Genomic DNA, 57,182 nt, shown 5'->3' with positions numbered 1-57,182 from the left:
TTGACGATATTTTACAATACGAGGAAAAAATTGCGCAAGAAATGGATCAGCTCACCCACCGTGAAACACATATAAGCCGGCTTCAAAAAGAATTGGCCGAGGTGGAAGCTGCGTTAACTTTGGAAGGTAAGAAATTGTCCAAGCTGCGTCGTGCCTCCGCAAAACAGCTGGAAGAAGCGATTCATCGTGAATTGAAAGAACTCTATATGGAAAAAACCGTTTTTCATGTACATTTTCATTCAGAAAGTGGACAGTTTAAAAAAGAAGGGATGGACCAGGTTGAATTTTATATGACAACCAATCCCGGCGAACCGCTCAAGCCCCTTGTGAAAATTGCGTCCGGTGGAGAAATGTCACGTGTTATGCTGGCAATGAAAACGATTTTTTCCAAGCACCAAGGGGTTACATCGATCATTTTTGATGAAGTGGACACCGGTGTCAGCGGCCGTGTTGCGCAGGCAATCGGCGAAAAAATATACAAAATTGCCGTTCATTCACAAGTGCTTTGCATTTCCCATTTACCTCAAGTCGCCGCGATGGCGGATACGCATTTATATATCCAAAAAAGTCATGATAGCAAGCGGACGAACACCATTGTCACCCCGCTTAATGATGAGGAAAAAGCAGCTGAAATCGGCCGGATGATTTCCGGTGTGGAAATGACGGATTTAACAAAAAAACATGCAAAAGAATTATTAGCATTATCCGCGAAAATAAAACATTCAGCGGTTTGAAATGACATCCATCTCCGCCCCATATTACCGTCATAATCACTCCTTCTAACGGACAAAGTAAGAGTGCAGGAAGAGAAGGAGGGAGTGGTATGACGGTCAGGCACGTTTCGTATCGATTTCTTTTCTTTTTTTTACTTTTGTTGTCAGTATGGACGGGTAACGGGAATCTCATACAAGCGCAGACGACGGAGCATGAACTATTGCAGTCCGCCGGATTTCCGGCAGAGAAGGAAGAACGTGAGCGCATCTTTGTTGTCCCCGGCGGCCAGTCAGTGGGGTTGCAGCTGCAGACGAAAGGGTTGTACGTCGTCGGATTTCATTTTATCAGCACAGATAGTGAAAAACAGTCACCAGGGGAAACAGCGGGATTGCTGCCAGGCGATATCATTGTCAGCGTCAATAAAAAGAAAGTAATGGAACCCCAGTCAATCAGACCCTTTGTTCAGTCGGCAGGTGAACAAAACAAGCCCTTGCAGTTAACCGTTCGCCGGGGGGGAGAAACCATGCAACTGTCGGTCACGCCCGTACAAGATACGCAAACAAATATGTATAAACTTGGTGTTTACATTAAAAATCGTTCAGCTGGTATCGGCACGCTGACGTTTTATGAACCGAAATCAAAAAAATACGGTGCGCTGGGTCATGTGATCAGCGATGTACAGTCAGGAAAGCCTTTTGCGCCTGTCAGAGGGACCATTCATCCCGCCCGGATTACAGGCATTCAAAAAGCAGCGGAAGGTGTTCCAGGTGAAAAAACGGCGGTCATTCCACCGGATGATCAGTGGGGAACGGTGACGGCCAATACACCATTTGGTATATTCGGCCGCCTTTATGCAGATTTGGATGGAGGCCGGCTATATCCGGCGGCACATCCGGATGAAGTTGTGGAAGGGCCTGCTGAAATTTTGACTGTGACGGAAAATGAAAAAGTGGAAAAATATAAAGTATCGATTACCCGCACGATTCAGCAATCGAAACCCGGCATAAAAAGCATGATCATTAAAATGACGGATGCCCGTCTGATCGGCAAGACAGGTGGTATCGTACAAGGGATGAGCGGCAGCCCGATCATTCAAAATGGACGAATTATCGGAGCGGTGACACATGTGTTTGTCAATGATCCATTATCCGGTTACGGTGTTCATATTGATTGGATGTTAAAAGATGCAGGAATTATTTAGAGGGCAAATGCCCTCTTTTTTTGACGAAAAAAAGCGAGGAAAAGGTCGATAACTGTCAGAAAAACGCATAAAATAAATATTTTCACTTTTTTAAAGGATTTCATTTCGCTTTGTCGAAAAAACCTTTAGAATAACCTTAAGGCTAGACGAATGAGGAGGAAACAACGTGGGCGAAATTAAAGTTGCAGTTGCGGATGACAATCGGCAGCTTGTTCAGCTGCTTGAAGAAGTCATTTTAAGTCAGGACGACATGACGGTGGCGGGGACAGCATACAATGGACAAGAATGTTTAACGATGCTTCCGGAAGCGGAACCGGATGTGTTGATTCTTGATATTATCATGCCGCATATGGACGGACTTGCTGTTCTGGAACGTTTGCGTGCCAATGGTCAGCAAAAACAGCCGCAAGTCATTATGCTGACAGCGTTCGGACAGGAAGACGTAACAAAAAAAGCGGTTGAACTCGGCGCTTCTTATTTTATGTTGAAACCATTTGACATGGACAGCCTTGTCGGACAAATCAGGCAGGTCAGCGGGATTGAAACGCCGGTTCACCGTGTGGACCGGCGTGAGGAACCAAAAAAACCGAAGCGGAATATTGATGCCAGCATAACAGCCGTTATTCATGAAATTGGCGTGCCGGCACACATAAAAGGTTATTTATACTTGCGTGAAGCCATTACAATGGTCTTCAACGACATTGAATTGCTTGGTTCGATTACAAAGGTCCTTTATCCGGAAATTGCCCGTAAATACAACACAACACCGAGCCGGGTGGAGCGGGCAATACGCCATGCGATTGAAGTTGCCTGGAGCCGGGGGAATATGGATTCGATTGCAGCAATGTTTGGCTATACAGTATCTGTGACAAAAGCAAAGCCGACCAATTCAGAATTTATTGCAATGGTGGCTGATAAATTACGGATTGAATATATGGCTTCATAAAAAGAGCGGTCTCAACCATCCTTGATTGAGGCCGCTTTTCATTATTTTTTTTCTTGAAACTTCGGCTGTACTTTATTGTGCTTCCGGTCACGCCTGAAGATAAAACCGGCCACAAAACCGAGGCCGCCCAGAAAAAGAAGCAGTCCTATTAAAAATTGAAGCCATAATACGGGAAACGGAGGCTGCAAAATGCCAAACAACATGTCGCGCATTAATTTAATCCCCACACCGGCAAGAAAACCGGGAATGACGAGAATAAGCAATGCAATGATCCGGATCATTGATCGAAACCTTCTTTCGTAAAATCTTCTTTCACAAATCATAACGTACCCGCAATATTTGTCAAGAATGGCCCTCCAATCATGATAAAACACAAAAAATATCATTTATTACATGACATAGTTTTGAAAACCGTATACAATGGTGGGGGAATATATAAAAGGGAGCGATAAGATATGACAGTAGAATATGATCTTGTCATTTTAGGCGGAGGCACAGGGGGCTATGTGGCCGCCATTCGCGCCGCACAGCTTGGGCTGAAAACAGCTGTTGTCGAAAAAGAAAAACTAGGAGGAACATGCCTTCATAAAGGATGCATACCGACAAAAGCGCTGTTAAGAAGCGCTGAAGTGTTCAGAACAGTTAAAGAAGCGGATAAATTTGGCGTAATGACAGAAAATACGGCGCTCCAATTTAAACAGGTACAGGAAAGAAAAGAACAAATTGTTAATACACTGTATAACGGTATACAATCTTTAATGAAAAAAGGAAAAATTGACGTTTATTACGGCACAGGCCGCATAATGGGACCTTCCATTTTTTCCCCTCAATCCGGCACAATTTCTGTTGAGGCAGCCGATGGATCGGAAAATCGAATGCTTGTACCGAAACATGTCATCATATCGACCGGATCGCGTCCAAAATCGATACCGGGTTTAGAAGTGGACGGCAAATGGATCATCTCTTCCAATGAAGCGCTTCTGCTTGAAAGAGTGCCAGCATCCGTGATCATTGTCGGCGGCGGTGTCATCGGTATTGAATGGGCATCGATGCTGGCGGATTTTGGCTCTCACGTTACGATCATTGAATATGCAGACAGGCTGATTCCGACTGAAGATGAGGATATTTCCGCGGAAATGGCCCGTCTTTTGACAAAGCGTGGAATTGACATCATCACTGGAGCTGAAGTACAGCCAAACACAGTGGAAAAACAGCCGGATCTTATACGCGTTGAAGTGGAAACGAAAAGGGGAACGCAAATTATAGAAGCGGAAAAAATGCTCATTTCCGTTGGGCGTTCTGCCAATATTGAAAACATTGGACTGGAAAATACCGAGATTATCGTGGAAAATGGATGTATTCAAGTGAATAACGTGCTGCAAACAAATGAATCCCACATTTACGCAGTTGGTGATGTCATCGGCGGGTTACAGCTTGCACATGTTGCATCGCATGAAGCGATGATGGCTGTTGAGCATATTGCGGGAGAAGAAACGCTGACCATTGATTATACAGCAGTGGCAAAGTGTATTTATTCAAACCCGGAAGCAGCCAGCGTCGGATTGACTGAAAAAGAAGCGAAAGAGAGAGGCTTCGAAGTAAAAACAGGGAAATTTCCGTTTCAGGCAGTCGGAAAAGCGCTCGTATTTGGCGAACAAGCCGGATTTGTCAAGATCGTTGCCGATCAAAAAACAGACGATGTTCTCGGAGTTCATATCATCGGTCCAAATGCGACAGAGCTTATTTCAGAAGCGGCGCTGGCTCAAATGGTTGATGCATCCGTTTGGGAAATCGGAAAGATGATTCATCCTCATCCGTCTTTGTCTGAAGCGATGGGCGAAGCAGCTCTTTTAATTGAGGGAAAAGCAATTCATCTATGAAAGGAGAAAATAAATGGAAAAGAGACATAAAGCATTAGGATTAGAAGACGAAACTGTGCGGGCCATGTATGAAACAATGCTTCTTGCCCGCCGTCTGGATGAGCGGATGTGGCTTTTAAACCGCTCGGGGAAAATACCGTTCGTTGTTTCCGGTCAGGGCCAGGAAGCGGCACAAGTCGGCGCTGCTTTTGCGCTTGATCGTGATCAAGACTACATATTGCCGTATTACCGGGATGCAGCGATTGTTCTTTCTTTTGGCATGACGGTAAAAGAGCTAATGCTCGCGGCGTTTGCCAAAGCGGAAGATCCGAATTCAGGCGGACGGCAAATGCCGGGTCATTTCGGGCAAAAAAAGAACCGGATCGTCACCGGATCATCTCCTGTCACAACACAGGTGCCGCATGCAGTCGGCATCGCGCTGGCTTCGAAAATGGATAAGAAAGAGCATGTTTCATTCGTAACCTTTGGAGAAGGGTCATCCAATCAGGGTGATTTTCACGAAGGCGCTAACTTTGCAGGCGTTCATAAACTGCCGGTGATTTTTTTATGTGAAAATAATCAATACGCCATTTCGGTTCCGGTTGACAAGCAGCTTGCTTCCGTAAATGTGTCAGACCGGGCCATCGGCTACGGCATGCCGGGATATACCATCGACGGAAACGATCCGCTTGAAGTGTACCGATATGTGAAAGAAGCAGCGGACCGTGCGCGGCGAGGAGAGGGACCAACGCTTATTGAAGCCAAGATGTACCGTTTAACACCCCACACATCCGATGATGATGACCGCTCATACCGTGCGGCAGATGAAGTGGAGAAAGCAAAATTAAGCGATCCTGTTGCCTTGTTCCGTACATATGTAAAAGAAACAGGGATATTAAATGATGAACAGGAACAGCAGATGGAACAAAAAATTCAACAGATCATTAACGAAGCGACCGACTATGCCGAACAGGCCCCCTATCCACGGCCCGAGCAGGCGCTTAATTTCGTTTATGCAGAAGCAGAACAGGAGGGGACTCTTTAATGCCTGTTATTTCTTATATTGATGCCGTCAACATGGCACTTCGGGAAGAAATGGAACGGGATTCAAATGTGTTTATTCTTGGGGAAGACGTTGGAAAAAAAGGCGGCGTGTTTAAAGCGACAGCGGGATTGTATGAACAGTTTGGCGAATCACGTGTGCTCGATACACCTCTGGCAGAGTCCGCCATTGCCGGTGTCGCGATTGGCGCCGCGATGGTTGGAAAGCGGCCGGTTGCCGAAATGCAGTTCGCTGATTTTATTATGCCGGCTGTCAATCAAATTATTTCCGAAGCAGCCCGAATTCGTTACCGGTCAAACAACGACTGGAACTGCCCTGTTGTGATCCGTGCACCATACGGCGGCGGTATTCACGGCGCGCTGTATCATTCGCAGTCGGTTGAGGCGATTTTTGCCAATCAGCCCGGTTTGAAAATTGTGATGCCATCCACTCCATACGATGTGAAAGGACTTTTGAAAGCGGCGATTCGTGATGAAGACCCAGTCCTGTTTTTTGAACATAAAAAAGCGTACCGGTTGATAAAAGGGGAAGTCCCGGAAGAAGACTATGTATTGCCAATCGGAAAAGCGGATGTGAAACGAAAAGGCGGGGACATAACGGTCATTACATACGGACTTTGTGTCCACTTTGCCATGCAGGCTGCGGAAAAGCTCGCAAAAGAGGGGATTGAAACAGAAGTGGTTGATTTGAGAACCGTGTATCCCCTCGACAAGGAAACGATGATTGAGTCAGCGGCGAAAACGGGCAAAGTGCTGCTCATTACAGAAGATAATAAAGAAGGCAGCATTATAAGTGAAGCAGCAGCCATCATTGCCGAACATTGCTTATTTGATCTTGATGCACCGATTCAGCGGCTGGCTGGACCAGATGTACCGGCCATGCCATATGCTCCGACGATGGAAAAATACTTTATGATGAATCCGGAAAAAGTCGAGAAAGCGATGCGGGAGCTGGCGGAATTTTAAAGGTCTGTCTGAAAGGAGTTTTTTTATGGTGAAGCAGCGCATGACAATGCCCAAGCTTGGAGAAAGTGTCACAGAAGGAACGGTTACAAAATGGCTTGTCTCTGAAGGAGATCACGTCAATAAATATGATCCGATCGCAGAAGTATTGACAGATAAAGTGAACGCGGAAATTCCTTCTTCTTTTACAGGCGTCATTCAAGAAATCATTGCAAAAGAAGATGAAACATTGTCAGTCGGCGATGTGATCTGTACGATTGAAACAGAAGAAGCAATTGTTGAAAACGAGGAAAAGGGGGTACCGATGCCATTATCAACGTCTTCAGATAATCGCGCCCGGTATTCGCCGGCCGTACTAAAGCTTTCACAGCAGCATAACATTGATCTATCGAAAGTAAAAGGATCCGGTAAAGGAGGGCGCATTACCCGAAAAGATGTGCAGGCACTGATCGAAGCAGGAAAAGAGACTTCTTCAGCTGTACAAAAGGAGCCTGTTGCACATGGCGATATAATTGTCCCTCTTGATGGGATTAAACAGACTGTGGCGGCCAATATGGTACGTACAAAGCAGGAAGTGCCCCATGCCTGGATGATGATTGAGGCCGATGTGACAAAGCTTGTTCAGTACCGCGATTCAATGAAGCAATCATTTAAGCAAAATGAAGGCTTTAACATTACGTATTTTGCTTTTTTCGTAAAAGCAGTTGCCCGTGCGTTAAAAGAGTTTCCCGAAATGAATGCGATGTGGGCAGGAGATCATATCGTCCGCAAAAAAGAAATCAATATTTCCATTGCGGTTGCAGCGGATGATAAATTGTTTGTGCCCGTTGTAAAACAAGCCGATGAAAAATCGCTTAAAGGCATTGCGCGGGATATACATGATCTGGCAAAAAAAGCGCGCTCCGGTACACTCCGGTCAGAGGATGTGACAGGCGGAACATTTACACTTAACAATACCGGTTCATTCGGTTCCGTTCAGTCCATGGGCATCATTAATTACCCTCAGGCAGCGATTTTGCAGGTCGAATCCATTATAAAACGGCCAGTTATCATTGACGGAATGATTGCTGTCCGGGATATGGTCAACTTATGCCTGTCACTCGATCATCGAGTGCTCGACGGACTCATCTGCGGCCGGTTTATGAAGCGCGTCAAAGAATTGCTGGAAAATGCTTCGGAAGAATCCATGCCGGTTTATTAATGAAAAGAGACTTTCTCCAAATGAGAAAGTCTCTTTTCATTATTTAAACAGTCCGGCAATACCATCGACAATGGACTGAAGGAAGTCAATAATAGACTGTAAAATCCCTTGGCCTTCTTCTGAGCTTTTAAAGCTGTCCCATTGTTCCTTTGCCTTATCAATCTGCGAGTTTACCTGATCCCAGTTAATGTCCAGGTTTTGCATTTTATCAAACAATGCGGCTAGCTGATCGATTTGCGCGTCGCTTAATTTAATGTTCAGTTCATTCGAAATGTTGTTGATGATCACTTGAATTTCCTGCACCGTCTGCGGATTTTGTGCAGCCACTTCTTCTTTAATGCGCTCAATTAAATTTATTGCTTCTTCCTGACCGATTTCATCGCCCAGTTTCGCTGTTGTGACCATTTCTTCATTCGCTACCTGTTTTTGTTCTTCGGGAATGACTTCACCGGTTGTGGATTCATAGGCTTTAATAATGCCGGTTAATGCGGCTGTCCCGGATACTTTAAATGGTGCCGTAATATAAATATCGGCATCTTTTACACTTGCTGTTGTGAGCGCGTTCGTATACATCTCTTTTGATACCCATGTAATATTTTTCGTTTCGACATTTAAGCCGGCGCCGGATTCAGCGGTTGTAATTTTGCTTGAAGAAATCGCTTTTGTGCCGATCTGCGCTTTTGGAATGTAGTCGCCTAAATATTGGTGTTCCTCCGCGTTTGACACCGTGATTGTTTGTACATCAGCCGGAACGTCCATCTCCGTCAGCAGCTGTTCTTTCTGTGCAGGTGTCAAATTTTCGCCAAGTGTCACCATGATGTCGCCGGGTGTACTGTCCGCTGAGACGACAGTCCCTAAGCTGAAGATAGCAATACCTAAAAGGCTAAATAATTTTTTCATATATTCGCTCCTGAATGAAAAGATGCTCTTTTAAAAAGAGTTACCAATAGAATAGCACGGCGCCCGTAAATTTTCACGTTTTGACTGATGGTCATTGCCTGTTTAGGCTTTTTTATAATACAATGAAAGAGAAGCGAATATGTTTCTTTTTGTGTGCGCTTTAAATTGAAAACGATTTCAATAAAAGGGGTGGGGAACATGAGAGAGCAGACATTTCCGATTGCCGCGTTTTCCGACTGGGAACAGGCTGCCCAGTCGTCATTAAAAGGGAAAGCGCTGTCCAAGCTTTTTACCACAACAATGGAAGAGATTGAATTAAAACCGCTTTATACGAAAGAAGACGTGAAAGGGATACATCCCTCGCTTCCGGGGGAAAAGCCATTTACGAGAGGGTTTCATCGAGCGGGATCATTCCCTGAACATGGAACAGTATTGGAAGAGGATCCAATATCGGAAGGGGCTGCAAAGGGTGTTTTTCCATCTGAATCCATCCTCAAAAACATACATAATCAACAATCGATTACCATAAATACCGTTCCTTATCATATGGCGGGTGCCAATGCGATACAGGAACTCGCGGCTGCGTTATCCGAAGCGGTATTTTATATGAATACAGCTAAAAAGGACGGGATCAATAGTAATGTCACGGCATCAAAAATGGTGATCCATTTCGCAGCAGGCCCGCGTTTTTTTACGGAAGTGGCAAAATTTCGGGCGTTTCGTACGCTTTGGTCTGCATTGATCGATGCCTATGAACTGGACGAATCCGCGAAGCCGAAAATCAGCGTGGAAACAAGCCGGTTAACGTTATCAGCGCTTGATCCGCATGTCAATATTTTACGTACCGGGAGCGCCGCGTTCGCTGCGGTTCTCGGCAATATTGATTACCTATCTGTCACACCGTTTGATCATATAACCGGCAAAACAACTGGTTTATCAGAACGGATCGCGCGAAATATTCCACTGCTGTTACAGCATGAAGCGCATCTTGATAAAGTGATGGACCCGGCAGGCGGCTCGTATTACATTGAATCATTAACAGAAGAGATTGGCCGGCGTGCCTGGGGTCAATTTGCCCGTTTGGAAGAAGCCGGCGGTATTGAGCAGGCATTACGTTTAGGAACGCTGCAAACAGAAATCGCTGCCGTACAGACGAGACGTGAACAGGAAGCGGCCACACGTAAGCAGCCGTTAATTGGTACAAATATATATGCCAATTTGGCTGAAAACGAACAAGCCGCGAATGAAAATGAAAAGGAATCATCAGTAGAAGGAGAAAAAATTCCGGCGCTCAAGCTGAAACGTCTGGCAGAGCCGTTTGAGCAGCTTCGTCAAAAAGCAATGCGGCTCAATCAAACCAGACAGTCTGTAGAAGCCGGCATCATTTGTCTTGGAGAACTGAAATCAAATAAACCGCGTGTGGATTATGTGACGGGCGTACTGGCAGTTGGAGGCATTCACGCTGTAAAGTCTGAAAATATCCGCACGGTTGAAGAAGCTGTACGGTTTGTAAAAGAGAGCGGTCTGCCTTATTACTGCATTTGCGGGTCTGATGCGGTGTATGAAGAATTCGGCCAAGTGCTTGTGAACGAATTGAAAAAGAACGCAAGTGGAGCGGTTATCGATGCCGCAGGAAAATGGCAGGCTGACGGATTAAACGGTGCAATCGCCGCAGGAGACAATATCGTCGAAAAATTGACGGAACTGCTTTCATTATTTGAAGGAGGGACGGTTCGATGAATTTAAAAGACTATAACCCATTTAAGGAAGGGGTCAAAAAGCCTCTGAATGAGTGGAAAAAAGCGCTGGAACAGGACGTGAAAAAGACGTTTGAAGAGCTTTCCTTTGAAACAAATGAAACCATCCGTCTAAAGGCGCTTTATACAAATGAAGACACAAAGTCACTTGAACATATAAATGATTTTCCGGGTATTGCTCCTTTCACGCGCGGTCCATATCCGACCATGTATGTGAATCGTCCGTGGACGGTTCGTCAATATGCCGGTTTTTCAACAGCCGAAGAGAGCAACGCGTTTTATCGGCGAAACCTGGCAATGGGACAAAAAGGGCTTTCAGTCGCATTTGATCTCCCGACACACCGGGGCTACGACTCCGATCACCCACGCGTGGTCGGCGATGTTGGAAAAGCAGGTGTGGCAATTGATTCTGTTGAGGATACGAACATCCTATTCAATGGTATTCCGCTTGATCAAATGTCTGTTTCCATGACGATGAACGGAGCCGTTTTGCCGATTATGGCGTTTTATATTGTCACGGCTGAAGAGCAAGGCGTCACGAAGGAAAAATTGTCCGGAACCATTCAAAACGATATTTTAAAGGAATACATGGTGCGGAATACATATATTTATCCGCCTGAAACCTCAATGCGCATCATTGCGGATATTTTTGACTACACTTCGAAGCATATGCCGAAGTTTAACTCCATTTCCATTTCCGGCTATCATATGCAGGAAGCGGGTGCACCGGCGGATATTGAGCTCGCTTATACACTTGCAGATGGGCTTGAATACGTCCGTACCGGGCTTGCTGCCGGCATTGACATTGATTCGTTTGCGCCGCGTCTGTCTTTTTTCTGGGCGGTCGGCATGAATTATTTTATGGAAGTGGCGAAAATGAGAGCGGCCCGCCGCATTTGGGCACAATTGATGAAGCCGTTTAATCCGTCCAATGAAAAATCAATGGCGCTCCGCACGCACTCGCAGACATCCGGATGGAGCTTGACCGAGCAGGACCCGTTTAACAATGTGACACGGACGTTAATTGAAGCACATGCAGCGGCAATGGGGCATACGCAGTCGCTGCATACAAATGCGCTGGATGAAGCCATTGCACTGCCAACCGATTTCTCCGCGCGCATTGCCCGGAACACGCAGCTGTTTTTACAGGAAGAAACGGGAATTACAAACGTGATCGATCCGTGGGGCGGGTCGTATTACGTGGAGGCGCTGACAAATGAATTGATGGAACGGGCGTGGACGCATATCGAAGAAATTGAATCGCTCGGCGGGATGACAAAAGCGATTGAAACGGGTCTGCCGAAAATGAAAATTGAAGAAGCCGCAGCACGGCGTCAGGCAAAAATTGATTCAGGTGAAGAAATCATCATTGGGATGAATAAATATCGGCTCGAAAAAGAAGATCCGATTGATATTCTGGATATCGACAATACAGCAGTGCGGTTAAAGCAAATTGAACGGATTGAAAAAGCGCGGGCAAACCGCGATGAAGAGAAAGTAAAAGAAGCGCTCGAAGCGATTACCGTTTCCGTACAGTCCGGGGAAGGAAACCTGCTTGAGCTGGCCGTGAATGCTGCGAGACTGCGGGCCACACTCGGTGAAATTTCTGACGCTGTCGAAGCAGTAAGCGGCAGACATAAGGCGGTGATCCGATCAGTGAGCGGTATATACAGTTCCAACTTCTCGGATTCAGAACAAATGACACTTGTGCAGCAAATGACAGCCGAATTTGAAGAACAGGAAGGCCGCCGTCCACGTATTTTAGTCGCAAAAATGGGACAGGACGGGCATGACCGCGGGGCGAAAGTGATTGCAACAGCGTATGCGGACCTCGGGTTTGACGTCGATATCGGTCCATTATTCCAGACGCCGGAAGAAACAGCAAAACAGGCGGTGGAAAACGATGTTCATGCGGTCGGATTCAGTTCACTCGCGGCCGGTCATAAAACACTGCTGCCGGCTCTGGTGGAAGAACTGCAGAAGCTCGGGCGTGATGACATTGTTGTGTTTGTAGGAGGAGTTATTCCTGCGCAGGACTATGAGTTCTTAAAAGAAAAAGGCGCCGCGGCTATTTTTGGACCGGGTACGGTTATTCCGGTTTCTGCACAAGTCATTTTGGAAAAAATTTATGAGCGTCTCGGCTACGAGGAAGTGGTGGAATGACGGAAGAACACCTTCATGTTAGAAAAGGGGCGGCGGCGAGTCATGACGGCATGACAGCGCCGCCGCGGAAAACGTTCCGAAAAAAAACGGCGGCGCCGCCTGATTTAAACGCGATTGCCGATGGGGTTGTAAACGGGTCTGTTAAGGAGCTGGCAAAAGCGATCACATTTATTGAAAGCAATGCAGCCAGCCATTACAATTACGGGCAGGACCTATTGCAGAAATTGCTGCCGCACACCGGAAAAGCAATCCGAATCGGCATTACCGGCGTACCGGGTGCGGGGAAAAGTACATTTATCGAATCATTCGGTATGATGCTTTGCGACGCAGGCTACCGTGTTGCCGTTCTGGCTATTGATCCGAGTTCATCCATTTCCGGCGGCTCCATTTTAGGCGATAAAACAAGAATGGAACGGCTTGCGAAGCATCCAAACGCGTTCATCCGTCCATCTCCATCGGGCGGCACGCTGGGCGGCGTCCATCGGAAAACGAGAGAAACACTTGCTTTATGTGAATCGGCCGGCTTTGATGTGATCTTAATTGAAACGGTCGGCGTCGGACAAAGTGAATTTATTGTCCGCAGCATGGTTGATTTCTTTATGCTTCTCACCCTGACAGGAGCAGGAGACGAACTGCAGGGAATGAAAAAGGGCATTATGGAACTGGCTGATGCCATTGTGGTGAATAAAGCGGATGGGGCAAACAAACCGCTCGCAGAAAAAACAAAGAGAGAATACAATCAAATTTTACACTTTCTCCAGCCGGCTACGAAAGGCTGGCAATCAAAAGCCTATACATGTTCTGCGCTAAAAAATGAAGGGATGGAATCGATCTGGTCCGTTATTGAGGAATTTCGTGAAACGGCTGAAAAAAGCGGGGTCTTACAAGAACGCCGCCGCAGCCAGACAAGAGAATGGCTGCATACACTTATTATGGAACAGCTCCAAAATCATTTTTACCGGCATCCATATGTAAAAGAACAAATTGGTCGGCTTGAGCAGGGAGCAATGGACGGGACAATAACACCATCGCAGGCCGCAGAACAATTGTTTAAGCATGTTTATGGACAAGACTAAACATTCTAAAAGGTATGGCGTACAAAAAAGGACCACCCGAATATATCCGGATGGTCAAATACAGGGAGTATAGGGGTATGGATCCAGTTGCCTTATTATTCTACCCGCGTTTTAAAAAATTAAACATCCCTTTCTGCAATATTTTTCAGCGGATGAAATCCAAAATTATTTATATGAAATATAGAAGCTTCGTTTGTGGCGGCAATTCATTTAATTGAAATCTAAAAAATTTTACCTTATGATAGAAGCAGCACTCAATAAAGGAGAGAAAAAACGTGGGAATGGATTTTAATTTTTTCATGAATGATGTTGTCCGTCAGGCACGCGATGAAATTAAAGCGGCTGGATATACAGAACTTACGACACCTGAAGAGGTGGACGCAGTATTGAACGAAAAAGGAACGACGCTTGTGATGGTCAACTCTGTATGCGGATGCGCAGGCGGCATTGCCCGTCCGGCAGCGGCGCATGCTATTCATTATGATAAGCGCCCGGATCGTTTAGTGACCGTATTTGCGGGGCAGGATAAAGAAGCGACGGCACAGGCGCGCAGTTTCTTCACGGGCTATCCGCCATCATCACCGTCTTTTGCCCTCATAAAAGATGGACAGGTACAGGCGATGGTCGAGCGTCATGAAATTGAAGGGCATCACCCGATGTCAGTCGTGGAACATTTACAAACGCTTTTCGATCAGTATTGTGAAGAGGTATAAATAGGATGAAAAAGAGCCTTGCCTTAAGTGGCAGGGCTTTCTTAATAATGGAGGACATGATGTTTAAAATCGGCTACCGCACCGCCAAAACAGCAATAGGCATTGCCATTTCCATTCTGATTGCTGAATGGATCGGATTGCATAATGCGATGTCAGCGGGAATCATTACCATTCTATGTATTCAAAATACAAAACAACAGTCACTGAGGGCATCATGGATTCGTTTAATAGCCTTTTTTGTAGCGGTCCTTTACTCGATTCTTTTGTTTGAGCTGATTGCCTATCATCCAATTGTAATTGGATTGATTATCTTATTGTTTATTCCGACCGTTGTGGCGCTGAAGTTACAGGAAGGGATTATTTCAAGTACGGTCATTATTTTGCACTTTTACGTAGCAAAAAACGTGACGGCCGGCCTTCTTTTAAATGAACTGGGCTTAATTTTAATCGGTATCGGTACCGCCCTTTTATTAAATTCATACATGCCGAGTGTCGAGCGAAACCTTGTTCAGATGCAGGAAGAGACAGAGCGTTTGTTTGGTAAAATTTTCGAAGAAATTGTCTTATATTTACGGACGAACAATCATACGTGGGACGGGAAAGAGTTGACGGAAACGTCAGACCTGCTAAAAAGAGCCAAAACGATTGCTTTTAAAGATGTTCAAAACCATTTTACGCGTCATGACAGCTTGTTTTATCAATATTTTTCCATGAGGGAAAAACAATTTGAGATTATTGAAAGGATTCTTTCCATTGTTGCAGCCATTTCACATCGGCCGGAACAAGCGGGTATGATTGCTGATTTTATGGAAGAATTGAAAGCGCATATACATCCGGGCAACACAGCGCATTTGCATTTAGACCGGCTCGATGAAATGAAGCACATCTTAAAAGAGATGCCGCTGCCCGTGACGAGGGAGGAATTTGAAGCGAGAGCTGCTCTTTTTCAGTTTGTCAGAGAAATGGAGCAATATTTGCTTATTAAATCCCGTTTCCGCGGCATGAAAAAAAGAGCGGCTGAAAAAGCGCGCCCTTCTGTCACATAAACATTGTCAGGCCGAACAAGAGGGTCGATGCGAGCATGACAAAAAGCATTAAATAAACAATAATTTTTTGAAACGTTTTGTTGCGCATACAGGTCTCCTTTGCAAGCTCTATTGTTGTGTACTATTGTACCGGCAATAGAGCCTGTTCGCAACTGAACAGAAAATTGAAAAAGAGGATTTTTTCAAAATTTGTCGAATTAGTATACTGTTTTTATCGTTTTCTTCAAAGGGGTGAGGAAATTGAAAAAAGTTGACCATATCGGCATTGCGGTTGCGTCTCTTGAAGAGTCTATGGTGTTATATACAGAGCAGCTCGGCATGAAGCATATGAAAACGGAAACTGTTAAATCGCAAGGGGTAACCGTTGCTTTTATCGATGCCGGCAACATCAAAATTGAACTGCTGGAACCGACTGGTCCGGACAGTCCCATTGCCAAATTTATCGAGAAGCGCGGCCAGGGGATTCATCACATTGCTTACAGTGTCCAAAACATTGAGGACCGAATTACTGAAATGAAAGAACGCGGGATTCAAATGATCAATGAAACGGCAAAGCCGGGTGCAGGCGGTGCACAGGTCGCGTTTATGCATCCGAAATCAACAGGCGGCGTGTTAATGGAGCTTTGTGAGAAAAAGGAGGAATTATAATGGCGGACATTTTTGACAGCATTCACGAGCTGCAGGACAGACGGCGGGAAGTCGAGCTTGGCGGCGGTGATGAGAGAATCGAGAAGCAGCATGAAAAAGGAAAATTGACCGCGCGTGAACGGATTGAACTTCTTGTTGATGAAGGAACGTTTGTCGAACTGAATCCGTTTATTGAACATCGCAACACGGACTTCGGTCTGGATGGCGTCAAAGGTCCGGGTGACGGTGTTGTGACCGGATATGGGAAAGTAAACGGACGCCCCATTTATTTATTTTCACAGGACTTCACTGTTTTTGGCGGCGCTCTCGGTGAAATGCATGCACAAAAAATTGCAAATGTGATGGATCTTGCTGCAAAAAACGGCGCACCATTCATCGGTTTAAATGACTCCGGCGGCGCGCGTATCCAAGAAGGGGTTCTCTCACTTGATGGCTATGGGCATATTTTTTACCGGAATGCGATCTATTCGGGTGTGATTCCGCAAATATCGGTTATTTTAGGTCCATGTGCAGGCGGAGCAGTTTACTCGCCGGCGATTACCGACTTTGTATTCATGGTGGACAAAACAAGCCAGATGTTTATTACGGGACCGAAAGTGATTGAAACCGTTACAGGTGAAAAAATTTCCGCTGAAGATTTGGGCGGATCGAAAGTACATAATACAGTGAGCGGCAATGCGCATTTCCGTGCGGGTACGGAAGAAGAAGTGTTAGAAATGGTCAGAGCGCTTTTGTCTTATTTGCCGCAAAACAATGAAGAAAAAACACCAATTCTTTCCGAGCATGAAGATGAAAGCGATTACCGGGGAGATATAACGGATGTTGTCCCGTTTGACGGGCTCCGTCCATATGATGTGCGAAAAGTGCTCGACCATGTTGTCGATGAAGGCTCGTTTATGGAAGTGCAAAAAGAGTTTGCCAAAAACATCGTTGTCGGTTTTGCCCGTATAAAAGGAGAAACGGTCGGTCTGGTGTGTAATCAGCCGAAATTTATGGCCGGCGGGCTGGACATTGATTCATCGGACAAAGCTGCGAGGTTTATCCGGTTCTGCGATTCATTCAATATTCCGATTATTACCTTTGAAGATGTATCCGGTTTTTTCCCGGGTGTCAAACAGGAGCTTGGCGGTATTATCCGTCACGGCGCGAAAATTTTATACGCGTATTCGGAAGCGACCGTACCGAAAATTACGGTTATTTTAAGAAAAGCGTATGGCGGTGCCTACGTGGCGCTCAATTCCAAATCAATTGGCGCCGATCTCGTTTTCTCATGGCCGAATGCGGAAATTGCGGTGATGGGTCCGCAGGGAGCGGCGAATATTATTTTTGCCCGTGAAATCGCAGCGAGCGAAAATCCCGAAGCGACACGGGCCGCGAAAATTGAAGAGTACCGCGAGAAATTTGCCAACCCGTATGTGGCAGCGGCACGGGGCATGGTCGATGATGTTATTGATCCGCGTGAAACGCGTATTAAAATTATTCAAGCCCTTGAAATGATGCGGACGAAAAAAGAGGAACGGCCGAAGAAAAAGCACGGGAACATTCCACTATAACCAAAAACAGCCGGGGGATCAATCACTTCCGGCTGATTTTTTATACTGAAAAGTTTATACTATAGAAGGCAGAAAATTTGGAGGTGCAGCGTGGTCAATGAAGAACGTTTATTAAATGAATTTCTGGAACTCGTTCAAATCGATTCGGAAACGAAACACGAACAAACGATAGCCAAATCGTTGAAAGAAAAATTTACTGCGCTCGGTGTCGATGTGTATGAAGATGATGCCGCGTTGAAAACCGGTCATGGCGCAGGCAATTTAATTTGTACGCTTGCTGCTGTGAAAGATGGCGTTGATCCGATTTATTTTACATCTCATATGGATACGGTTGTGCCGGGTAATAACGTTAAGCCGGTCGTGGAAGCCGGCTATGTGAAAACGGACGGAACAACGATTCTTGGCGCGGATGATAAAGCCGGTCTTGCCGCCATGTTTGAAATGATTCGTGTGTTAAAAGAACGGAATATCGCGCACGGCCTGATTCAATTTATCATTACCGTCGGTGAAGAATCAGGACTTGTCGGCGCGAAAGCACTTGATCCGTCGCTCATAAAAGCGAAGTTTGGTTTTGCACTCGACAGCGACGGTGATGTCGGCAATATTATTGTGGCCGCACCGACACAGGCTAAACTTACAGCGCATATATACGGGAAAACCGCTCATGCAGGCGTTGCGCCGGAAAAAGGCGTGTCCGCCATTACGATGGCGGCTAAATCGATTGCGAAGATGCCGCTTGGCCGTATTGATGAAGAAACGACGGCTAACATCGGCCGTTTCGAAGGCGGACAGGCAACGAACATTGTCTGCGATTACGTGCAAATTTTAGCGGAAGCCCGTTCACTTGATCCGTCGAAAATGGATGTGCAGACGAATAAAATGAAAGCGGCCTTTGAAGAAGTTGCGAATGCGATGGGCGGCCGGGCTGAAGTCGATGTGGAAGTGATGTATCCGGGTTTTAAATTTGGTGCAGACGACCATGTTGTGAAAGTGGCACAAAGAGCTGCCGCTAAAATCGGCCGTCCGTCCAAGCTGTTAACGAGCGGGGGCGGAAGCGATGCGAATGTGATCGCAGGCTTTGGCATCCCGACTGTGAATCTTGCTGTCGGCTATGAAGACATTCATACAGTCAATGAAAAAATGCCTGTTAAAGAGCTTGTTAAGCTCGCTGAGATGGCAGCGGCGATTGTTGAAATTGTGGCAGAGTAAAAAATGAGTGAAGAAAGAAGAATTTTTGTTTAGGACAAAGCAGCAGGGGAAGTTTTTCTTTTTGCACAAAAAACGGTCTTTCCTTATAAGTGCGGATGGAAGGCCGAACTCATTGAAAACCGGTCCAAAATCAGAAAGTCTGGCTATTGAAATGAAGAAGGGGATGTCTCATTGAGACATCCCCTATATATTCCTAATTACAAATATTGACGTCAAGCATATTCATCGGCCACCAGAAGAAGCCGTCTTTCTCAAGCAATTCATCCGAAGCTTTCGGTCCTTTTGTGCCGGCCGGGTAATTCGGGAATGCCGCTTTTTCGTTTCGCCATGCTTCAGCAATAACATCAACAAAGCTCCATGATAGAGCCACTTCATCCCAATGGGTAAAGTTGGTAGAATCCCCGCGCATCGCGTCATGAATCAGTTTTTCGTAGGCTTCAGGTGTGTTCATAACATCAACACCGCTATTGGCATAACTCAGCTTTACAGGAGTCGTCTGCAGCTGATGTCCGGCGCGTTTGGCATTTAAATGAAGGGTAATGCCCTCTTCTGGCTGAATGTGAATAACAAGCAGATTCGGCTCCATTTCCTGATCATCCGGACGGTAATAGAGGTTCATTGGAATATCTTTAAATTGAACAACGATTTTTGTTGATTTTAATGGCATCCGTTTACCTGTACGAATATAAAACGGTACGCCCGCCCATCGGAAATTATCAAACATCACTTTTCCAGCGACATAAGTTTCTGTATTTGATTCAGGATTCACATTCAGCTCCTCGCGGTAACCCAGCATTCCATCTTCACCCGGGCCGTATTGTCCGCGGACAAAATAGTCATTGACGGTCTCAAGCGTTAATGGACGCATGGAGCGGAAGGCGCGCACTTTTTCACGGCGGATGTCGTCATCCTGAAGGCTGATCGGCGGTTCCATTGCTAAAAGAGAGACCATTTGAAGCATATGGTTTTGGACCATATCTTTTAAGGCACCGCTCGTTTCATAGTAACCGCCCCGTTCTTCCACACCGAGCGTTTCACTGGATGTAATTTGAATATTGGAAATATAACGGTTGTTCCAGAGCGGTTCAAATAATGCATTGGCGAAACGGATGGCTTCAATATTTTGAACCATTTCTTTTCCAAGATAATGGTCGATACGGTAAATATCTTTTTCATCAAATGAACGGCGAATTTGCTCATTCAGTTCCTGTGCGGAAGGCAAATCGTGTCCAAACGGCTTTTCGATTACGAGGCGTCCAAAGCCTTCTGTGTCTGTTAAGCCATCCTCTTTTAAATGGTCGGCGATTGTACCGAAAAATTCCGGTGCCATTGCAAGATAGAAAAGACGATTACCGCCAAGAGCATATTTATTGTCAAGGTCATTGGCCAATGTCCGCAGCGCAACGTATGAATCGGAATCCGATACATCATGAGGCAAATAATAAAAGTGTGAAATAAACTCATCTATTTGTTCTTGAACCGCTGTCGATTCCATCACTGATTTTTTTACGTGTTCACGGAAAATGTCGTTGTCCCATTCGCGGCGTGCTGTGCCGATGACAGCGAATCCGGAAGATAAGTGCCCTTTACGGTATAGTCGATATAGGGACGGATATAATTTACGTTTTGCCAGATCTCCTGTTGCACCGAACAGGATCGTCAGAGCAGATGGCGTTTCAGATTGTTTCACGTTTCTAACCCCGCTTTTGAGATTCATTTTTATACTATTGCATTTTTTCACAAAACAATGAAAGTGACAAGTATTTTTGTTTATGAAAAGATTATGTCAAAATAAGACGAACGAAAGGAGCGATTCAATTGGACATTTTATTTCTTGGAACGGGTGCTGGTGTACCCGGTAAAATGCGCAATGTGACATCCATCGCGCTTAAAATGTTAAATGAACGCGGTGCCGTATGGCTCATCGATTGCGGTGAGGCCACGCAGCACCAGATTTTGCACACAACGCTGAAACCGCGCCGTATTGAAAAAATATTTATTACCCATTTACACGGCGATCATATTTTTGGTCTGCCCGGCCTGCTCGGAAGCCGTTCTTTTCAAGGCGGTACAGAACCGCTTACAGTATATGGCCCGCCCGGTATCCGTACATTTATTGAAACATCGCTTGAAGTCAGCCAAACACATCTTCAATATCCGCTTTTTATTGAAGAAATTGAAGAAGGCATCATTTTTGAAGACGACGGCATGTTTGTGACCGCAGGCAAATTGGATCATGGCATTTATTCACTCGGCTATCGGTTTGCTGAAAAAGAAAAGCCGGGTGAGCTATTGGTTGACCGTCTCCGCGAAGATAATATTCCGCCCGGACCCGTTTATAAAAAAATTAAAGAAGGACAGCCGGTCGTATTATCAGATGGGCGAATAATTGACCCGGGCAGATACACAAATGACCCACAACCAGGAAAAATTGTCACTGTGCTCGGTGATACGAGACAGTGTGAGATGGCTGTTCAGCTTGCGTCCAATGCTGATTTGCTTGTTCATGAAGCAACGTTTAATGCAGAAAATGAAAAGATGGCCCGTGACTATTTTCATTCAACGACCAAGCAGGCAGCGGAAACGGCGATGCGTGCAGGAGCCAAAGCATTATGTTTAACGCATATCAGTTCCCGCTACACGCGGGAGGATGAACGGCAGCTGCTGAAAGAAGCAGAAAATGTCTTTCAGCCGGTCATCATTGCCCGCGATTTACTTGAAGTGCCGGTCGGTTAACATTGATAAGCGGCGCCGAGCCGTTTTGACTGAACGGCCGCTTCTTTTACACCGGCGGAAATGGCTTCTTTCACATTCATTTCATCAAATGTGCGGATGGCGGCTTCTGTTGTTCCGCCTTCGCTTGTAATGGCTTTGCGAAGAGCGGCAGCCTGTCCGTCAGATACAGATAGCATGTCTGCAGCCCCGAGAAGCGTTTGAATGATGAGTGATTTAGCTGTTTCATGATCGAGGCCCAGCTCTTCACCAGCCTTCTGCATTACCTCGGCTACATAATAAATATAAGCCGGACCGCTTCCAGAAACAGCTGTCACCGCGTCCATTTGTGATTCATCCACCGTAATGGCCAGACCGATCGCCGCAAAAAGATCGATGGCCGATTGATGTTGTTCAGCTGTGACAAGCTCATTTAACGCGATGGCGGTGGCGGACTTGCCGACGGCAGCGGACGTATTTGGCATCGCGCGAATGATGGAGCAAGGTTTGCCAATGGTTTTTTCTATAAAATCAATTCCGACACCGGCAAGCAGGCTGATGACGACTGAATGTTCGTTTATCGAAGACTGGATCGCTTCAAGTCCCGCTGCTGCATCTTTTGGCTTCATCGCAAGCACGATTACGTCCGCCTCCTGCAAGACAGATTCGACTTCATATCCAGTTTGAATGCCAAATTGATTGGCTAATTCGTTCAACCGTATAGCATCAGACCGATTTGTGACGTATGTGTTTTCCGCTTGAAGCGCGCCGCTTTTCAATCCGCCGGCGATAATTGCCTCAGCCATAGAACCGGCCCCAATAAATACTGCTTTCAACTTGATTCCTCCCTGTTGCCCAAACATTTTGACTTTTCAAGTGATTATGCGGAAAAGATGCGTTTCTGTCAAGAGATCAACGAATAATGAATGACAATTCAGAATGAAACGGGTACACTACATAAGGAAATATTATTTTACAAAAATGGCAGGTGGACATAATGGGGATCAATACGTATCAAAATATCATAAAAATAACGATGCCGACGCCCTTCCCGATCGGTGATGTTAATACATATTTGGTAAAAGGGGACCGGCTCACGCTCATCGATGCCGGGGTCAATACAACGGAGGCCAGAGCCGCTTTTCAGGCAGGTTTGAAAGAGGCCGGCTATAAAATAACAGATATTGAACAAGTGATTTTAACACACCATCATCCCGATCATGTCGGATTGCTTGATGACTTGAATGCAGAAATTTATGGACATGAATATTGCGCCAACTGGTTGTCGTATAATGAGTCATTTCTGAATTGGCGCCGAGATTTTTTTCGGTCATTATTCCGGGAGTTTGGTGTGCCGGAAGACATGATTCAAATGGCAAACAATCTGGAAAAAACGTTGAAATTTAGCTCGAAAAACAGCGTTCTGACGCAAGCGCTTAAAGAAGGAGACGAGCTGCCGGCATTGCCGGGCTGGCGTGTATTTGAAACACCGGGTCATGCGCAGAGCCATCTCGTTTTTTATCATGAAAAAGATGGTTTTTTATTAGCGGGGGACCACGTGCTAAAAACGGTTTCATCTAATCCGCTAATTGAACCGCCCTCGGAGCGCGGCGGGCAGCGGGCGAAATCCTTACTTCAATATCGTGATTCCTTAAAAAAAGTGATGAAGATGGATATTCAACTGGCGTTAACGGGTCATGGGAACGATATTAAATCTATGAACCCGCTGATTGAGCGCCGGTTCGAGCGGCAGCATGACCGGGCGATGCTGGTCCTCTCCATGCTGAAAGAAAAACCGATGACGATCTTTGAGGTTTGTGTTAAACTTTTTCCGGAAGTGTATAAAAAAGAAACGGGCTTGACGCTTTCAGAGACGACCGGCCAGTTTGATTATTTGCTTGAACGCGGAGAGATTTCCGTTCACCATGTTGAAAACGGCGCCATTTATTACCGGGGGTGACAGAAATGAACAAAACAGTCGTCATTACAGGTGCTTCTTCCGGTTTAGGAGCAGAGCTGGCAAAAGAAGCTGTATCGGCAGGGTATCGTGTCGTATTGATTGCGCGCCGTCTTGACAGGCTTGAGCAAATAAAAAAAGAACTGGGCGAATCGGATAACGTTCGTATTTTTCAGGCGGATGTTACGGATCGCGCAGCCCTTAAATCCATTTTCCATGACATCGGCCGTGTTGACGTCTTAATTAACAATGCAGGGGTCGGTTATTTTGCATGGGCACATGAAGTGAAACCGGAAGAAACAGCAGAGATGATCAACGTGAATGTGACAGGGCTGATTCAGTGTACAGAGCTCGTTATCCCGCAAATGATCGAACGGAAAAACGGACACATTATCAATATCGCCTCAATGGCCGGCAAGCTAGCAACGCCAAAATCAGCGGTATATGCCGCGACAAAGCATGCGGTATTAGGCTTTACAAACAGCATCCGCATGGAGCTTGGCCGTTCAAATGTATACGTTACAGCAATTAATCCAGGGCCGATTGCCACTCCATTTTTTGAGAAGGCGGATCCGGAAGGGACGTATTTAAAAAAGGCGTCAAAGTTAATGCTGAATCCGGCTGAAGTAGCCAGGAAAACGGTTGCTGTCATCGGCAGGCCGGTTCGGGAAGTGAACATACCGAAATGGATGGCCGCCGGCAGCGTGATTCACACACTTTTTCCGGGAACCGTTGAACGGCTTGCCCGAAAAGCGTTCTTTCAGAAATAGCAGGCTTATTCCACATTTCGCGTATACTTGAAAAGCCGTCTCAATAGTTTTTTATTGAGGCGGCTTTTCTTTAATCAGAGGGAATCAGGTCGTATTTTCGTAAAAAATCTTCCACCGCTTTTTCGTATTGTTCGGGGTTTTCGTTATAAGATTGTGCATGAACACCATTTGGAGCTATATACAATTCTTTTGGACCCTGTTTTGCTTCAAACAGCGCTTCGGTCATATCCGGCAAAATAAAGTCATCATCCCGGCTGTGAATAAACAGCACCGGCTTTTGAATCCTTTTTACCGCTTCAAGAGGTGACAATTCCTTCAGTTTATATCGTCCGCGGAGCCAGACAGCCCACTCGGCCAGCGTCATTAAAAAGCGAGGCGCAATCCCGATTTCCCGCTTCATTTGATGCTGGAGCTGTTTGCGGAAATCGGAAAACGGGCAATCGGCTACATAAAAATCAGCGCGGTCTTCCACTGTACCGGCATATAGGAGAAGGGTAGCAGCACCCATTGATTCCCCGTGGATGCCGAACCGCACATCATCCCCTTCACGCCGGATCAATTCATCAATAACCGCTTTTAAGTCCATTTTTTCAAAATGACCATAGCTTGTGACGGTGCCTTCTGATTCCCCGTGCCGGCGATGATCGTATAAAATGGCGTTAAACCCGCGCTTTAAAAATAAATTCATGTATTTAAAGGAATTGATTTTATGCTCTGCAACACCATGACAAAAAATGACATATGGATTGCCGGGATTCGGCTCAATAAAAACAGTCTTGAGACGAATGCCGTCTGCCGCCGTCACCCACACCTCTTCTTTCGGAAGCTGCTCATATAGGTTCGGATTAAATCGTCCGGCTTTTTTTTCCCGCTCAACAATGGCTTCATCTGTTTTTTTTGTCCTGTATAATATACGGTTCGATAAATATACACCCGCACCGGCCAAGAGCAGCGCGGCGGCAGAACCGGCTGAGAAGGCCGTTTTTTTTAAAGTCGATGTGCGTCGTAATCGGCTGTCTTTACTGTATCTTGAATCCATTTGTATTCTTCCTCCGTCAGCGTGGTTTCACGTATCGCACGGGCATTTTCTTTTAGCTGTTCAATAGAGCTCGCACCCGCAACGACAGCAGCGGAATGATGGAGCACATAGCGAAAAGCAAGTCCATTTAATGTACGGTCCGGTGCAAAGTTTTTTTCAAGTTTAGTTAAAACGGCTGAAAGTTCTGATTCGTCGTACCAATTCAGCCCTTTTTTTGATGCTTTTGCAAGCTTTTCCCGCCACTTTGCGCTTAACAGACCGAATGCGATCGGACCGCGGGCGACGACACTGACCCCATTCTCTGATAAAATAGGAAGCGCCTGATTTTCGGGACGGCGGTCCAGCATGCTGTACTGCACCATGACACTGGAAATCGAGGACTTTTTTACATATTGGTCAATAACCGTCGGCCGAATCGAGGAAATTCCATAGGCCCGGATGAAGCCTTCTGCCTTCAGCTCTTCAAAGGCTTCAATCGTTTCGTCAATTGGATCATCGAGCGTGCCGCCGTGCAGCTGGTATAAATCAATGTACTCGGTGCCAAGGCGTTTCAAACTTTGTTTCGCGGCTTCTTTTATATAAGCCTTTGATGCATCCCATGTCCAGCTGTCTTTCGAATCGGTCCACCGGTTCCCGGCTTTTGTGGCAATAACCACCTTATCACGGACATTTTTCAATGTTTTGCCGACAAGCTTTTCGTTCACACCGAAGTCATATAAATCGGCTGTATCGAAATAGGTAATGCCTTCATCAAGCGCTGTTTTTAAAATAGTTTCGGCACGATGCTCTTCCGTGCCGATCGACATGCAGCCGAGGCCCAGTTCGCTGACAAAAATGCCGGAATGGCCAAGCTCGCGTGTATTCAATCCATTCACCTTCCTTTTTTTAGAGTGTAACATATGGAAGAGAAAAAAAGAAAAGAGGGAATCTTATGCATAAATTTGAAGAAAAAACGATCAAAACCGAACCGATATTTAAAGGAAAAGTGATCAGTCTGCAAGTGGATGATGTTCTGCTGCCGGATGGAAAAGAAACGAAAAGAGAAATCATTAAACACCCCGGTGCCGTCTGTGTCATTGCATTAACTAGTGATAAGAAAATCATTCTTGTTGAACAATACCGAAAAGCCCTTGAGCGGCCGCTTGTCGAAGTGCCGGCGGGTAAACTTGAACCAGGGGAGGAACCGGAATCATCTGCACGACGTGAACTGGAAGAAGAAACGGGCTGCCGTACCGGCAAAATGACGCATGTGCAGTCATTTTACACGTCACCAGGGTTCGCAGATGAGCTTGTCCATGTGTATCTTGCGGAAGATATCGAAAGGGTGCAGGACGGTCTTACCGCAGATGAAGATGAGTTTGTCGAATTGATGGAAGTGACGATTGATGAAGCAGAACAGCTTATGCGGGAGGAACGTATTTATGATGCGAAAACAATGTGGGCCCTGCAGTATGTGCGCTTAAACGGACTGGTATAATGATGCCGCCCCTCTCATATAGTGGGCAAAAGAGAGGGGGGCCTCCATTTATGTGGATTGCCATCAACCGTCATATTCAAAAACGGGCGGCGCTGTATTTATTTACAGCCGTACTGCTGATGACAGGAACGGTCTTTGGTACGCTGACAGTGAACAGCATGATGCCGCTTCAAAAATCAGAACTGTATTCGTATGTAAAAGAGTTTTTCACACAGGCATCTGCCGGCAATGTGGCCAAGCCGCTTGATCTGTTCTGGGAAAGTGTCATTCATAATGTCAAATTCACCGGGGCGATGTGGATCGCAGGCATATCTGTGATCGGACTTCCGCTTATTTTTATATTGCTTTTTTTAAAAGGAGCGGTAACAGGCTTTTCGGTTGGCTTTCTTATTCAGCAAATGAAATGGGACGGGCTTATGATCGCTATTTTCACCATTCTGCCGCAAAATATGATTCTCATCCCCGCTTTTTTATTTACAGCGGTGATGTCGGCGTCGTGTTCGATCCGCCTTCTGCAAAAACTGACAGTTAAGCAGACGGTCCCCCTGCCGTTTACAAAAAGTATTATGGCGTATTTGGGCTACATAGGTGCCGTGTTAATGGCTATTTTGGGCGCCGCTTTTATTGAAGCATTTATATCCAGTCATATGATGAATGTTCTTCTAAATAAATTCTTTTGATTCATTGCATGATTTTGTTATAATAAAGATTACATCGGCGAGGGAGGGGACAATAATGGAAAGCCGGATCGACCGTATTAAAAAACAGCTGCACGCAGCAAGCTACAAATTAACACCGCAGCGCGAAGCCACTGTGCGTGTTCTTCTTGAACATGAAGAGGACCATTTAAGCGCTGAAGACGTGTACCTCCTCGTTAAAGAAAAAGCGCCTGAAATTGGGTTGGCTACAGTCTACAGAACGCTCGAACTATTAAACGAACTCAAAGTGGTTGATAAAATAAATTTTGGAGATGGCGTCTCCCGCTACGACCTTCGTCAGGAAGGAGCGGCGCATTTTCATCATCATCTCGTCTGTATCGAATGCGGCGCGGTGGATGAAATTCAAGAAGATTTACTTGATGACGTGGAAGCCATTGTGGAAAGACGATGGAATTTCAAAATTAAAGATCACCGCTTGACGTTTCATGGCATATGCAGCAGATGCCATTCGAAACAGGAGGAAGAGGATCTTGAAAAACAGCATGCTGAATAGAACCTTTCGAATGAGTCGAAAGGTTTTTTTATGATGAAGAGGTGATAATTTGAAAGAACACATGGATGACTTTCTTCATTTTTTAATTGTCGAAAAAGGGCTGGCTGATAACACCATTTCGGCCTACAGGAGAGATTTGCGTCACTATATAAATTATTTGGAAAAAGTCGAACAGGTGACATTGCCTGAGATTAAGCGCGTACATATTTTGCACTTCCTTGAACAGCTGAAAGAGCAGGGGAAATCAGCAAAAACGATTGCCCGCCAAATTTCCACCATTCGTTCATTTCATCATTTTTTAATTCAAGACCGGGTCACCGATCATGATCCGACGAACCATGTTGAAACGCCAAAATCAGGCCGAACGCTTCCAAAGGTGCTCAGCATGGAAGAAACAGAAGCGCTGCTTGCTTCACCAGAGGAAACGACACCGCTCGGCATGCGTGATAAAGCCATGATGGAATTAATGTATGCATCCGGTTTACGCGTGAGTGAATTAACCTCATTAAATAAAGAAGATGTTCATTTAACGATGGGTTTTGTCCGCTGTACAGGCAAAGGGGAGAAAGAGCGGATCATTCCGGCGGGCCGGCATGCACTAGAAGCTATTGAACGGTATTTGCAAAACGGGCGGCCGCAGCTCGTCTCGCAAAAACACCGTGATGACGCTCTTTTTTTAAATCATTACGGGAAGCGGCTGACGCGTCAGGGATTTTGGAAAATCATTAAAGCACTGGCGAAAAAAGCGACGATTGAAAAAGAAATAACGCCTCATACACTCAGACATTCATTTGCGACTCATTTGCTTGAAAATGGCGCTGACTTGCGTGCCGTGCAGGAAATGCTTGGGCACGCTGATATTTCGACAACGCAGATCTACACGCATGTGACTAAAACGAGGTTAAAAGATGTATATTCCCAATTTCATCCCCGCGCTTGAAAATGTTTCAGGCGCTTTTTGTATTTGCTAAGCGGATGGATTATAATAAGGAAGAGAAGTCAGACTTCTGACGAATAGTTATGTGCGGATGAGTCATCAGCCGTCAGGGTAAATAATAAAAACAATCATGAAGGAGGAGAATCGAAAGCATGGATAATCCATTTAAGCGGATTTACTTAATTGTGCTGGACTCAGTCGGTATTGGCGAAGCGCCGGATGCAGCTCAGTTCGGCGATGAAGGCGCTGACACGCTTGGACATATTGCACAGCGGATGGGCGGACTCCACATGCCGAATATGGGCGCGCTCGGTTTATCGAACATTAAAGAAATAAAGGGGATTGCAAAGGCGGAACGGCCAGCCGCATTTTATACAAAAATGCAGGAAGCATCAAACGGAAAAGATACGATGACCGGACATTGGGAGATCATGGGCTTAAATATTCAAACACCATTTCAAGTGTTTCCTGACGGCTTTCCGGATTCGTTAATTCAAGAGCTTGAACAAAAGTCAGGAAGGAAAGTCATTGGGAACAAACCGGCAAGCGGTACAGAAATTCTCGATGAACTCGGAAAAGAACATATGGAAACGGGGGCGTTGATTGTATACACATCAGCTGATTCTGTACTGCAAATTGCTGCACATGAAGAAATTGTCCCCATCGATGAATTGTATAAGATTTGTGAAATGGCCCGCGGGATGACGAAAACCGGCGACTATATGGTCGGCCGCGTCATCGCCCGTCCGTTTATCGGTCAGCCGGGAAATTTTGAGCGGACATCCAATCGGCATGACTATGCATTAAAACCATTTGGGCGTACCGTTATGAATGAGTTAAAAGATGCGGATTTTGACGTAATTGCCATTGGGAAAATCAACGACATTTATGACGGAGAAGGTGTGACGGAAGCCATTCGAACAAAATCCAATATGGACGGAATGGATCAATTTATTCATGCTGCCCAAAAAGATTTTACCGGCTTATCATTTGTCAATCTCGTTGATTTTGATGCGCTGTTTGGCCACCGCCGTGACCCGAAAGGATACGGGAAAGCCTTGGAAGAGTTTGATGTCCGCCTGCCGGAACTAATGGACGAGCTGAAAGAAGATGATTTGCTTATTATAACGGCCGATCACGGCAACGACCCGGTTCATCACGGAACGGATCATACACGTGAATATGTACCGCTTCTCGTCTTTTCGAAAAAATTCGGACAGGGACAGGCGCTTGAAGAAAGAAAAACCTTTGCGGACATTGGCGCATCGATTGCGGATAACTTTAACGTGAAAATGCCTGAATACGGAAAAAGTTTTATGGAGGAATTGAAATGAATTACTCACATATTGAAGAAGCGGCGCAATTTCTAGCTGAAAACCGTGAAAAGAAACCGGATATCGGTTTAATTTTAGGCTCTGGCTTAGGTGTGCTGGCTGATGAAGTGGAAGAGGCAGTCTCCATACCGTATGAAAAAATTCCCCATTTTCCGGTATCAACTGTTGAAGGACATGCGGGAGAGCTTGTTATTGGAACGCTAGCCGGTCAAGTCGTCGCGGCGATGAAAGGCCGGTTTCATTACTATGAGGGCTATTCATTTGAAGAAGTGACTTTTCCTGTGCGCGTCATGAAAGCCCTCGGCATTGACACGATCATCGTCACAAATGCAGCCGGGGGTGTCAACGAATCATTTCGGCCGGGCGATTTAATGATTATTACCGATCACTTAAACTTAATGGGCGGCAATCCGCTGATCGGCAAAAATGAAGATCGTCTCGGCGCGCGTTTTCCCGATATGTCAGAAGCATACAGCCGCGAGCTCCGCAGCCTCGCCAAAGCCGCGGCAGAGAAAACAGGCATTTCCGTTCAGGAAGGGGTTTACGCAGGCAATACAGGTCCGGCATATGAGACGCCTGCTGAAGTCCGTATGGCTCGTGTGCTCGGCGCGGATGCTGTCGGTATGTCAACTGTTCCGGAAGTGATTGCGGCCCGTCATGGAGGGATGCGAGTTCTTGGCATTTCCTGCATTTCCAATATGGCAGCCGGGATTCTGGACCAGCCTCTTACACACGATGAAGTAATGGAAACGACGGAAAAAGTGCGCGCCGATTTTCTGTCTTATGTAAAAGAGATCGTCAAATCTTTGTAAAGTGGTGATGATGATGAGAATGGTCGACATTATTCATAAAAAACGAAATGGAAGCGAATTAACAAAGGAAGAAATTTATTTTTTTATTGATGGCTACACAAAAGGCGATATTCCGGACTATCAAGCTTCGGCGCTCATGATGGCGATTTGTTTTCAAGGAATGGTTCCGCGTGAAACTGCTCTCTTAACAAAAGCAATGGTGGATTCCGGCGAAACAATTGATTTATCACGCATTAAAGGACATAAAGTCGATAAGCATTCAACAGGCGGTGTCGGTGATAAAGTGACCTTTATTGTCGGTCCGCTGGTTGCATCTGCCGGTGTCCCGGTTGCCAAAATGTCAGGCAGAGGACTTGGTCATACGGGCGGCACGATCGATAAGCTTGAATCAATTGAAGGGTTCAATATCGAGTTGACGAAAGAACAATTTATAGACAATGTCAATAAGTATAAATTATCTGTTGCCGGACAGACAGGGAATCTCGCACCGGCGGATAAAAAATTGTATGCGCTGCGCGACGTGACAGCCACAGTCGAGTCGATTCCGCTCATCGCCGGTTCAATCATGAGTAAAAAGCTGGCTTCCGGTGCCGACAGCATTGTTCTTGATGTGAAAACAGGCTCCGGAGCGTTTATGAAAACGCTCGAAGATTCAGAATCACTGGCGAAAGAAATGGTGGCGATCGGCAATCGTTTAGGAAAAAAAACGATAGCGATCATCAGTGATATGAATCAGCCGCTCGGATTTGAAGTCGGCAATGCGAACGAAATTAAAGAAGCTGCCGCTATTTTACAGGGAGCGAAAATACATGATCTGCGAACGCTGTCACTTGAAATTGCCGCACATATGACGGTCCTTGCCGGCGCGTTTTCGGATTATAAAAAAGCGTATGAAACGCTTGAACAAAATCTCGAAAACGGGAAAGCATTTGAATCCTTCCGTCAGTTTGTCATCGCACAGGGCGGCAATATTGAAGTGATTGATGATGTAGACAAACTCCCGCAGGCGGCGTATCACATTGATGTAAAAGCGGAAATGGATGGCTATGTATCGGAAATTGACGCGGAGTCCATTGGTGCAGCCGCTATGTATTTAGGCGCAGGAAGGGCAACAAAAGAGGACCATATTAATCACGCAGTCGGCATTACCTTAAACAAAAAAATCGGGGATCAAGTCAAAAAAGGGGACGTACTGGTGACATTGCATGCGGCTCGGGAAAATTCCGAAAACTCGATTCAAAAAGTAAAAGAAGCATATCATTTTTCAAGAAACCAAGTGAAACAGCCGGTATTAATTCATAAAGTGATCAAAGACTGACAATCGTCAGTCTTTTTATTTTGTCGAAAAAAAGGATGTTTTTTCTACTTTTGTAAATGGGAAGGATAACGCGTTTGCCAGACCGAAATTACCGTCTTAGTACAAAAAGGAGGAATACATGAAATGGTGACGACGACGGCAGAAGCAACAGGAAATGTGTTATGTATCCGTTTAGCAGGTGAACTCGATCATTATTATGCGGAGCAGGTGAAAGAGTTTGTGGAAGCGGAAATGGAGGCGAATGAAACACTGCATTTAATCTGGAATTTGGGCGGCCTTTCCTTTATGGACAGCTCGGGACTCGGTGTGATTCTGGGCCGCTACCGCCAGGTGAATGAACTTGGCGGCAGTGTAACTGTATGTGGATTAAACACGCAGGTAAAACGGCTTTTTCAGCTGTCGGGGTTATTTAAAATCATGTATGTTGAACAGACCGAACAGGATGCATTGCGCAGATTGGAGGGGCCATCATGCAAAATGTCATGAACCTTTCGTTTAACGCACTAGGTGAAAATGAAGCCTTTGCCCGTGTTGCGGTTGCGGCATTTGCAGCGAAATTGAATCCGACCATGGATGATCTGGCCGAATTAAAGACAGCGGTTTCCGAGGCGGTGACAAATGCGATTATTCACGGATACGACAGCAATCCCGCCTGTGTCGTTTATCTTTCTGCTTCGATAGATGATGGAGAAATCGATGTGGTCATCCGCGATGAAGGAAAAGGGATTCGGAATATTGAGGAAGCAAAGGAACCGCTATTTACCACAAAGCCGGAAATGGAACGTGCCGGAATGGGATTTACGATCATGGAGCATTTTACGGACCTGCTGGAGATCGAATCAAGCACATCATCAGGGACTGTGGTCCGGTTTAAAAAACGCCTGGCCGGTAAACGTGTCCGGTGTGTATAGAGGACCCGCCATATGAAACAGGCCGTACAGCTGTCTGACAGTGAAGTAAAGGCGCTCATTAAGAAAAGCCAGTCTGGAGATCCCGAAGCGAGAAATAAGCTGGTGGAGTGGAATACAAGACTTGTGTGGTCCGTTGTGCAGCGATTTTTAAACCGTGGTTATGAGTCGGACGATTTGTTTCAAATTGGCTGCATCGGCTTGCTAAAATGTATTGATAAATTTGACCTGTCTTACAATGTAAAATTTTCGACCTATGCCGTGCCAATGATTATTGGTGAAATTCAGCGCTTTTTACGTGACGATGGCGAAGTGAAGGTGAGCAGACGCCTAAAAGAGACAGCCAATAAAATGAGGCGGGAGAGAGAGCAGTTTACCGCTCAATTTGGCCGCGCACCAACGGTGAATGAGTTAGCAGAACGGCTTGATATTACGACAGAAGAAGCATTAATGGCACAGGAATCTGCGCGAAAACCGGCATCCATTCATGAAACGGTATATGAAAATGAAGGAGAGCCGATCACGCTGCTCGATCAGCTTTCCGCACCGGATATGAAATGGTTTGATTCCCTTGTGTTAAAAGAAGCGGTGGAAAAGTTAAATGAGCGGGAGCGGCTGATTATTTATTTGCGGTACTATAAAGACTGCACGCAGGCGGAAACAGCGGAGCGTCTCGGGATATCGCAGGTGCAGGTGTCCCGTCTCGAGAAGCAGATCATTCGTGGTCTGCGTGAAGATATGAATAAAAAGTAAAACGCACGGGGAAACTCCGTAAAAAGCGGAGGTGCGGGTATGGATGATACAGTGTATATCAGTTTGAAACGGCACGTTCGTCTGGATCAGCGGCTCATTACTTTTTTTGATGTAGCTGATGCGCAGGCAAGTGATGATATCATACCGATTTTAGAAAAAATAATCATCAAACAAATTCCGCCTTCAGCAGGCAATATTGTGGTCATTACAGTTCTGGATGTGATTAAAGCGTTGAAAGACGCGATGCCCGAATCAAAAGTGGAGATTGCCGGAGAGACTGAAGCCATTGTCAGCTTGCAAACTGCTGTTCCTGCCGCGTCATTTTGGAAAATTGCTTTCGTTTGGATCGTACTATTTACTGGCGCTGCGCTGACGATAATGAATTTTCATGAAGATGTTTCCATGCAAAAAGTACATGTCATGCTCTATGAGATGGTGACCGGTTCCAGAGTGGATCGGCCCTTATTGCTTCAAATCCCCTATTCAATTGGACTTGGTCTCGGCATGATTTTCTTCTTTAACCGTTTATGGCAAAAAAGGCTGAATGAAGAGCCGGGACCGCTTGATTTGGAAATGTTTAAATATGAAGAAGATATCAATGGTTATCTTGCGGCAAATGAAAAGGAACAACCGTGAGATGGAGACGGTTTTGATCATTTTTTTAGGCATTGCCGGAGGGCTTGCGACAGGGGCAGGCTATGTGGCGTTTATTACCGTACTCGGTGTTATTCCCCGCCTCATGTCGGCTACAAAAACGAAGCCGTTCATTCATTTGTATGAACTGGCGCTTGTTGTTGGCGTTCTTGCAGGGACGTGTCTTCACATTTTTTCTGTACAATTGTATATTCCGGCCTTTGTAACAGCCGCGATTGGCTTGTTTGCCGGTTTATTTATTGGTATGGCTGCTGCCGCGCTCACGGAAGTCTTAAATGTGTTTCCGATTTTAGCGCGCAGAGCCGGTGTTTTTGAGCAAATAAACATCTTAATGATGGCGGTGGCACTCGGGAAAACAGCGGGTTCCCTTGTCCAATGGATATTCTTTTCCCCGCTTTGAAAGGAGACAGCATGATGAACGTTCAACCGAGTGAGATTGATGCTTTTTTGGAAAAAGAAGCCGGACTGGGGAAAAGTTTTGATGCTGGTGTACGGAGGCTGATTATTGCCGGTGAACCGCTCCATCTTTATTTTATTAATGGATTGTGTGAAACGAGATTTATTATTGAATTGATCGAATCTCTTCTCGCCATCGAGAGAAAACGAAAAGAGCCGGCGGCTGAACTCGTAAAAAATCATCTTGTGCACCAATCCGTTGAAGAAGTGACAGACAGGACGAAACTGGCACATTTTATGTTAGCCGGTCTTATTGTCATAGCCGTGCCGAACGGCTTGTTCGCAGTGGATGTCCGAAGTTATCCAGGGCGTCAGCCGGAAGAACCGGATACCGAGAAAGTCGTGCGTGGTTCACGAGACGGTTATGTGGAAAATGTTATTGTCAATACAGCGCTTACAAGAAGGAGAATTCGAAACGGCAATCTGCGTTTTGAAATGATGAAAGCGGGTTCCATGTCTCAAATGGACGTCGCCGTCGGTTATATCGAAGGGCTGGCGAACCCGGACCTTGTGGAAAAAGTCAAAAAGGAAATCCAGAACATTAATGTCGATGGTGTGCCGATGGCGGATAAAACGATTGAAGAATTTATCGTTAAACAGCGTTACAACCCGTATCCGCTCGTCCGGTATACCGAACGGGCAGATATCGGTGCAGCTCATTTACTTGAGGGGCATGTATTGTTATTTACCGATACCTCGCCAGCTGTTATGATTATGCCCGCTACGTTTCTTCAGCATTTGCAGCATGCGGAAGAGTATCGGGAGCTGCCCGCTGCCGGAACGTTTATCCGGATGATTCGCTTCATTGGGTTATGGATGTCTCTTTTTTTATTACCGCTTTGGTTTTTGTTTGCGGAACATCCAAATATGCTGCCGAAAGCTCTCGCGTTTATTGGGCCGAGCAAAGAGACGAATATACCGCTCGTTGCGCAAATATTAATTGCGGATGTGGGTATTGAGTGGCTTCGGATCGCGGCGATCCATACACCTCAGCCGCTGTCAACGGCAATGGGCCTTGTCGCAGCCGTCTTGATTGGTCAAATCGCGATCGACACCGGTCTTTTCGTTCCGGAAGTCATTTTGTATACGGCATTAGCGGCGATCGGCACATTTTCAACACCTAGTTATGAACTGGGGATAGCAAATAAAATGGTCAGGCTCTTTTTTATCATTTCTGCCGCGTTATTCGGACCAGCCGGACTTGTGATTGCCACTACTCTCTTTTTTCTGTTTCTTGTCCGTTTGAAACCGTTCGGGGCGCCATATTTATGGCCGCTTGTCCCGTTCGACGCTAAATCGTTATTTACGATATTGATACGCCGTCAGGCACCGGAACAGTCAGGAATCCCGGAAATAAACCGGTCAACTTCTGGCTGACCGGTGATTTTGTTCGTATATTGAGCGGGCCGTCAATGTGTGATATAGTACTTTTATTCTGATGCTGAATGTTGGCATGACGTTAAAAGATCGGAGCGATAAAAGATGCATACATACGGAACAGCTGCCGTGAATGATCTCGGCCATCTTGAAATTGGAGGTGTCGATGTTGTTGAACTGGCGGCGCAATACGGAACACCGCTTTATGTATATGATGTAGCGTTAATCAGACAACGGGCAAGGGGATTTAAGAAAACATTTGAGCAAATGGGTGTGACCGCACAAGTGGCCTATGCCAGTAAAGCGTTCGCTTCAGTGGCTATGATGCAGCTGGCTGAGCAGGAAGGGCTTTCACTCGACGTCGTTTCCGGCGGCGAATTATATACGGCTCAAAAAGCGGGATTTCCCGTTGAACGTATTCATTTCCATGGAAACAATAAAAGCCGTGAGGAATTGGAAATGGCTTTTGACGCAGCTATCGGCTGTATCGTTGTCGATAATTTTCATGAATTGTCTTTAATTGATGAAATCAGCCGGTCGCGTGGTCAGGCAATAAGGATTTTATTACGTATTACACCCGGCATTGAAGCGCACACTCATGACTACATTTTGACCGGACAGGAAGATTCGAAATTTGGTTTTGATTTAAATAACGGGCAGGCGGAAGAAGCGCTTGTTATAGCAATGGAAAAGCCATTTATTCATGTGCTTGGTCTGCACTGCCACATCGGCTCGCAAATTTTTGAAACAACCGGTTTCACGCTTGCGGCCGAAAAAATTATCGGCAAACTGGCTGATTGGAAAGAGCGTCTTAAGTTTGAAGCGACGGTATTGAACCTTGGAGGCGGCTTTGGCATACGCTATACATCAGAAGATGACCCGCTGGAGCCGGCTGCCTATGTGGAAGAAATTATCCGGAAGGTGCAGGAAGAGTCTTCGCGTCTCGGCATGATCATGCCGGAAATTTGGATCGAACCTGGCCGCTCCCTCGTTGGCGATGCCGGTGTCACGATTTATGAGACAGGGTCTGTGAAAGATGTCCCGAACGTACGTAAATATTTAGCGGTTGATGGCGGGATGAGCGACAATATTCGTCCAGCTTTATACGAGGCAAAATATGAAGCTGTCCTTGCCAATCGTGTCAATGATCCTGTTGAAGAAACAGTGTCTATTGCGGGGAAATGCTGTGAATCCGGCGATATGCTTATCTGGGATTTGCCGCTGCCAAAAGCAGAAACAGGGGATCTTCTGGCCATGTTCTGTACGGGCGCATATGGCTATTCGATGGCGAACAATTATAATCGCATCCCGCGTCCGCCTGTTATTTTCGTTGAAAATGGCGAAGCAAAAGTGGTGATTCGCCGGGAAACATACGATGACCTTATTAAACTCGATTTGCCTCTGCAATTGACGCAAACGAATTGAGGGTGGCAATCATCATGAAAAGTAATGTGATTCTGCTCATTTTGTTAACGTTGATGGCGATTGGATGGGGCTTGTACTATTGGTTTTTTATTGTAAATTAAAGGAAACCTCTTGCGGTTGCAGGAGCGTTTTAGTAATATAGTAAGCGTGACGGTATTACGCAGGTAAATCCTGCTAATTGAAGAGGGATTTTATATGCTGATTCGATACAAGAAATCGTTTAAGAAAATTGCGATGGGATTGCTTTCGTACATGCCGCAGGAAAAAGAACTGCGTACGCTTCAGGAAACAATCGAGTCTTACGAAACAAGCGATGAACGACAGTTGTATTTATGGAAGATAGACGAGGATATTGTGGGCGTCGTAGGAGTTGCAGCCGATAACAACAAAGTCGAAATTTTACACATTGCCGTCAATCCTTCTTATCGCGATGAAGGAATCGGAACGGAAATGATTGCGGCGGTAACAAAAGCGCATCCGGATCAAGAAGTAGTTCCCGGTGAGGCGACAACCCGCTTTTTCGAAAAATGTACAAAAGAAGCCGGAAAAGGCAGCCGTTTATAACGGCACCTTCCCGGCTTTTTTTAATTCAATGGCTGATTGCCGCGCTTCGATGACATCAGAACGATCCCGCAGTTTATGCTTTTCGGATAAAAATAGTTCATTCGGTTCCGGTTCAAATGTTTCGGCAAACAAGTCAAATTCATCGGCAAGCTTTGTGTCTGAAATCGGAATGGGCAGGGGTTTAAACGGCATGCCGTCTTCAAGGCGGGCAGCCGATTCGCGAATCGCTGCTGTAAAACGGCCGGCATCAATGCCAAGACGGGCAAGCTCGGTTTGTTTCTTTGAAAAGCAGTCAATGGCTTTGGCAGCCATCCGTTTTGCCCCATTTATGTTGCCGCGCCGATAATGATACAAATAAACAGCCGATTGAATGAGGCCCACCCAGACGGAATCACGTGCGCCGTCTGTTTTTTTCCAATGTTCTTCTAACAGCTCATGGCACTCAAAATAATCACGATCAATATGGAAATGTGCCAGAAAAGCAAGGTATGGCACAGGATAAGTATACATCAATTTTCCCCCAGTCAGTCGGTCGGATTTAATTTCAGTTTATCATGCATTCCCTTTATTCTCAACCAGAAAACGCTGAAACTGAATGTGAAATATACTATACTTTAAATGATGCAATAAAGGCTATGGAAAACAGGAGATCCCAAATGGAATATAAAGTGAAAATTGATTCGTTTGAAGGGCCGCTGGATTTGCTTCTTCACTTAATCAATAAATTAGAAATCGATATTTACGATATACCGGCCGCGGAAATTACGAATCAATATTTATTATATGTAAACACGATGCATCAGCTCGAGCTGGATGTGGCGAGCGAATATCTTGTCATGGCTGCGACGCTGATTGCCATGAAAAGCCGGTCACTGCTCCCGGACCATTCATCAGATGAAGATGAATATTTAGAGGAAGAAGACCCGCGTGAAGAATTGACACGCCGTCTCATTGAATATAAAAAATATAAAGAAGCAGCCATTAAGCTGCAGGAGCGGGAAGAAGAACGGACAAAATTATTTTCCCGCCCTCCAGCAGACGTGCTGTTCGCGCCGTCCGGTGAAGGCCCGCTTAATGTGAGCATTTACGATATGCTCGGCGCTTTTCAAAAAATGACAAGAAGGAAAAAAATGGCTGTCCCAAGGCAGGCGACCGTCCGCCGGGAAGAAATTTCGGTTGAAGCGAGAATGGAGGTACTGCTAAAAACGCTGAAGGAAGCAAAAGAACCTGTTCTGTTTGAAGATTTATTTCAGTCAAATGAACGGGATGAGCTCGTTGCCAGTTTTTTAGCGCTTCTTGAGTTAATGAAACAAAATGAAATTACAGTGACACAGCAAGGGAATTTTGCTGATTTGTATGTTATATCTGGAGGAAAGCAATGACAAACGAAAGTATTATCGAAAGCCTTTTATTTGCCGCTGGTGACGAAGGACTTTCAGCGGAGCAGATGGCCTCTGTTCTGGATGTCGATGTTCAAACCGTCCGGAACGTGGTGGAGCAAATGGCTGAAACCCTTTTGCACGATGAAACACGCGGTGTGACCATTACGAAGTACGGTACAGAATACAGGATGATGACAAAAAAAGAAAACGCATCGTTTATTCAGGCTCTCGCAGACAAACCGTCACCAAAAACCTTATCACAAGCCGCACTGGAGACGCTGGCCATTATCGCATACAATCAGCCGGTGACGCGCATGGAAGTCGAGGATATAAGGGGTGTGAAAACGGAGCGGCCGATTGCGACACTCGCAGCCCGCGGCTTAATTGAAGAAGCAGGCCGTGCGGAAGGAGCAGGACGGCCGATTTTATACGCTACAACCAATGAATTTCTTGATGCATTTCAATTGAACAGTCTGGATGACCTGCCGCCGCTTTCTGAAGGAGAAGTGTCGATCCAGCAGGAAGCGGATTTATTTTTCGGCAGGTTTGAGGAAGCAATGGATGAAATGGCAGAAGAATAATCATGAATGTCTCCTTTTTTTCATAAAGTAGTGAAAAAAGGGAAGGAGCGGACACATGGTAAAAAAGCTGTTGATCATTGCTGCTGCGATTATATTATGCATCGCCGCCATCCCGTCCAAAGCTGCTGCACAGCCGTTTGTTTCAGCGCGAAATGCAGTGTTGATGGATATGGACAGCGGCCGCGTAATCGCATCTAAATCGGCTCATGAACGGCGGCCGATTGCCAGTATTACGAAAATCATGACCGCACTTTTGGCCATTGAATCCGGCCGGTTGCAAGAGGAAGTAATCATACGCGAGCAGTCCGTGCAGGTGGAAGGGTCAAGTTTGTATATGGAAAAAGGCGATTCATTAACGCTGGAAGAGTTAGTGTATGGGCTTATGCTTCGTTCCGGGAATGATGCCGCCATGGCAATTAGTGAATTTGTCGGCGGCAGTACACCTGAATTTGTGGCGATGATGAATCGGAAAGCGAAGCTGATCGGCATGAAAAATACGGTTTTTATGAATCCGCACGGTTTGGACGATCCGGGACATCATTCGACGGCTTATGATATGGCGCTGCTGACTGCTGAAGCGATGGACAACCTTGAATTCCGGAAAATCACCGGCACCGTTTCATACAAAACGAAAAGCCGTCCGGTGCGAGTATGGGAAAATAAACATCGTCTTGTCAGAGAAGGCGGACGGATTACAGGAGGCAAAACCGGTTATACAAAAAAATCGGGGCGTACCCTCGTCACAACGGCAAAGCAAAATGGTCTTGAGTTTGTCGCGGTGACACTCGGGGCGCCGGATGACTGGCGTGACCATCAGGCTCTTTTTGATGATGGTTTCACATCCTATAATCGTGTTACTGTAGTAGAAAAAGAACCATTCCAAGTCCCGGGGGAACGCGATTTTTTTTATGCGAAGCAAACAGTGCGTTTTCCGTTGACGAAGGAAGAAAAAAAGAATGCATACGTCCGTATCATTTTGAATAAGGATAAGAAAAAGAACCGGGCGGAGCTTTGGATTGGTGAAGAAAAACAGCTGGATGTGCCGATTTACCGGTCTGAAACCCGCGAAAAATCCTTTTTTGAAAAAGTGAAGGAGGTGCTGCGCTAATGGTCAGTGCAGCGTTCGCTTTTTTATTGTTATCCGGTTTCGTATTTGCGGCGGTTAATGGGACGATGGCGGAAGTCAACGAAGCGCTTTTTCAGTCTATGGAGCAGTCTGTTCAGCTTGCACTTTCTCTTGGTGGTGTAATTCTTTTTTGGACAGGCGTTATGAAAACAGCTGAAGCAGCCGGACTCGTCCGCTCCCTTGCTGCTATTGTTCAACCGCTCCTCAGCCGCCTGTTTCCCGAAATTCCTCATGGTCATCCTGTCTTCGGATTTATCGCATCAAATATGGCGGCTAACTTTTTCGGCCTTGGAAATGCGGCAACACCAATCGGTTTAAAAACGATGAGGGAGCTGCGCCGATTAAATGAGGACCGGGATACAGCAAGCCGGTCGATGATTACGTTTCTTGCCTTAAATACAGCCGGTGTCACGCTTATCCCGACGACTGTGATCGCCCTTGGCATCTCCCACGGCGCTGAAAACCCCGCTGATATTATCATGCCTGCGTTTTTGGCGACCATTTTGTCCGCCTGCTTTGCGATCATCATCGACCGGTATTATGCGCACAGAAGGAACCGATAATGGCGGCGTGGCTTATTCCGCTCATTATCGCTGTGGTGATTGCAGCCGGATTATACCGGGAAGTAAATATTTACACGGCTTTGACAGATGGGGCAAAAGAAGGGATGCAGACATGGGCCGCCATTGTGCCGCATTTAGTGATTATGATGGCCGCAGTCGCAGTATTTCGGGCATCCGGTGCTGCTGACTGGATCGCTGGCCTGCTGCAGCCGGTCACCTCACTCGTTGGCATTCCGCCCGAGGTCGTCCCGCTTGCCATCATCCGGCCGATTTCCGGATCTGCTACACTGGCCATGCTCGATCAGATCATGCGTGAATTCGGTCCTGATTCCTATATTGCAAAATTGGCGGCGGTCATGCAGGGAAGCACCGATACAACGCTGTATGTGCTTGCCATTTATTTCGGTGCAGCCGGCATTAAAAAAACGGGTGATGCGCTGAAAATCGGATTGCTTGCAGATGCTGCCGCTTTTATAGCCGCTGTTTTCGCAGTTGCCTGGCTCTTATAGCCAGGTTTTTTTTCATTTCTGTTTTCTTTCCCTTTTGCGTTATTTATGACATAATGCTTTAGGGTATTTAAGACATATTTAGAGGTGAAATAGATGGAACGTCTGCAAAAAGTCATTGCACAAGCCGGTATTGCTTCACGGCGAAAAGCGGAGCAGCTTATTCAAGAAGGAAAAGTGACAGTCAATGGTAAAACGATTACCGAACTCGGCACAAAAGTCGGTTTGAATGATGAAGTAGAAGTAGAAGGGGTGCCCCTTGAGCGGGAGCGGAAAGTCTATTATTTGTTTTATAAACCGCGCGGCGTTATCTCGGCGGTAACGGATGATAAGGGGCGTAAAACAGTAACGGACTTTTTTCCTGAAGTGGAAGAGAGGATCTTTCCGGTCGGCCGCCTTGATTATGATACATCCGGTTTGCTTCTCATGACCAATGACGGCGAATTCGCTAATTTAATGACACATCCACGATATGAAATGGACAAAACGTATATTGTCAAAACTGAAGGGATTGTGCAGCGTCACTTGTTGAAACGGCTTATGAGCGGCATTAAACTGGAGGACGGAAAAACGGCGCCGGCAAAAGTCAAAGAATTGTCGATTGACCGTAAGAAAAATCGCTCGCTGCTGGAAATGACAATTCATGAAGGCCGTAATCGCCAGGTGCGCCGCATGTTTGAAGCGATTGGGCATCCTGTTCAAAAGCTTCGCCGCGACCGGTTTGCGCATTTAACACTGCATGGACTAAATGCAGGTGAGTACCGGGAATTGACCACACATGAAGTGAAACAGCTTCGCACACTTGCTGAAACCGGCTCACTTCGCTAGTTCATAAAACTGTCACATAACAGATAGACGCTATTTTCTGCAAATTCGACAAGTAGTGATATAATGTACGTAGTTTTCAAACATGCCGGCATTGTTGAACAATGGAGTGGAGGTTGGCAGATGGATAAAAAGAAAAAACGGCTGTATATGCGAACAGCGATTCTTGCGATTCTGGCCGGTCTGGTCGTTTACACACTGTATACGAACTTGACCAGGGAATCACGCGGAAACCTTGAGGCAGGAGATCAAGCTCCTGATTTTGTCTTAACGGATCTGGACGGTGAACAGCACCGTTTGTCGGATTATGAAGGAAAAGGGGTCTTTTTAAATTTCTGGGGCACATGGTGTGAACCGTGCAAAAAAGAAATGCCTTATATGGAAAAATTGGCGAAAGAATATGAGGGACAAGTGGAAGTATTAGCTGTAAACGTCGGAGAATCAAATTTTCAAGTGAAGAACTTCGCGGAGCAGTATGGGTTGACATTCCCGATTGCCATTGATAAAGGCAAAGAAGTACAGGAAACATACGGGATTAATCCGCTTCCGACAACGTTCATGATTCTGCCGGATGGGACAATTGATCAAATTGTCACGGCTGGCTTAACGGAAGAGCAAATTAGAGCGTTGTTTGAAAGTGTGAAACCATCATCGTAAAGGGAGTTTTAAAGTATGGGGAAAGTAAAGTGCGAATGCGGGCATGTCAATCCGCGCGGCACGATTTTATGTGAATCGTGCGGCCGTGCGCTGACCGAGGAAGCAAAAAAAGAGAACCTCGTCGATATGCGTTATGAAGGGAGTGCCCGTCGCTCGCAAACGTACAACAAGACGATTATTGATAAAGTGTGGAACTTTTTCTCCTCTGTAAAAGTCGGGATCTGGATCATCGTGTTAATTCTTGTCGCCGCTTCGTTTGGTACGATTTTGCCGCAGGAATTTTATATTCCAAGCAACATTCCGGCTGAAACGTACTATGAAGACGTGTATGGCACTTTCGGAAAATTTTATTATATGATCGGGTTTCATGATTTATACAACTCTGTCTGGTTTATCGCCCTTATTGCCGCACTTGGGGTGTCGCTTGTTATTGCCAGCTTGGATCGTGTGATTCCGCTGTATCGGGCGCTGAAAACACAGCGCGTTGACCGGCACGAATCGTTCATGAAAAAACAGCGTCTTTTTGCGGAACAGAAGGCTTCTTTACAAGCGTCTGATCTGGAAAAAGTACGTGAAGAGCTGAAAAAGAAACGATATAAAATCCGGGAAGAAAACGGGGCTCTTCTCGCCGAAAAAAATCGTTTTACAAGATGGGGCCCGTATGTGAATCATGTAGGGCTCATCATCTTTTTATTCGGTGCGATGCTCAGATCCGTACAGGGGATGTATATTGATGAACTGCTCTGGATCCGGGAAGGCGAAACGCTGCAGATTCCGGGCACCGATGGGGAATATTACGTGAAAAACGATGGATTTACGCTTGAAAATTATAAGCAGGGCGAAGATCTGGAAGTATTTAACGAAGCGATTGACCGCGTCGGGACGGTCGCGAAAAACTATCAGACAGATGCCATTTTATACCGTGATGAAAATAATGATCTTCCCGGAGCAGAGCCTGAATTAACGGAAGTTCTGCATGATGATATTCAAGTAAATCAGCCGATGAAATTTGAGAGCTTTGCGGTCTATCAAACAAGTTACCGCCAAGACGAAATGAAGGCGATGCATTTTGCCTTAACGAACAAAGAAACCGGCGAAGAATTTGGTGAAGTGGTCGTTGATTTGTTTAATCAGCAGGAAACGTATGATCTTGGCAACGGCTATAAAGTAGAACTGCTTGGTTATTATCCCGATTTTGATGGTTTTACGAAAGAAGGAGAACCGACGTCGAGATCACCTTTGCCAAACAAGCCGGCCTTTTTGTTCAACATGATTTCTCCGGAAAAACCGGACGGCGAAGTGAGTTTTGTTGAAATTCAAAACACAATGGAACCGCTTGGTGAAACAATGTACAAAATGAAGTTCAAAAATCTGGAAACACGCGATGTGTCCGCATTGACCATCCGTAAAGATTTAACGTTGCCTATCCTTGGCATCGGCGGGATTATCTTCATGATCGGTGTCATTCAAGGTTCTTACTGGAACCACCGCCGCATCTGGATTCGTGAGAAAGATGGTCATATTTACATAGCCGGCCACACGAATAAAAACTGGCACGGTTTAAAAAGGGAAATTCATGCCGTTCTTGATGGCACGGCAATCCCGGAGCCGGAAGATAGACAAAAGGATTAAGGAGGCAATTCTCGATGTCGGAGTTAGCAGGAATAAGCAGTGCGCTGCTGTACGCAGCCTTTATTTTATATTTAGTCGGCACCTTCCTTTTTGGTGGATCGATCCGCCAAAAAGGGCTGCGTGATGGCGATCAGTTAAACCGGTGGGGGAAATTAGCCATTACGGTGACCATTATCGGATTTATCGCGCAGCTCGGTTATTTTATTACGCGCTGGGCAGCGGCAGGTCATGCACCGGTCAGCAACCTGTTTGAATTTACCACGTTCTTTGGCATGATGGTTATCGGAGCCTTTATTTTGATTTTCTTTATTTACAAAACCGCTGTACTTGGCTTGTTTGCTTTACCAATCGCCATTATCATCATTGCCTATGCCAGCATGTTTCCGCGGGAAATCAGCCCGCTTATACCGGCCCTTCAAAGTGACTGGCTGCATATTCACGTCACAACAGCCGCAGCAGGGCAGGGGATTCTGGCTATCAGTTTTATTGCCGGAATTATTTATCTTGTGAAAAATATCGATCAATCCATCAGTACGAAAAAAACGAAGTGGCTTGAAGCAGTGATGTTTTTAATCGTATCTGTTGTCGGCTTTATTTTGATTACAACCGGATTTGCATTGTCGGATTATAAAGCGGAATTTGAATATGTAAACAAAGAAGATGCAGCGGCGGTGCAGGAATTTAACGTGCCGGCACTTGTCGGTCCGAATGAAGGGGTCTTGATCACGGATGGGAAAATGAATCCTATTGTGGAAATGCCTGCCTTTATCAATGCGAAAAAATTAAACACCGTTCTCTGGTCACTAGGCGCAGGGGTCATCCTATATGTGCTCATCCGCCTTATAACAAGAAAACGTGTTGCCGCATTATTGCAGCCGCTTGTCCGCAATGTAAGTTCCGATTTGCTGGATGAAATCAGCTACCGCTCTGTTTTGATTGGTTTTCCGGTCTTTACACTTGGCGCGCTTATATTCGCTATGATCTGGGCACAGATCGCCTGGACGCGCTTTTGGGGCTGGGACCCCAAAGAAGTTTGGGCGCTCATTACATTTTTATTTTACGCAGCCTTCCTTCACCTCCGCCTGTCAAAAGGATGGCACGGTGAACGATCAGCTTGGCTTGCGGTCATCGGCTTCGGCATTATCATGTTTAACCTTGTTGCTGTTAACCTGGTTATTGCCGGCCTGCACTCGTATGCATAAGAAAATGTGTCTCCGTTTTTGGCGGGGACATTTTTTTATATTATAATGAGAGATATAGTGTGTATTGGGAGGGAACGTTTTTGGAGAAAGAAATGAAGATTTTAGTGGTGGATGATGAAGAGCGCATTCGCCGTTTGCTTCGCATGTATTTAGAACGTGAAAATTATATCATTGATGAAGCAGCGGATGGGGAAGAAGCACTGGCGAAAGCAACAGAAGGTGATTACGACTGCATTTTACTTGATTTAATGATGCCGGGCAAAGATGGAATTGAAGTATGCCGCGAATTGCGTGAGACGAAAGCAACCCCTGTGATTATGCTGACGGCAAAAGGGGAAGAAGCAAACCGTGTACAGGGCTTTGAAGTGGGCACGGATGATTATATAGTAAAGCCGTTCAGTCCGCGCGAGGTCGTGTTGCGGGTGAAAGCGCTTTTGAGACGTTCATCGCCGACTTCGTATTTGCAGACTGACACAAAATCAAAAGATTTAATTGTCTATAAACATTTAACGATTGATAACGACGCTCACCGCGTGACAGCGGATGGTGAAGAGGTAAATTTGACGCCAAAAGAATACGAGCTTCTCTATTTTCTTGCTAAATCACCGGATAAGGTATTCGATCGGGAACATTTGCTTAAGGAAGTATGGCATTACGAGTTTTTCGGTGACTTGCGCACAGTAGATACACATGTGAAACGGCTGCGGGAAAAGCTGAATAAAGTATCGGAGCAAGCCGCAAAAATGATTGTGACCGTTTGGGGCGTCGGGTACAAATTTGAGGTCGGAAATGAATGAAAATATGGCGAAGTGTTGTCGGGAAGCTATGGATTACAATCCTGCTTCTCGTTTCATTTGTCCTGGCATTTTTAACCATTTTGCTGCTTGAGTTTTTTGAAAGCTACCACATTACACAAGTGGAACAGCAGCTGGAAAATACAGCGGAAAAAATAGCGGCTGTTATCGCCGACCATGAAAATAAAGAAACGGGTTTTGAAGTTGCTTGGGAGCTTGTGGATGGCCCTGCCCACGTAATGATTGCCGAGAATGAAAATGTATTTCATTACTCACCGTTTGAAACGGAAGAAGCAAAAATCAGCAAAGAAACGATTACCAGTGACCCGACGTTATCGGCTGTTTTTAAAGGTGAGCAAAAAGTGAAGGCTGAAATTCCGGTTGATGAAGGCTCACGTTCAGACAGCCGCTATGAGAATTCGTTTATCGTGGGTGTGCCTTTCGAAATGAACAGCGGTGAAAAGAGCGCTGTTTTTATTTATCAATCGCTTGAAGTGATGAAAGAAACGACTGAGCAGACAACGAAACTCATTTTGGCAGCGGCCGGTATCGCGATTGTATTAACGACCATTTTTGCCTTTTTTTTATCGACGCGCGTAACCGCTCCGCTCCGGAATATGCGTGAAGCAGCAACGGAATTGACGCAGGGAAATTTTGATACGAAAGTGCCGATCTTAACAAATGATGAAATTGGTGCGTTAGCGACATCCTTTAATAAAATGGCCTATCAGCTGAAAGGAAATATTCATGCCCTCAATCAGGAAAAAGAACAGCTTTCCAGCATCTTAAGTTCAATGGCGGACGGAGTCATCACGCTCGATCAAAATGCGAATGTGCTTATAACAAATCCGCCGGCACGGCAATTTCTGCATGACTGGCAGTTTGAAAAAAAAGCAAGCGGTTATGAAGGGGAAGTACCTGTATTGTTAACGGATTTATTTAAGGAAGCGGTAAAAACGGAAACAGAACAGGAAGGCGAACTGACCATGCAGGGGCGATCATACGTGATCATCGTCAGCCCTCTGTATAACGATGAGTCTGTCCGCGGGGCTGTTACGGTCGTCCGGGATATGACAGAAGAACGGCGTCTTGATAAACTGCGTGAAGATTTCATTGCAAATGTATCGCACGAACTCCGGACGCCGATTTCAATGATGCAGGGATACAGCGAAGCGATTGTCGATGACATTGCGGCAACAGAAGAAGAAAAACGGGAAATCGCGCAAATTATTCATGAAGAATCACTGCGGATGGGTCGTCTTGTCAATGAACTGCTCGATCTGGCCCGGATGCAGGCAGGGCACATTACGTTAAATAAGGAAGAAACGGACATTGAGCCGTTTTTAATCCGTGTGACCAATAAGTTTCAAGGAATTGCAAAAGAAAAAAACATACAATTGTCAGCAGAGACCAGTCACTCCCATATGCCGGTATCCATTGACGAAGACCGGATTGAGCAGGTGCTGACGAATTTAATTGACAACGCTCTCCGCCACACTCCGGAAGGCGGCCGTGTAACGGTTGTTCACGAATTGAAAGAGCAATTTCATTTGATTCGAGTGGAAGATTCAGGTGCCGGCATCCCGGAAGAAGACTTGCCGTTTGTATTTGAACGTTTTTATAAAGCCGATAAAGCACGCACGCGTGGACAAGCAGGCACAGGTCTCGGTCTGTCCATTGCGAAGAATATTGTTCACGCACACGGCGGTACAATTAAAGTACAAAGTCATCTTGGACATGGGACCGTTTTTTTCTTTACGATCCCGCGGCATGCTTGAAGAAAAACAGCTGTCAGCGTAATTAAAATGGCTCCGCTAAAGGCGGAGCCATTTTTTATTCAAATTTTAATGCGTCGCCGTTAAATGGCTCTTCCGCAATTTTGATTGAATCTGTCGGGCAGCCTTCAAATGCGTCTTGCATATCTTCTTCAAGAACGTCAGGAACAGCTGCTGTCCCTTCGTTGTCATCTAAGATAACGAATGCAATGCCTTCATCATCATAGTCATAAATATCTGGTGCTGCAGCGCCGCAAGCACCGCATGCGATACATGTGTCTTTATCGACAATCGTATACTTTGCCATGAATGGACCTCCTATAAAATCTGTCAGTAAGCGTAAAAAAACACTTCTACTTTTTATTTTAAATCCGATTAATTTACTTTTCAATAAAAAACTTCTTGATCCCTGAATGATAGGGCTTACATTCTGAAAAAAAGAAATAAAAAGACAGGAACGCATGTTTTGTGATACAATAAGGCCAGTAAAAAGAAGGAGTGATGGACGTGCGGTGTCTGGAAGCCGTTATTTTGAACGCCATAAAGGCGGTAGAAGGAGAACGTACATCTTCGTCTGTTTATCACTTGTTAAAGGGGAAAAAGTCCGCACAGACGATACAGGATGCACATTTATACCGTTTAACAAAATGGTTCCATACAGCACCTTTTTTGACTTCTTCCTCATTCGAATCCATTATCAAAAAGTTAATAAATCAGGGCTATATAACCGGTGACTTATATCGTCCGTTTGCTGCACGTGAAGGTATCGAAGAAATGAACCGCTGTTTTTTACAGACAGGCACATTTCCTGAACTTTCCGGCTGGCAATTTTCAGGAACGGCGTCTGTTTTTTTCAGCCGTCTTCAGCTGCTTGTCCAGGTTGCGTCCCACTTCGCCTATCATGATAAAGCTTACTACCCTGTTACACGGGATGAAGTACTTCATGAATGGGTAAAGCGTTTTTTGAAGCAAATGCCTTGTTCAAAAGAAGTGCTCGCATCTTCCCTGTACCGCGAACTGGAGGATCTTTTTCAGCTGCTGCCGGAACAGCCGGAATGCATTGTCATCCGTTTCTCCGGTCATAACCAGACCGGGAAAACCCTCGCGCAGGCAGCTGAATGGATGGATATGGAAGAGACGGAGTATTGGTTTCGCTTTCTTCATGCCATTCACTCCATAGTGAACAGTGTGACAGCGCTGCCTCATAAAACACCTTTGCTGCAAAAGGTGATCATGGATATTTATGATCCATTGACGTTAACATTATCGGCAAGGCAGACGGCAGATTATTTGAAGAAAGGCATGACTGTTGACCAGATTGCTTCCGCAAGACAATTAAAAAAAGCGACAATTGAAGACCATATTGTGGAACTGGCGTTAAATGACCCTGCATTTACAATCCGTCCGTTTATTGAAGAAGAGAAAGAAAAAGCGGTCATTAAAGCGGCAAAGAGTGTGTCAAACCGACAATTAAAGCCAATAAAAGAACAGCTGCCGGATCATTCTTATTTTCAAATAAGGCTGGTTCTGGCGAAGGAAAGCAGGAAATCTTGATGAATATCGATCAGCTGCTCCGTGAACAATTCGGTTTTGATTCGTTTCGCCCCGGACAGAGAGAAACCATTGAATCCATTTTGTCCGGCCATAATACGCTTAGCATGCTGCCCACAGGGACAGGGAAGTCACTCTGTTATCAGCTCCCTGCTTATCTGCTGCAGGGTGCCGTCATCGTTGTTTCACCGCTTCTCTCTCTTATGCAGGATCAGACAGAACAGTTAAAAAGGCGCGGAGAAAAACGGGTGATTGCGCTGAATTCTTTTCTGCAATACGAAGAAAAAAACGCTGCACTTGCCAATCTGAACCGATATAAATTTATTTTTTTATCCCCGGAAATGCTGCAAATCCCACAGGTGATTCAAGCCCTGCGGCAGTTACAGGTTTCGTTGTTTGTTGTGGATGAAGCGCACTGCATTTCGCAGTGGGGATATGATTTTCGTCCGGATTATCGTCTGCTCGGTAACGTTCGGAATGAACTTGGCAGTCCCCTTACCCTTGCGCTGACAGCAACAGCGACAGAAAAAGTCCGAAATGATATATTAAATGGTCTCCAGCTGCATACAGTGAAAGAGTGGGTGTTTTCTGTCAATCGACCGAATATTGCTGTCCACGTGGAGAAGCTGCAGGATCAAATGGACAAGCAGGCACGGCTTATTGAACTCGTTTCTTTTTTTCAAAAGCCGGGGATTGTTTATTTTTCAGGCCGCCGGGCAGCTGAAGAAGCCGTCCATCATTTAAAACAGGCAGGGGTTGAACGCACCGCCTTTTATCACGGCGGAATGGATGCAGGAGACCGGCTTCTTATTCAGCATCAATTTTTAACAGGTGAGCTCGATGTCGTCTGTGCGACCAGTGCATTTGGAATGGGCATTAATAAAGAAAATGTTCGTTTTGTTATTCATTATCATATGCCGCCGCAAATGGAATCCTATTTACAGGAAATCGGACGGGCAGGCCGTGATGGAAATCCGTCTGCAGCTGTCCTTCTATACGTTCCCGGTGATGAAAAACTGCATGAATTTATCGCGGAAATGGAGTTTCCGGATGACGGCCAAATCCGTCAGATGACTGAACATGGGATCGCAGCCCGTGATGTGCAGCCGCCTTTATCAGAAACGCAGACGCGGTTTGCCGTTCATTACAAACAAGAAGCGGAACGCAAAAATATTAACCCTTTCCGTTATATTAGTCAGAAACGGGAATATTTACTTGAGAGAAAAGCCATTAAGCGAAAAGAAATAGTGATGTGGCTGTCCGCAGAGGAATGCCGGCGAGCCGGTTATATGCGGTTATTTAATGAAAAGCGGGCTGAACAGCAGCAATGCTGTGATGTTTGCGGAGTCAGCCTTGCTGCTTTTCAAGAAAAAACGGTGATCACCCGCAGTGAACACCGGGAGCATTGGCGCGATTTGCTGGCTCGTTTACTGCCGGAAAAATGACCTATTAACCAACGTGTACATGTCGAGTATAATAATAACAATTAATCGCTTTTTACGATCCAGCTGGGAGGAACAATCATGACGAAAGACCCTTATCGTGAAATGGCCGAAAAAAATAAACAGCCTTTAGAAAAAGTAAAGGAATCTGTTCAGGTAAGCGGTGAGGAATGGCAAAGACCCGTAAAAGAAAAAAACGGGAAAAAACGTCATTATCCGCTGCTGACAGCCCTGCTTGTTTTTTTTATTGCTTCTCCGTTTCTTGCTGTGTACGCTTTGAAAGAAGAAAAACCGGTAATGAATCAAGTCATTACAGAACAGAATGATACAGCGGATGAAGAAACGGTACAGGACACAGAATAAGAAGAATTGTTTATAGAAATGAAGGGAAAATCATGTTGAAGCAACTTATGCTGGCTGTTATGCCATTCGCTGCAGCCGGCCTTTATATGTGGAAAGAAGCATTTCATAATGAAGTGAAAGAAACAGTCATTGCCGATAATCGTTTTCCGGAAAAGGCGCCCCTTGCGCTTTTTTTTATTTCGGACATTCATCGGCGTCTCATCCATTGGTCCATTATTGAACATGTGCAGGGCCGTGCACATGCTGTCATCATCGGGGGCGATTTATGTGAGGGCGGTGTGCAGGACGAGCGGATCAGAGAAAATATAAAGCGGCTTTCAACGATCGCTCCGATTTATTTTGTGCCGGGAAATAATGATTATGAAATTGGCTTCCACCGTCTCTCCGCCATTTTTTCAGATTGGGGTGTCACGGTGCTGAAAAATGGATCGGCTTCGCTCTCCCCGGACGTGTACCTTCTCGGCACGGATGATTTAAGTAAGGGCAAGAGCGACAAACAGGCTCTGTTTCATAATGTTCCTTCACACGTCTATAAAATCGTTGTCAGCCATAACCCGGCTTTTATTCGGACCATTCAAAAAGCAGACCGAGTTGCTGCTATGTTAAGCGGCCATACACATGGCGGACAAATCCGCTTAGGACCGTGGGGGCTTTACGAAAAAGGCGGATGGAAACTGGCAGATGGGATTCATTCGCTTGTGTCCAATGGCTATGGCACAACGGGGATCCCGCTCCGTTTTGGCGCCCGGGCGGAAACACATCTCATAACGATTAGCAGAACGGGCGAGAAGATTTAAAGTTTACGCCTTGTATACCGGCTTGTATAATGACTGTACAATTAATGGGAAAGGACGAGCGTCATGAGTGAGGGAAAATATAATATTAAAGCAGTCTCCACATTGACAGGCATTCAGCCGGGGACGCTGCGGGCTTGGGAGCGGCGTTACCACATTTTAGAGCCGGTCCGTAATGAAGCAGGCCACAGATTGTATACGGACAAGCATATTTGCAAATTGAAATGGCTGTCCGAGAAAGTGCAGCAAGGCTTTACCATCAGTCAGGCGGCTGCTCTTCTCGATCAGCACGAAACAGAACCGGGATACACGGTTTCCGAGGATGTGAATAACCAGAAAGCACTGTCGGAACAACTTCTGCAGGCGCTGCTCCGTTTTGATGAAGTGAAAGCCCAGGAACTCATAAACAAAGCATTTGCTCTGTATACAATTGACAGTGTGACTGTGAATATTCTTGGCTCCCTTCTTGTCCATATTGGTAAGCTGTGGGAAGATGGAGAAATTACGACGGCACACGAGCACTTTGCGACGTCTATTCTCCGCTCACGCATTGGCATGGTGATGCATTCATTTCCACACAATGGGGTTTTGCCAAAAGTCGTAGCCGTGTGCGGCCCTGGTGAATGGCACGAACTCGGACTGCTTATTTTTACCCTTTTTGTCAGACGGCTTGGCTATGAAGTTGTTTACCTTGGAGCCAGTTTAAAAGAGGGGGATATTTTTACTGTCACAGAGACAGTTAAACCGAAATTTTTGTTTTTTTCTTGTACGCTGCGTGAAAACTTAGTGCCGACGCTGGCGCTGGCGAATGAATTGAGTAAAACGTATTCGGAGATGGAAATTGGCATTGGCGGTTCGGCGATGAGTGGTCTTCTGCCTGACGGGGCAGAGCGATATATTGTTGGAAACACGCAGGCAGAGTGGAACAGGTGGATGAGCAGCCGCTTATAAGACCGTTTAATTGAATTGTTCCGGCTGTTTTTCTACAATGTGAAAAGGAGAGAACCAGAACAGGAGCGAAAAAGATGAAAAAAGAAGACTGCATCATTGTGGGCGGTGGTCCATGCGGATTAGCAGCCGCTATCGCATTAAAGCAAATCCGCAAAAACCCGCTTGTTATTGAAAAAGGCAATGTGGTGAATGCGATTTACCAATATCCAACACACCAAACCTTTTTCAGTTCAAGTGAAAAGTTAGCCATTGGGGATGTACCGTTTATTATTGAAGAGCGAAAACCGCACCGCAATCAGGCACTTGTTTATTACCGGGAAGTTGTGAAATTAAAGCAACTGCGCGTCAACCGGTTTGAGCAGGTCAACCTGATCCACAAGCAGGAAAATGGATTGTTTCATGTAGCCACATCAAAAGGCGGCTATGAGACCCCTTACGTCGTGATTGCAACGGGGTACTATGATCACCCGAATTACATCAATATTCCAGGGGAAGAACTGGACAAGGTATTTCATTATTTTAAAGAAGCACATCCGTTTTTTGATATGGACACGGTGGTCATCGGCGGAAAAAATTCGGCGGTGGATGCGGCCCTTGAGCTGCATAAGGCCGGTGCAAGAGTAACCGTTATTTACAGAGGCAGCGGGTATTCTCCGAGTGTGAAACCGTGGATTTTACCGGAGTTTGATGCCCTTGTGCGCAATGGTGAAATTGAGATGATCTTTAACGCGGAAGCAAAAGAAATCACAACAAATACGTTTACATATGAAACAGCGGGCAAAAACGTCACGATTAAAAACGATTTCGTCTTTGCCATGACCGGCTATCATCCTGACCATTCGTTTTTATCGAAAATGGGTGTTGGAATTGACCGGGAAACCGGACGCCCGATTTACAACGAAGAAACGAAGGAAACGAATGTGGACGGCATTTTTATTGCCGGAGTGATTGCAGCCGGCAATAACGCCAATGAGATATTTATTGAAAACGGGCGCTTTCACGGCGGCGAAATTGCCGCAGCGATTGCGGAACGGGAAAAAGGCGGGGCATAAGCCCGGCCTTTTTATGCGAAAAGAGACGGCAGGTCTTTTTTTCGGCCGGCTGATAAAGCGGCGAATAATTTAAGACGGGCTTTCGGTCCGTTTAATCCGCTTGAAAAGAGAGCACCGGCCTCTTTTAATGTACGGCCGCCGCCTTCATACGAATAGGCCGGCTGTACAATGCCGCTTGCGCATCTCGACGCAATAACGACAGGAACACCGGATTTGATCAACTGACGGACGGCTTGTGCGGCAGCTGGCGGCAAATTGCCCTGACCAAGCGCTTCGATCACCACACCGTCACATGATGAAAGCTGGTTCAAAAGGAAAGAATCCATGCCGGCATAGGCGGTTAAGACTGGGATCGTTAAATCAACTTTCCGGATATCGAATGTTTCCAGCGGGGCTGGAGTGCTGTAAAAATGGGCGCCGCTTTTCAGCACGACACCGATTGGACCGGCATCCAAACTTTGAAAAGCGGACAGGTTGCCGGTGTTTGCTTTCGTTACATAACGTGCGCTGTGAATCGTTTCATTCATAACGACCATAACACCTTTCCCTACTGATTCATCATGGATGACGGTTTTGACGGCCGCGATTAAATTCGGTAGACCGTCTGCGCCGATTTCATTACTCGAACGCATGGCACCTGTGACAACAACTGGAATGCTTCTGGACAATGTCAAATCTAAAAAATAGGCGGTTTCTTCCAATGTGTCGGTTCCGTGTGTCACGACTACCCCATCCGCTTCTGTCTGTTCGATTAATTCTTTCAGAATGATCATTTCACTTATCGTCATATGAGGTGATGGAATTTGAAAGGGTTCTTTCACAGTGAAAAAGGCATCGACGCCGGGTATTTCACTTACGTCTGCGATCGGGTTGCCGCCATGCGGCCCGACCGACCCTGCTGAGGCATTTTCTTTCATGGAAATGGTTCCGCCGGTGTGTATGAGCAAAATGTGTTTTTCGGTCATGTAATCTGCTCCTTTTTGAATGCTGGTTTTCAATCCGCATTACTCATGATACGATGGAAAAAACAGAAAGAAAAGAGGAAAAGCGTATGCTCCCGATTCTTTCCGCGGGAATTGCACCCGGCCTTGCGCTTCTTGTGTTTTTTTATTTGCGGGACCGGTATGAATCGGAACCGGTCATAATGGTGGCCAGAGCGTTTTTATATGGAGCCGTTATTACCTTTCCGGTCATGTTTTTACAGTATGTGATTCAGGAAGAACAACTTCTGTCCGGCGGTTTTTTACAGGCGTTTTTTTCAACAGCGATG

General features: G+C 45.8%; 61 protein-coding genes (2 of these 61 only partly in view). 51 read left to right on the top strand and 10 right to left on the bottom strand.

Annotation, left to right across the window (positions count from 1 at the left end; all coding sequences use genetic code 11):
• The 3 genes from recN to spo0A form a co-directional block, all read left to right on the top strand.
• Window positions 1-734, top strand: partial view of a DNA repair protein RecN gene (gene recN / locus BTO30_RS04930; protein WP_075397606.1) — the end only. Its footprint begins 958 nt before the window's first position; 734 of the gene's 1,692 nt are visible here — the last part of the coding sequence; the start codon falls outside the window, past its left edge; it ends in the stop codon at window positions 732-734.
• 89 nt (window positions 735-823) lie between these two features.
• Window positions 824-1,915, top strand: coding sequence for a SpoIVB peptidase (spoIVB, locus tag BTO30_RS04925; RefSeq protein WP_075397605.1), 1,092 nt, complete (start codon window positions 824-826; stop codon window positions 1,913-1,915).
• 166 nt (window positions 1,916-2,081) lie between these two features.
• The gene (gene spo0A / locus BTO30_RS04920) at window positions 2,082-2,861 is read left to right on the top strand and encodes a sporulation transcription factor Spo0A (protein WP_075397604.1); all 780 of its coding nucleotides are present in this window, start codon (window positions 2,082-2,084) and stop codon (window positions 2,859-2,861) included.
• A gap of 41 nt (window positions 2,862-2,902) precedes the next feature.
• Here the strand turns inward: spo0A and BTO30_RS04915 are convergent, their stop codons facing one another.
• Window positions 2,903-3,142, bottom strand: coding sequence for a DUF2627 domain-containing protein (locus BTO30_RS04915; RefSeq protein ID WP_075397603.1), 240 nt, complete (start codon window positions 3,140-3,142; stop codon window positions 2,903-2,905).
• A gap of 174 nt (window positions 3,143-3,316) precedes the next feature.
• On the opposite strand from BTO30_RS04915, the gene lpdA reads away from it, so the two are divergent.
• Genes lpdA through BTO30_RS04895 form a run of 4 tightly spaced genes read left to right on the top strand, consistent with a single transcriptional unit; the run spans window position 3,317 to window position 7,946 of the window.
• Window positions 3,317-4,741, top strand: a complete 1,425-nt coding sequence (gene lpdA / locus BTO30_RS04910) for a dihydrolipoyl dehydrogenase (RefSeq protein ID WP_075397602.1) — start codon at window positions 3,317-3,319, stop codon at window positions 4,739-4,741.
• A gap of 13 nt (window positions 4,742-4,754) precedes the next feature.
• Complete coding sequence (locus BTO30_RS04905; RefSeq protein WP_075397601.1) at window positions 4,755-5,765, top strand: thiamine pyrophosphate-dependent dehydrogenase E1 component subunit alpha; 1,011 nt, start codon at window positions 4,755-4,757, stop codon at window positions 5,763-5,765.
• Entirely contained in the window at window positions 5,765-6,748 is a 984-nt protein-coding gene (locus tag BTO30_RS04900) for an alpha-ketoacid dehydrogenase subunit beta (RefSeq protein WP_075397600.1), read from the top strand. Before BTO30_RS04905 ends, BTO30_RS04900 begins: the two co-directional genes overlap by 1 nt.
• A 25-nt stretch (window positions 6,749-6,773) precedes the next feature.
• Window positions 6,774-7,946 carry a dihydrolipoamide acetyltransferase family protein gene (locus BTO30_RS04895; protein WP_075397599.1) on the top strand — a complete coding sequence of 391 codons (1,173 nt, stop codon included), beginning with the start codon at window positions 6,774-6,776 and terminating at the stop codon, window positions 7,944-7,946.
• 39 nt (window positions 7,947-7,985) lie between these two features.
• Here BTO30_RS04895 and BTO30_RS04890 read toward each other — a convergent pair whose 3' ends face one another.
• Window positions 7,986-8,846 carry a DUF1002 domain-containing protein gene (locus BTO30_RS04890; RefSeq protein WP_075397598.1) on the bottom strand — a complete coding sequence of 287 codons (861 nt, stop codon included), beginning with the start codon at window positions 8,844-8,846 and terminating at the stop codon, window positions 7,986-7,988.
• Between the two features lie 198 nt (window positions 8,847-9,044).
• On the opposite strand from BTO30_RS04890, the gene BTO30_RS04885 reads away from it, so the two are divergent.
• The 5 genes from BTO30_RS04885 (at window position 9,045) to BTO30_RS04865 (ending at window position 15,601) form a co-directional block, all read left to right on the top strand.
• Window positions 9,045-10,586, top strand: coding sequence for a methylmalonyl-CoA mutase family protein (locus BTO30_RS04885; RefSeq protein ID WP_075397597.1), 1,542 nt, complete (start codon window positions 9,045-9,047; stop codon window positions 10,584-10,586).
• A complete protein-coding gene (gene scpA / locus BTO30_RS04880) occupies window positions 10,583-12,766 on the top strand; it encodes a methylmalonyl-CoA mutase (protein ID WP_075397596.1) in 2,184 nt (727 codons plus the stop codon). Before BTO30_RS04885 ends, scpA begins: the two co-directional genes overlap by 4 nt.
• Entirely contained in the window at window positions 12,763-13,842 is a 1,080-nt protein-coding gene (meaB, locus tag BTO30_RS04875) for a methylmalonyl Co-A mutase-associated GTPase MeaB (protein ID WP_075397595.1), read from the top strand. Before scpA ends, meaB begins: the two co-directional genes overlap by 4 nt.
• 275 nt (window positions 13,843-14,117) lie before the next feature.
• Window positions 14,118-14,555 carry a BrxA/BrxB family bacilliredoxin gene (locus tag BTO30_RS04870; protein ID WP_083632302.1) on the top strand — a complete coding sequence of 146 codons (438 nt, stop codon included), beginning with the start codon at window positions 14,118-14,120 and terminating at the stop codon, window positions 14,553-14,555.
• Between the two features lie 59 nt (window positions 14,556-14,614).
• Window positions 14,615-15,601 carry an aromatic acid exporter family protein gene (locus tag BTO30_RS04865; protein WP_075397594.1) on the top strand — a complete coding sequence of 329 codons (987 nt, stop codon included), beginning with the start codon at window positions 14,615-14,617 and terminating at the stop codon, window positions 15,599-15,601.
• Here BTO30_RS04865 and BTO30_RS17915 read toward each other — a convergent pair.
• On the bottom strand, window positions 15,594-15,650 hold the full coding sequence (locus BTO30_RS17915) for a hypothetical protein (RefSeq protein ID WP_342743383.1): 57 nt from the start codon (window positions 15,648-15,650) through the stop codon (window positions 15,594-15,596). The genes BTO30_RS04865 and BTO30_RS17915 overlap by 8 nt on opposite strands.
• 191 nt (window positions 15,651-15,841) lie before the next feature.
• Here BTO30_RS17915 and mce point away from each other — a divergent pair, with 191 nt between their 5' ends.
• The 3 genes from mce (at window position 15,842) to BTO30_RS04850 (ending at window position 19,011) form a co-directional block, all read left to right on the top strand.
• Entirely contained in the window at window positions 15,842-16,249 is a 408-nt protein-coding gene (mce, locus tag BTO30_RS04860) for a methylmalonyl-CoA epimerase (RefSeq protein ID WP_075397593.1), read from the top strand.
• Window positions 16,249-17,802 carry an acyl-CoA carboxylase subunit beta gene (locus BTO30_RS04855; protein WP_075397592.1) on the top strand — a complete coding sequence of 518 codons (1,554 nt, stop codon included), beginning with the start codon at window positions 16,249-16,251 and terminating at the stop codon, window positions 17,800-17,802. Before mce ends, BTO30_RS04855 begins: the two co-directional genes overlap by 1 nt.
• A 90-nt stretch (window positions 17,803-17,892) precedes the next feature.
• Window positions 17,893-19,011: a tripeptidase T gene (locus BTO30_RS04850; RefSeq protein WP_075397591.1), complete on the top strand. Its 1,119-nt coding sequence runs from the start codon at window positions 17,893-17,895 to the stop codon at window positions 19,009-19,011.
• Window positions 19,012-19,204: 193 nt separating this feature from the next.
• Here the strand turns inward: BTO30_RS04850 and zwf are convergent, their stop codons facing one another.
• Entirely contained in the window at window positions 19,205-20,701 is a 1,497-nt protein-coding gene (gene zwf / locus BTO30_RS04845; RefSeq protein ID WP_075397590.1) for a glucose-6-phosphate dehydrogenase, read from the bottom strand.
• A 128-nt stretch (window positions 20,702-20,829) separates the two neighbouring features.
• Here zwf and rnz point away from each other — a divergent pair, with 128 nt between their 5' ends.
• Window positions 20,830-21,747: a ribonuclease Z gene (gene rnz / locus BTO30_RS04840; protein WP_075397589.1), complete on the top strand. Its 918-nt coding sequence runs from the start codon at window positions 20,830-20,832 to the stop codon at window positions 21,745-21,747.
• Here the strand turns inward: rnz and proC are convergent.
• Complete coding sequence (proC, locus tag BTO30_RS04835; protein WP_083632301.1) at window positions 21,744-22,559, bottom strand: pyrroline-5-carboxylate reductase; 816 nt, start codon at window positions 22,557-22,559, stop codon at window positions 21,744-21,746. The genes rnz and proC overlap by 4 nt on opposite strands.
• A 161-nt stretch (window positions 22,560-22,720) precedes the next feature.
• Here proC and BTO30_RS04830 point away from each other — a divergent pair, with 161 nt between their 5' ends.
• Window positions 22,721-23,683, top strand: coding sequence for an MBL fold metallo-hydrolase (locus BTO30_RS04830; protein ID WP_075397587.1), 963 nt, complete (start codon window positions 22,721-22,723; stop codon window positions 23,681-23,683).
• Window positions 23,684-23,688: 5 nt separating this feature from the next.
• Window positions 23,689-24,450: an SDR family NAD(P)-dependent oxidoreductase gene (locus BTO30_RS04825; protein WP_075397586.1), complete on the top strand. Its 762-nt coding sequence runs from the start codon at window positions 23,689-23,691 to the stop codon at window positions 24,448-24,450.
• 70 nt (window positions 24,451-24,520) lie between these two features.
• Here the strand turns inward: BTO30_RS04825 and BTO30_RS04820 are convergent, their stop codons facing one another.
• On the bottom strand, window positions 24,521-25,489 hold the full coding sequence (locus BTO30_RS04820; protein WP_083632300.1) for an alpha/beta hydrolase: 969 nt from the start codon (window positions 25,487-25,489) through the stop codon (window positions 24,521-24,523).
• Window positions 25,438-26,355 carry an aldo/keto reductase gene (locus tag BTO30_RS04815; RefSeq protein ID WP_143331913.1) on the bottom strand — a complete coding sequence of 306 codons (918 nt, stop codon included), beginning with the start codon at window positions 26,353-26,355 and terminating at the stop codon, window positions 25,438-25,440. Before BTO30_RS04815 ends, BTO30_RS04820 begins: the two co-directional genes overlap by 52 nt.
• Window positions 26,356-26,420: 65 nt before the next feature.
• On the opposite strand from BTO30_RS04815, the gene BTO30_RS04810 reads away from it, so the two are divergent.
• The 15 genes from BTO30_RS04810 (at window position 26,421) to BTO30_RS04740 (ending at window position 38,716) form a co-directional block, all read left to right on the top strand.
• A complete protein-coding gene (locus tag BTO30_RS04810) occupies window positions 26,421-26,966 on the top strand; it encodes an NUDIX hydrolase (RefSeq protein ID WP_075397584.1) in 546 nt (181 codons plus the stop codon).
• Between the two features lie 50 nt (window positions 26,967-27,016).
• Window positions 27,017-27,646 (top strand): stage II sporulation protein M, encoded by a 630-nt coding sequence (gene spoIIM, locus BTO30_RS04805; protein WP_075397583.1) that lies wholly within the window; start codon window positions 27,017-27,019, stop codon window positions 27,644-27,646.
• A 55-nt stretch (window positions 27,647-27,701) separates the two neighbouring features.
• Window positions 27,702-28,178, top strand: coding sequence for a ferric iron uptake transcriptional regulator (gene fur / locus BTO30_RS04800; RefSeq protein WP_075397582.1), 477 nt, complete (start codon window positions 27,702-27,704; stop codon window positions 28,176-28,178).
• 49 nt (window positions 28,179-28,227) lie between these two features.
• On the top strand, window positions 28,228-29,118 hold the full coding sequence (xerD, locus tag BTO30_RS04795) for a site-specific tyrosine recombinase XerD (protein ID WP_075397581.1): 891 nt from the start codon (window positions 28,228-28,230) through the stop codon (window positions 29,116-29,118).
• A gap of 149 nt (window positions 29,119-29,267) precedes the next feature.
• Window positions 29,268-30,449, top strand: a complete 1,182-nt coding sequence (gene deoB / locus BTO30_RS04790) for a phosphopentomutase (protein WP_075397580.1) — start codon at window positions 29,268-29,270, stop codon at window positions 30,447-30,449.
• Complete coding sequence (locus tag BTO30_RS04785) at window positions 30,446-31,261, top strand: purine-nucleoside phosphorylase (RefSeq protein ID WP_075397579.1); 816 nt, start codon at window positions 30,446-30,448, stop codon at window positions 31,259-31,261. Before deoB ends, BTO30_RS04785 begins: the two co-directional genes overlap by 4 nt.
• A 13-nt stretch (window positions 31,262-31,274) precedes the next feature.
• Complete coding sequence (locus tag BTO30_RS04780; RefSeq protein WP_075397578.1) at window positions 31,275-32,579, top strand: pyrimidine-nucleoside phosphorylase; 1,305 nt, start codon at window positions 31,275-31,277, stop codon at window positions 32,577-32,579.
• A gap of 123 nt (window positions 32,580-32,702) precedes the next feature.
• The gene (spoIIAA, locus tag BTO30_RS04775) at window positions 32,703-33,065 is read left to right on the top strand and encodes an anti-sigma F factor antagonist (RefSeq protein ID WP_075397577.1); all 363 of its coding nucleotides are present in this window, start codon (window positions 32,703-32,705) and stop codon (window positions 33,063-33,065) included.
• Complete coding sequence (gene spoIIAB, locus BTO30_RS04770) at window positions 33,050-33,490, top strand: anti-sigma F factor (protein WP_075397576.1); 441 nt, start codon at window positions 33,050-33,052, stop codon at window positions 33,488-33,490. Before spoIIAA ends, spoIIAB begins: the two co-directional genes overlap by 16 nt.
• A gap of 12 nt (window positions 33,491-33,502) precedes the next feature.
• Complete coding sequence (gene sigF / locus BTO30_RS04765; RefSeq protein ID WP_075397575.1) at window positions 33,503-34,240, top strand: RNA polymerase sporulation sigma factor SigF; 738 nt, start codon at window positions 33,503-33,505, stop codon at window positions 34,238-34,240.
• Window positions 34,241-34,279: 39 nt separating this feature from the next.
• A complete protein-coding gene (locus tag BTO30_RS04760; protein WP_075397574.1) occupies window positions 34,280-34,876 on the top strand; it encodes a stage V sporulation protein AA in 597 nt (198 codons plus the stop codon).
• Window position 34,877: 1 nt separating this feature from the next.
• Window positions 34,878-35,294 (top strand): stage V sporulation protein AB, encoded by a 417-nt coding sequence (locus tag BTO30_RS04755; protein ID WP_075397573.1) that lies wholly within the window; start codon window positions 34,878-34,880, stop codon window positions 35,292-35,294.
• A 14-nt stretch (window positions 35,295-35,308) separates the two neighbouring features.
• Window positions 35,309-36,727, top strand: a complete 1,419-nt coding sequence (locus tag BTO30_RS04750) for a spore germination protein (protein WP_075397572.1) — start codon at window positions 35,309-35,311, stop codon at window positions 36,725-36,727.
• A gap of 105 nt (window positions 36,728-36,832) precedes the next feature.
• A complete protein-coding gene (lysA, locus tag BTO30_RS04745; RefSeq protein WP_075397571.1) occupies window positions 36,833-38,152 on the top strand; it encodes a diaminopimelate decarboxylase in 1,320 nt (439 codons plus the stop codon).
• Between the two features lie 195 nt (window positions 38,153-38,347).
• Window positions 38,348-38,716: a GNAT family N-acetyltransferase gene (locus BTO30_RS04740; protein ID WP_075397570.1), complete on the top strand. Its 369-nt coding sequence runs from the start codon at window positions 38,348-38,350 to the stop codon at window positions 38,714-38,716.
• Here the strand turns inward: BTO30_RS04740 and BTO30_RS04735 are convergent.
• Window positions 38,711-39,226 carry a DUF309 domain-containing protein gene (locus BTO30_RS04735; RefSeq protein ID WP_075397569.1) on the bottom strand — a complete coding sequence of 172 codons (516 nt, stop codon included), beginning with the start codon at window positions 39,224-39,226 and terminating at the stop codon, window positions 38,711-38,713. The two genes, BTO30_RS04740 and BTO30_RS04735, sit on opposite strands and share 6 nt — an antisense overlap.
• A 146-nt stretch (window positions 39,227-39,372) precedes the next feature.
• Between BTO30_RS04735 and BTO30_RS04730 the strand changes: the two genes are divergently transcribed.
• The 11 genes from BTO30_RS04730 to BTO30_RS04680 all read left to right on the top strand — a co-directional run bounded on the left by BTO30_RS04730 (window position 39,373) and on the right by BTO30_RS04680 (window position 49,762).
• Window positions 39,373-40,098, top strand: a complete 726-nt coding sequence (locus tag BTO30_RS04730) for a segregation/condensation protein A (RefSeq protein WP_075397568.1) — start codon at window positions 39,373-39,375, stop codon at window positions 40,096-40,098.
• Window positions 40,095-40,679, top strand: a complete 585-nt coding sequence (gene scpB / locus BTO30_RS04725; protein WP_075397567.1) for an SMC-Scp complex subunit ScpB — start codon at window positions 40,095-40,097, stop codon at window positions 40,677-40,679. Before BTO30_RS04730 ends, scpB begins: the two co-directional genes overlap by 4 nt.
• Window positions 40,680-40,734: 55 nt before the next feature.
• Window positions 40,735-41,787, top strand: a complete 1,053-nt coding sequence (locus tag BTO30_RS04720) for a D-alanyl-D-alanine carboxypeptidase family protein (RefSeq protein ID WP_075397566.1) — start codon at window positions 40,735-40,737, stop codon at window positions 41,785-41,787.
• Entirely contained in the window at window positions 41,787-42,368 is a 582-nt protein-coding gene (locus tag BTO30_RS04715) for a nucleoside recognition domain-containing protein (protein ID WP_075397565.1), read from the top strand. Before BTO30_RS04720 ends, BTO30_RS04715 begins: the two co-directional genes overlap by 1 nt.
• The gene (locus tag BTO30_RS04710; RefSeq protein WP_075397564.1) at window positions 42,368-42,877 is read left to right on the top strand and encodes a spore maturation protein; all 510 of its coding nucleotides are present in this window, start codon (window positions 42,368-42,370) and stop codon (window positions 42,875-42,877) included. The genes BTO30_RS04715 and BTO30_RS04710 overlap by 1 nt, the downstream gene beginning before the upstream one ends.
• Window positions 42,878-42,970: 93 nt before the next feature.
• A complete protein-coding gene (locus BTO30_RS04705; RefSeq protein WP_075397563.1) occupies window positions 42,971-43,702 on the top strand; it encodes a pseudouridine synthase in 732 nt (243 codons plus the stop codon).
• Between the two features lie 120 nt (window positions 43,703-43,822).
• A complete protein-coding gene (gene resA / locus BTO30_RS04700) occupies window positions 43,823-44,356 on the top strand; it encodes a thiol-disulfide oxidoreductase ResA (protein WP_075397562.1) in 534 nt (177 codons plus the stop codon).
• 15 nt (window positions 44,357-44,371) lie between these two features.
• On the top strand, window positions 44,372-45,988 hold the full coding sequence (gene resB, locus BTO30_RS04695; RefSeq protein WP_075397561.1) for a cytochrome c biogenesis protein ResB: 1,617 nt from the start codon (window positions 44,372-44,374) through the stop codon (window positions 45,986-45,988).
• 14 nt (window positions 45,989-46,002) lie between these two features.
• Complete coding sequence (ccsB, locus tag BTO30_RS04690; protein ID WP_075397560.1) at window positions 46,003-47,190, top strand: c-type cytochrome biogenesis protein CcsB; 1,188 nt, start codon at window positions 46,003-46,005, stop codon at window positions 47,188-47,190.
• A gap of 80 nt (window positions 47,191-47,270) precedes the next feature.
• A complete protein-coding gene (locus BTO30_RS04685; protein ID WP_075397559.1) occupies window positions 47,271-47,987 on the top strand; it encodes a response regulator transcription factor in 717 nt (238 codons plus the stop codon).
• Window positions 47,984-49,762: an ATP-binding protein gene (locus tag BTO30_RS04680; RefSeq protein ID WP_075397558.1), complete on the top strand. Its 1,779-nt coding sequence runs from the start codon at window positions 47,984-47,986 to the stop codon at window positions 49,760-49,762. Before BTO30_RS04685 ends, BTO30_RS04680 begins: the two co-directional genes overlap by 4 nt.
• A 55-nt stretch (window positions 49,763-49,817) precedes the next feature.
• Here BTO30_RS04680 and BTO30_RS04675 read toward each other — a convergent pair whose 3' ends face one another.
• Window positions 49,818-50,066 (bottom strand): ferredoxin, encoded by a 249-nt coding sequence (locus BTO30_RS04675; protein WP_075397557.1) that lies wholly within the window; start codon window positions 50,064-50,066, stop codon window positions 49,818-49,820.
• Window positions 50,067-50,260: 194 nt separating this feature from the next.
• Between BTO30_RS04675 and BTO30_RS04670 the strand changes: the two genes are divergently transcribed.
• The 6 genes from BTO30_RS04670 (at window position 50,261) to BTO30_RS04645 (ending at window position 55,912) form a co-directional block, all read left to right on the top strand.
• Complete coding sequence (locus tag BTO30_RS04670; RefSeq protein ID WP_075397556.1) at window positions 50,261-51,313, top strand: YpbB family protein; 1,053 nt, start codon at window positions 50,261-50,263, stop codon at window positions 51,311-51,313.
• Window positions 51,313-52,755, top strand: coding sequence for a RecQ family ATP-dependent DNA helicase (locus BTO30_RS04665; protein WP_075397555.1), 1,443 nt, complete (start codon window positions 51,313-51,315; stop codon window positions 52,753-52,755). Before BTO30_RS04670 ends, BTO30_RS04665 begins: the two co-directional genes overlap by 1 nt.
• 78 nt (window positions 52,756-52,833) lie before the next feature.
• Window positions 52,834-53,115, top strand: a complete 282-nt coding sequence (locus BTO30_RS04660) for a hypothetical protein (protein WP_075397554.1) — start codon at window positions 52,834-52,836, stop codon at window positions 53,113-53,115.
• Window positions 53,116-53,147: 32 nt separating this feature from the next.
• Window positions 53,148-53,912, top strand: a complete 765-nt coding sequence (locus BTO30_RS04655; protein ID WP_075397553.1) for a metallophosphoesterase — start codon at window positions 53,148-53,150, stop codon at window positions 53,910-53,912.
• A 63-nt stretch (window positions 53,913-53,975) separates the two neighbouring features.
• Window positions 53,976-54,860, top strand: a complete 885-nt coding sequence (locus BTO30_RS04650) for a MerR family transcriptional regulator (RefSeq protein WP_075397552.1) — start codon at window positions 53,976-53,978, stop codon at window positions 54,858-54,860.
• A gap of 74 nt (window positions 54,861-54,934) precedes the next feature.
• Window positions 54,935-55,912, top strand: coding sequence for a YpdA family putative bacillithiol disulfide reductase (locus BTO30_RS04645; RefSeq protein ID WP_075397551.1), 978 nt, complete (start codon window positions 54,935-54,937; stop codon window positions 55,910-55,912).
• Between the two features lie 11 nt (window positions 55,913-55,923).
• On the opposite strand, the gene BTO30_RS04640 is transcribed toward BTO30_RS04645, so the two are convergent.
• Entirely contained in the window at window positions 55,924-56,877 is a 954-nt protein-coding gene (locus tag BTO30_RS04640) for an asparaginase (RefSeq protein WP_075397550.1), read from the bottom strand.
• 86 nt (window positions 56,878-56,963) lie between these two features.
• Between BTO30_RS04640 and prsW the strand changes: the two genes are divergently transcribed.
• Window positions 56,964-57,182, top strand: the start of a protein-coding gene (gene prsW / locus BTO30_RS04635) for a glutamic-type intramembrane protease PrsW (protein WP_075397549.1). Its footprint extends 450 nt past the window's final position; the window shows 219 of its 669 coding nt (coding positions 1-219); the start codon lies at window positions 56,964-56,966; its stop codon lies off the right edge, out of view.

Source organism: Domibacillus antri, from assembly GCF_001936625.1.
Classification (GTDB): domain Bacteria; phylum Bacillota; class Bacilli; order Bacillales; family Domibacillaceae; genus Domibacillus; species Domibacillus antri.
The sequence above is the reverse complement of the archived record's forward strand: the minus strand, read 5'-3'. Positions and strand labels throughout refer to the sequence as shown.

Bases quoted from the DNA above. Each gene is read 5' to 3' on its own strand.
- spoIVB (WP_075397605.1), top strand. From the start codon at position 824: ATGACGGTCAGGCACGTTTCGTATCGATTTCTTTTCTTTTTTTTACTT.
- BTO30_RS04915 (WP_075397603.1), bottom strand. From the start codon at position 3,142: ATGATCCGGATCATTGCATTGCTTATTCTCGTCATTCCCGGTTTTCTT.
- lpdA (WP_075397602.1), top strand. From the start codon at position 3,317: ATGACAGTAGAATATGATCTTGTCATTTTAGGCGGAGGCACAGGGGGC.
- BTO30_RS04905 (WP_075397601.1), top strand. From the start codon at position 4,755: ATGGAAAAGAGACATAAAGCATTAGGATTAGAAGACGAAACTGTGCGG.
- BTO30_RS04900 (WP_075397600.1), top strand. From the start codon at position 5,765: ATGCCTGTTATTTCTTATATTGATGCCGTCAACATGGCACTTCGGGAA.
- BTO30_RS04895 (WP_075397599.1), top strand. From the start codon at position 6,774: ATGGTGAAGCAGCGCATGACAATGCCCAAGCTTGGAGAAAGTGTCACA.
- BTO30_RS04890 (WP_075397598.1), bottom strand. From the start codon at position 8,846: ATGAAAAAATTATTTAGCCTTTTAGGTATTGCTATCTTCAGCTTAGGG.
- BTO30_RS04885 (WP_075397597.1), top strand. From the start codon at position 9,045: ATGAGAGAGCAGACATTTCCGATTGCCGCGTTTTCCGACTGGGAACAG.
- scpA (WP_075397596.1), top strand. From the start codon at position 10,583: ATGAATTTAAAAGACTATAACCCATTTAAGGAAGGGGTCAAAAAGCCT.
- meaB (WP_075397595.1), top strand. From the start codon at position 12,763: ATGACGGAAGAACACCTTCATGTTAGAAAAGGGGCGGCGGCGAGTCAT.
- BTO30_RS04865 (WP_075397594.1), top strand. From the start codon at position 14,615: ATGTTTAAAATCGGCTACCGCACCGCCAAAACAGCAATAGGCATTGCC.
- BTO30_RS04855 (WP_075397592.1), top strand. From the start codon at position 16,249: ATGGCGGACATTTTTGACAGCATTCACGAGCTGCAGGACAGACGGCGG.
- BTO30_RS04830 (WP_075397587.1), top strand. From the start codon at position 22,721: ATGGGGATCAATACGTATCAAAATATCATAAAAATAACGATGCCGACG.
- BTO30_RS04825 (WP_075397586.1), top strand. From the start codon at position 23,689: ATGAACAAAACAGTCGTCATTACAGGTGCTTCTTCCGGTTTAGGAGCA.
- BTO30_RS04820 (WP_083632300.1), bottom strand. From the start codon at position 25,489: ATGGATTCAAGATACAGTAAAGACAGCCGATTACGACGCACATCGACT.
- BTO30_RS04810 (WP_075397584.1), top strand. From the start codon at position 26,421: ATGCATAAATTTGAAGAAAAAACGATCAAAACCGAACCGATATTTAAA.
- spoIIM (WP_075397583.1), top strand. From the start codon at position 27,017: ATGTGGATTGCCATCAACCGTCATATTCAAAAACGGGCGGCGCTGTAT.
- fur (WP_075397582.1), top strand. From the start codon at position 27,702: ATGGAAAGCCGGATCGACCGTATTAAAAAACAGCTGCACGCAGCAAGC.
- deoB (WP_075397580.1), top strand. From the start codon at position 29,268: ATGGATAATCCATTTAAGCGGATTTACTTAATTGTGCTGGACTCAGTC.
- BTO30_RS04785 (WP_075397579.1), top strand. From the start codon at position 30,446: ATGAATTACTCACATATTGAAGAAGCGGCGCAATTTCTAGCTGAAAAC.
- BTO30_RS04780 (WP_075397578.1), top strand. From the start codon at position 31,275: ATGAGAATGGTCGACATTATTCATAAAAAACGAAATGGAAGCGAATTA.
- spoIIAA (WP_075397577.1), top strand. From the start codon at position 32,703: ATGGTGACGACGACGGCAGAAGCAACAGGAAATGTGTTATGTATCCGT.
- spoIIAB (WP_075397576.1), top strand. From the start codon at position 33,050: ATGCAAAATGTCATGAACCTTTCGTTTAACGCACTAGGTGAAAATGAA.
- sigF (WP_075397575.1), top strand. From the start codon at position 33,503: ATGAAACAGGCCGTACAGCTGTCTGACAGTGAAGTAAAGGCGCTCATT.
- BTO30_RS04760 (WP_075397574.1), top strand. From the start codon at position 34,280: ATGGATGATACAGTGTATATCAGTTTGAAACGGCACGTTCGTCTGGAT.
- BTO30_RS04755 (WP_075397573.1), top strand. From the start codon at position 34,878: ATGGAGACGGTTTTGATCATTTTTTTAGGCATTGCCGGAGGGCTTGCG.
- BTO30_RS04750 (WP_075397572.1), top strand. From the start codon at position 35,309: ATGAACGTTCAACCGAGTGAGATTGATGCTTTTTTGGAAAAAGAAGCC.
- lysA (WP_075397571.1), top strand. From the start codon at position 36,833: ATGCATACATACGGAACAGCTGCCGTGAATGATCTCGGCCATCTTGAA.
- BTO30_RS04740 (WP_075397570.1), top strand. From the start codon at position 38,348: ATGCTGATTCGATACAAGAAATCGTTTAAGAAAATTGCGATGGGATTG.
- BTO30_RS04735 (WP_075397569.1), bottom strand. From the start codon at position 39,226: ATGTATACTTATCCTGTGCCATACCTTGCTTTTCTGGCACATTTCCAT.
- BTO30_RS04730 (WP_075397568.1), top strand. From the start codon at position 39,373: ATGGAATATAAAGTGAAAATTGATTCGTTTGAAGGGCCGCTGGATTTG.
- scpB (WP_075397567.1), top strand. From the start codon at position 40,095: ATGACAAACGAAAGTATTATCGAAAGCCTTTTATTTGCCGCTGGTGAC.
- BTO30_RS04720 (WP_075397566.1), top strand. From the start codon at position 40,735: ATGGTAAAAAAGCTGTTGATCATTGCTGCTGCGATTATATTATGCATC.
- BTO30_RS04715 (WP_075397565.1), top strand. From the start codon at position 41,787: ATGGTCAGTGCAGCGTTCGCTTTTTTATTGTTATCCGGTTTCGTATTT.
- BTO30_RS04710 (WP_075397564.1), top strand. From the start codon at position 42,368: ATGGCGGCGTGGCTTATTCCGCTCATTATCGCTGTGGTGATTGCAGCC.
- BTO30_RS04705 (WP_075397563.1), top strand. From the start codon at position 42,971: ATGGAACGTCTGCAAAAAGTCATTGCACAAGCCGGTATTGCTTCACGG.
- resA (WP_075397562.1), top strand. From the start codon at position 43,823: ATGGATAAAAAGAAAAAACGGCTGTATATGCGAACAGCGATTCTTGCG.
- resB (WP_075397561.1), top strand. From the start codon at position 44,372: ATGGGGAAAGTAAAGTGCGAATGCGGGCATGTCAATCCGCGCGGCACG.
- ccsB (WP_075397560.1), top strand. From the start codon at position 46,003: ATGTCGGAGTTAGCAGGAATAAGCAGTGCGCTGCTGTACGCAGCCTTT.
- BTO30_RS04680 (WP_075397558.1), top strand. From the start codon at position 47,984: ATGAAAATATGGCGAAGTGTTGTCGGGAAGCTATGGATTACAATCCTG.
- BTO30_RS04675 (WP_075397557.1), bottom strand. From the start codon at position 50,066: ATGGCAAAGTATACGATTGTCGATAAAGACACATGTATCGCATGCGGT.
- BTO30_RS04670 (WP_075397556.1), top strand. From the start codon at position 50,261: ATGGACGTGCGGTGTCTGGAAGCCGTTATTTTGAACGCCATAAAGGCG.
- BTO30_RS04665 (WP_075397555.1), top strand. From the start codon at position 51,313: ATGAATATCGATCAGCTGCTCCGTGAACAATTCGGTTTTGATTCGTTT.
- BTO30_RS04660 (WP_075397554.1), top strand. From the start codon at position 52,834: ATGACGAAAGACCCTTATCGTGAAATGGCCGAAAAAAATAAACAGCCT.
- BTO30_RS04655 (WP_075397553.1), top strand. From the start codon at position 53,148: ATGTTGAAGCAACTTATGCTGGCTGTTATGCCATTCGCTGCAGCCGGC.
- BTO30_RS04650 (WP_075397552.1), top strand. From the start codon at position 53,976: ATGAGTGAGGGAAAATATAATATTAAAGCAGTCTCCACATTGACAGGC.
- BTO30_RS04645 (WP_075397551.1), top strand. From the start codon at position 54,935: ATGAAAAAAGAAGACTGCATCATTGTGGGCGGTGGTCCATGCGGATTA.
- BTO30_RS04640 (WP_075397550.1), bottom strand. From the start codon at position 56,877: ATGACCGAAAAACACATTTTGCTCATACACACCGGCGGAACCATTTCC.